Genomic DNA, 55898 nt, shown 5'->3' with positions numbered 1-55898 from the left:
GCACCGGCCCGCACCCCGCACTGCGCACCGCGCTGCTCGGCGACCCCCTGGTCACCAGCCTGCTCGCACTGCACGACCTGCACCCCGAGGACACCGAGGCCCGCATCGGACGGGCCCTGGAGAGCGTCCGGGGCCGGCACCCCGCCGAGGCCGCCGGCTTCGACCCGGACACCGGCACGCTGCGGCTGCGGGCGGCCGACTCCGGCGGCTGCGGCTGCTCCGGCGCGGACGGAACCGGCCGGCAGGCCGTGGAAGCAGCGGTCAGCAGCTTCGCCCCCGAGGTCAGCACCGTCGAGTGGGAGGCGGAACCGGCCGCGGACGAGCCGGTCCTGCTGCAGATCTCCCGCCGGCCGCCGGCCCCCGCCACCGCCTCATGACCGGCCGTCAGCCGGTGGCCACCCGCCTGGGACCGCACACCGCCCACCGCGGGCTGCGCCGCTTCCGCGCCCCGGCCCCGGCCGCCCCCGAACGCTGCGAACTGTGCGGCGTGGTGCTCGCCGAACACAACCACCGCCACCTCGTCGACACCGAACGCCGGGCCCTGGCCTGCGCCTGCACGCCCTGCGCCCTGCTCTTCGAACACGCCGGCGCCGGCCGCGGACGGTTCTGCACCGTCCCCGACCGCTATCTCACCGACCCCGGCCACACCCTCGACGAGGCGGCCTGGGACCTGCTGCGGATCCCCGTCGGCGTCGCCTTCTTCCTCCGCCACACCGGCCTGGACCGGCTGGTCGCGCTCTACCCCAGCCCGGCCGGCGCCACCGAGAGCGAACTCGACCCCGCCGCCTGGGAAACCGTCCTCGCGGGCAGCCGCCTCGCCCCGCTCCTCCAGCCCGACGTCGAGGCCCTGCTGCTGCGCCGCGCCGACGACCGCACCGACTGCTACCTCGTACCGATCGACATCTGTTACGAACTCGTGGGCCGGATGCGGCTGTTGTGGCACGGCTTCGACGGCGGCGCCGAAGCCCGCGCCGCACTCACCGACTTCTTCACCACGGTCGCCCGCCGGGCCCGCGAACCGAGGGAGGACGACCGGCCGTGACCGAGCTGTCCTTCGACTGCACCGGCGTCCGCGCCGACCGCCGCGCCGCCGCCCCCACCCTCCTCTTCCGGCTGCGCCTGTCCACCACCGACCCCGCGGACCGGGTGCACGCCGTCGCGCTGCGCTGCCAGATCCGGATCGAACCCGCCCGCCGCGACTACCGGCCCGACGAGGCCGAGGCGCTCGCCGACCTCTTCGGCGACCGCTCCCGCTGGAGCAGCACCCTGCACCCCCTCCAGTTCGCCCACGTCTCCCACGTCGTCCCCGGCTTCACCGGCACCACCGAGATCGAGCTGCCCGTCCCCTGCAGCTACGACCTCGACGTCGCGGCCGGCCGCTACTTCCACGCACTCGCCGACGGCGAGGTCCCGCTGCTGCTGCTGTTCTCCGGCACCGTCTTCGCCGGTGCCGGCGGCTTCCGGGTCCACCCCGTCCCCTGGCACAAGGAAGCACAGGTGCGGATGCCGGTGACGGTCTGGCAGGAAATGATCGAGACCCACTTCCCGGGCTGCGGCTGGCTGCGGCTGCCCCGCACCACCCTCGACGCGCTGCTCGCCTACCGCTCCCGGCACGCCCTGCCCTCCTGGCAGCAGGCCGTCGAGGCGCTGCTCGCCGCGGCCGGCGACGACCCGCCGCCCCCACCGCCCGCCCGGCACGCACGGCCGCTCCCCGGCACCGCCGCCCGCCCGCTCGCCGAGAGGACCGCCCCATGACGACCGGCACCCGGCCCGACGGGACGACGGACCGCTTCGCCGCCGCCCGCCAGGTGGCGGACGCCGTGCTGTTCGAGGGCTATGTGCTCTACCCGTACCGCGCCTCCGCCGCCAAGAACCGGCTGCGCTGGCAGTTCGGCGTCCTCGTCCCACCCGGCTGGACCGCCGCCGGCGCCGAACACTCCCACCAGCGCACCGAATGCCTGATGGAACCGAAGCCCGGTGCCCGGCTCTCGGCCGAACTGCGGTTCCTGCACGCCCAGCGCCGCACCGTCCAACGCCTGCGCCCCGACGGTGAGTTCGAGACCGTCGACCAACTGGAACTGCCCGACCGGGTGCTGGTCCCCTGGGACGAGGCCACCGAGGAACGCCTCACCCTCGACGCCGCCGTCACTGAACTGACCGGCGCCGGCCGCACCCTGCCGTTCACCCGGCCGGCGAGCGAGGAGACCGAGCCGGTGCACGACGCCGACGGACGCCTCATCGGCCGGCTGGTGCGCCGCCGCGCCCGGATCGACGGGCGGATCCGGCTGACCGCGAGCCCGCTCGACGGACCGTACGCCGCGCTGCGGCTGACCGCGACCGTCGAGAACACCGGCGACTGGACCCCCTCCGGCACCACGGACCGGACCGCGGCACTGCCGCACGCGCTGATCGGCGCCCACCTCTTCCTCGGCCTGAGCGCCGGCCGCTTCCTGTCCCTGACCGACCCGCCCGAATGGGCCCGCGCCGCCGTCGCGTCCTGCCGCAACGAGCACACCTGGCCGGTCCTGGCCGGCGAACCGGGCCGCGCCGACGTCGTCCTGTCCTCACCGATCATCCTGGAGGACCACCCGGCCGTCGCCCCCGAAAGCCCCGGCGCGCTCTACGACGCCCTGGAGATCGACGAGATCCTCGCCCTGCGCACCGCGGCCCTCACCGACCAGGAGAAGCGTGAGGCCCGCGGCACCGACCCGCGCGCCGCCGACGTCATCGCACTCGCCGACACCATGCCCCCTGAGGTCCTGGACCGGCTGCACGGGGCCGTACGCGCACTGCGCGAGGTCACCGGGCCCGGCCCGGAGGCGCCCGGGGACCAGGCCCCCGACGTGCCCGGCACCCGCCCCGGCACCCCTTGGTGGGACCCGGGCGGCGACCGCGACGTCGACCCCGCCACCGACCGGATCAGCATCGACGGACGGCCGGTCGGCGCCGGCAGCCGAGTGCTGCTGAAGCCCGGCCGGCGCCGCACCGACGCCCAGGACCTCTTCCTGCACGGCCGCACCGCCCTCGTCGAGGCCGTGCTGCACGACGTGGACGGCGGGGTGCACCTCGCGGTGACGCTGGAGGACGACCCGGGCGCCGACATCCGGCGCGAACAAGGCCGCTTCCTCTACTTCCAGCCCGATGAACTCGCTCTCCTGGAGGACATGTGAGCGCCCCCGCCCCCGGCGCCGTCCGGCCGCCCGAGAAGACGCTGATCGCCGGCGTCGGCAACATCTTCCTCGGCGACGACGGATTCGGCGTCGAGGCCGTCCGCCGGCTCGGCGAACACCCCCTCCCGGCCGGCGTGGAGATCGTCGACACCGGCGTACGGGGCGTCCACCTCGCCTACCAGATGCTGGACGGCTACGACACGGTGCTGCTCGTCGACGCCACCGCCCGCGGCGCCGAACCCGGCACCGTCCACCTCCTCGACGCCACCGAACCGGACACCCCGCGCCCGCGGGCCGCCGCCCTCGACGCCCACCACATGACCCCCGACGCGGTGCTCGCGCTACTCGACACGCTCAGCGCCGGCACCGGTGGCCGCCCGCCCCGGCGCGTCCTCGTCGTCGGCTGCGAACCGGCCGACACCGCCGAGGGGATCGGCCTGAGCGACCCGGTCGAAGCCGCGGTCGACGAGGCCGTGGAACTGATCCTGCGGCTGGTCGGGGCCGACGCGCACGCGGACCCGCACGCAGACGCAGACGCGGACGAAGGCGCAGACACGGGCACCGACGCGTACACCGACGCGGACACCACCGAGAGGAGCACCACCCCATGCTGAAACTGATCCTCGGCACGGCGGCCGCCGCCGTGCTCGCCTTCGCCCTGAAGAGCAACCTGCCCGACATCAAGCGCTATCTGCGCATCCGCGCGATGTGACCGCGGCGGCGCTGCACCGAACGAAGGACGCCGCAGCGCCGCCCCGGCGAGGCACCCCAGCGCTCCCGTGCCCGCGCCGTCTAATGAGCTCAAGGGCCCGGGGTGGGCCCGCGCGGATCCGCGGACCGGCCCGGCGGCACCCCTTAGTCCCGCAGCAGAGAGGGACCGATGCACGAGATGTCCATCGCGCTCGCGGTCGTCGACCAGGTCGACGGCGCGGCCCGGCCCGCCGGGGCCACCGCGGTGCGCAGCGTCCGCCTCCAGGTCGGCGAACTGGCCGGAGTGGTCCCCGACGCACTGACCTTCTCCTTCCAGCTCGCCTGCGCCGGCACGGTGCTGGAGGGCGCGGAACTCGACATCGAACCGGTACCGGCCCAGGCCCGCTGCGGCGCCTGCGCCCGGACCTGGCCGCCCGGCATGCCCCCGCGACTCACCTGCCCGGGCTGCGGCGGAACGGACACCGAGCTGCTGTCCGGCCGTGAACTGCAGATCGTCCGTGTGTGCTGGCACGACACCGTGCCGCACCCACCGATTTCCCAGGAGCGCTGAACCATGTGCCGTGTCGTCGACCTGCAACAGGCGGTTCTCGCCAAGAACGACGCCTGCGCCCACACCCTGCGCGAGGACCTCGCGGCCCGCGGCACCGCGCTGGTCAACCTGCTCTCCAGCCCCGGCAGCGGCAAGACCGCCCTCCTGGAGCGCGAACTCACCCTCGCCCGCGAACGCGGCATCCCGGTGGCCGCGCTCACCGCCGACCTGGCCACCGAGAACGACGCCGTCCGCCTGGCCCGCTCCGAGGTACCCGTCAAACAGATCCTCACCGACGGACTGTGCCACCTGGAGGCCGAGATGCTCGGCGGGCACCTCCACGACTGGCTCCCCGCCGACACCCGGCTGCTGTTCATCGAGAACGTCGGCAACCTGGTCTGCCCGGCCTCCTACGACCTCGGCGAGACCCTGCGCGTGGTGCTGGCCTCGGTGACCGAGGGCGAGGACAAGCCGCTGAAGTACCCCACCGCCTTCGGCCTCGCCCACCTGGTCGTGGTCACCAAGACCGACATCGCCGAGGCGGTCTCCTTCGACGAGGAGGAGTTCCGCGCCAACGTCGAACGGGTCAACCCCGGCGTCGAGGTGCACCTCACCTCGGTGCGCCAGGGCGTCGGCGAGGGAGTACTGCTGGACCGGGCACTGGCGGCCCGCGACGGCGCGCCGGTCCACATCCCCGTCATGACCCGCACCTCCCACCACGTCCACGACGACGACGAACCCCAGCCGTGCGACGAGCACTCCGCCGACCTCGGCACCGTGGCGTCGAGCCGCTCATGACCACCGGGCAGGTCGACCGGGCCCCCGCGAGCGCCCCCGCCCCGGTCACCGCACGCCGCAGGATCACCGTGCGCGGCGTCGTCCAAGGCGTCGGCTTCCGCCCGTTCGTCCACGGCCTCGCCACCGAACTGGGCCTGGCCGGCCATGTGACCAACACCGGCGAGGGCGTGCTCGCCGAGGTCGAGGGCCCGCCCGCCGCACTCGCCGCCTTCGGCGCCCGGATCACCGGCGAAGCACCCCCGCTGGCCGTCGTCGACGCCGTGGAGGGCGAGGACCTCGCCGCCACCGGCGACACCGGATTCCGCATCCTGCCCTCCCACGGCCAGGGCCCCTCCCGCACCCTGGTCGCACCGGACGCCGCCACCTGCGACGCCTGCCTGGCCGAACTGGCCGACCCGGCCGACCGCCGCCACCGCCACCCCTTCATCACCTGCACGCACTGCGGTCCGCGCTTCACCATCGTCACCGCGCTGCCCTACGACCGGGCCCGGACGACCATGGACCGCTTCCCGATGTGCCCGCGCTGCGCACGGGAGTACGCCGACCCGGCCGACCGGCGGTTCCACGCCCAGCCGATCGCCTGCCACGACTGCGGCCCCCGGCTGCGGCTGCTGCTCGCCGACCCCGACGACCCCACCGCCGCGCCGCGGCCGGCACCGGACCCCGACCCGGTCGCCGCCACCCGGCAGTTGCTCGCCGCCGGCGCGATCGTCGCCGTCAAGGGCCTCGGCGGCTACCACCTGGTCTGCGACGCCACCGACGACACCGCCGTCGCCCTGCTGCGCCGCCGCAAGGCCCGCGGCGACAAACCCTTCGCCCTGATGGCCCGTCAGATCGACGACCTCGCCCACCTGGTACGCATCCGGCCCGCGGAACGCGCACTGCTCACCGGACCCCAGCGCCCCATCGTCCTGCTCCGCCGCAGCCCGCACCCCGCACCGCCCGCCCCGGACGCGCCGGTACCGTCCCCCGCGGTCGCCCCCGGCAGCCCCGACCTGGGCGTCATGCTGCCGTACACCCCGCTGCACCACCTGCTGCTCGGACTGCCCGACGACCCTCGGGGGGACCCCCGAGGCCCCCGGCTGCTCGTGGTGACCAGCGGCAACCTCGCCGGCGAGCCGATCGTCACCGACGACGAGGACGCCGTGCGGCGGCTCGCCGGACTCGCCGACGCCTGGCTCACCCACGACCGTCAGATCCGCGTCCCCTGCGACGACTCGGTGGTCCGGGTCACCGACGACGGCGAGCCGCTGTTCGTCCGCCGCTCCCGCGGCTACGCCCCGTTCCCGGTCCCGCTCCCGGTGCCGGTCCGCCCCGTGCTCGCGGTCGGCGGTGACCTGAAGAACGTGCTCTGCCTGGCCGAGGGCCGCCGCGCCTGGCTGTCCGCGCACATCGGCGACATGGACGACCTCGCCACCCAGCTCGCCTTCGAACGGGCCGAGGCACACCTGGAGACGGTCACCGGGGTCCGCCCCCAGCTCCTCGCCGCCGACCGCCACCCCGGCTACCGCTCCGGCCAGTGGGCCCAGCGGCACACCGACGGCCGTCCGCTGGTCCGCGTCCAGCACCATCACGCGCACATCGCCGCGGCCATGGCCGAACACGGCCTCGACGGCAGCCACCCGGTCATCGGCGTCGCCTTCGACGGCACCGGCTACGGCGACGACCAGGCCGTCTGGGGCGGCGAGATCCTGCTCGCCGACTACGACGGCTACCGCCGCTTCGGCCGCCTCGCCTACGTACCGCTGCCCGGCGGCGACACCGCCGTACGCCGCCCCTACCGGATGGCGCTGGCCCATCTGCGCGCGGCCGGCATCGACTGGTCCGCGGACCTCCCGCCGGTCGCCGTCTGCCCGCCCGACGAACGGCGGCTGCTCGCCCGGCAGCTCGAACGCGACCTCAACTGCGTGCCCACCTCCAGCATGGGCCGCCTCTTCGACGCGGTGTCGTCCCTGGCCGGGATCTGCCACCACGCCGGATACGAGGCGCAGGCCGCACTCGCCCTCGAAGCCGCGGCCCTGACCGCCGGCGAGGACCCCGCGCCCGGCTACGCCTTCGCCCTGCGCACCGGCACCGACGCCCCGGCGGACCGCGCGGCCGCCGACACCGTCGCCGACCCGGCGCCGCTGCTCGCGGCCGTCGTCGCGGACCTCCGGGCCGGCACCGCACCGGCACTGATCGCCGCCCGCTTCCACACCGCGGTCGCCGGACTCGTACGGCGCTGCTGCGCGCTGGCCCGGGAACGCGCCGGCCTGACGACCGTCGTCCTGACCGGCGGGGTGTTCGCCAACACGCTGCTCGCCGAGGCCGCCGCCCGGCTGCTCGGCCAGGACGGCTTCACCGTGCTGCGTCACCGCCGGGTCCCGCCCAACGACGGCGGCCTGGCGCTCGGCCAGATCGTCGTGGCGGCGCGCACCGCACCCGTGCACGGCGGGGTGGGCGTGCCCTGAACGGCGCCGCGGCCGCGGCGGACGACGCTTGATGACGAGGAGAGGCCCATGTGCCTGGCGGTACCCGGCAAAGTACTGGACATCGAGGAACGGGACGGCACCCGGATGGCCACCGTCGACTTCGGCGGGGTGGTCAAGGAGGTGTGCCTGGAGTACGTCCCCGACCTCCAGGTCGGCGAGTACGCGATCGTCCACGTCGGCTTCGCGCTGCAGCGCCTGGACGAGGACTCGGCCCGCCAGACCCTGGCCCTCTTCGAAGAACTGGGGCTGCTCCAGGAGGAGTTCGGCGACCCCTGGGAGGCGGCGGCCGCGGAGGCGGGCGCCGCACCTGCGGCCGTCGGCGGCGACACGGCGCGGGAGGCGCGGAAGTGAAGTACATCGACGAATTCCAGGACCCCGAGCTGGCCCGCCGGCTGCTGGACGACATCCGGGCCACGGCGACCCGGCCGTGGGCCCTGATGGAGGTCTGCGGCGGCCAGACGCACACCATCATCCGGCACGGCATCGACCAACTCCTGCCCGAACAGGTCGAGTTGATCCACGGGCCCGGCTGCCCGGTGTGCGTCACCCCGCTGGAGGTGATCGACAAGGCGCTGGAGATCGCCTCCCGCCCGGGCGTGATCTTCTGCTCCTTCGGCGACATGCTCCGGGTCCCCGGCAGCGACCGCGACCTGTTCCAGGTGCGCGGCGAGGGCGGCGACGTACGGGTGGTGTACTCCCCGCTCGACGCGCTGAAGACCGCCCAGCAGAACCCGGACCGCGAGGTGGTGTTCTTCGGCGTCGGCTTCGAGACCACCGCCCCGCCCAACGCCATGACGGTCCATCAGGCCCGCAAGCTCGGCATCCGCAACTTCAGCATGCTGGTCTCGCACGTCCGGGTCCCGCCCGCCATCGAGGCGATCATGAACTCGCCCAGCTGCCGGGTCCAGGCGTTCCTCGCCGCCGGCCATGTGTGCAGCGTGATGGGCATGGCGGAGTACCCCGCACTGGCCGAACGCTTCCGGGTCCCGATCGTCGTCACCGGCTTCGAACCGCTGGACATCCTGGAAGGCATCCGCCGCACCGTCCGCCAACTGGAGCGCGGCGAACACACCGTGGAGAACGCCTATCCGCGCGCCGTCCGCAGCGAGGGCAACCCCGCCGCGCAGGCCATGCTCCAGGACGTCTTCGAGGTCACCGACCGCACCTGGCGCGGCATCGGCACCATCCCCGCCAGCGGCTGGCGGCTCTCCGAGCGCTACCGCGACTACGACGCCGAACACCGCTTCTCCGTCGAGGGCATCGCCACCCGCGAACCGGCCGCCTGCCGCAGCGGCGAGGTCCTGCAAGGGCTCATCAAACCGCACCAGTGCGAGGCGTTCGGCACCACCTGCACCCCGCGCACCCCGCTGGGCGCCACCATGGTCTCCAGCGAGGGCGCGTGCGCCGCCTACTACCTGTACCGCCGACTCAGCACCCCACCCACCCCGCTGGAGGCGAGCCCCGTTGCCTGACACCCCGCACACCCCGCTGACGACGTCGCACGCGTCCCGCCCCGCCGACGCCCCCACCCCGGCCGACCGGGGACTGCCCACCGTCGACATCTCCGGCTGGACCTGCCCCACCCCGCTGCGCGACCAGCCACGGGTCGTCATGGGGCACGGCGGGGGCGGCGCGCTCTCCGCCGAGCTCGTCCAGCAGATCTTCGTGCCCGCCTTCGGCGGCGAGGTCCTCGCCCAGCTCGGCGACTCCGCCGCGGTCTCGCTCGGCGGCGCGCGCCTGGCGTTCTCCACCGACTCCTTCGTCGTCCGGCCACTGTTCTTCCCCGGCGGCAGCATCGGCGACCTCGCCGTCAACGGCACCGTCAACGACCTCGCCATGAGCGGCGCCCGGGCCGCCTACCTCTCCTGCGGCTTCATCCTGGAGGAGGGCGTGGAGATGCCGGTGGTCGCCGGGGTCGCCGATGCGATGGGCGCGGCCGCCCGGGTCGCCGGGGTCGAGGTGGCCACCGGGGACACCAAGGTCGTCGAGGCGGGCCACGGCGACGGCGTCTACATCAACACCGCCGGCATCGGGCTGATCCCGGAAGGCGTCGACCTCCGCCCGCAGCGCGTCGTCCCCGGTGACGTGGTGATCGTCAGCGGCGACATCGGCGTGCACGGCGTGGCCATCATGAGCGTCCGCGAGGGCCTGGAGTTCGGCGTGGAGATCGAGAGCGACTGCGCGGCGCTCGGCGGGCTCGTCGAGACCATGCTGGCGGTCACCCCTGACCTGCACGTCCTGCGCGACCCCACCCGCGGCGGCCTGGCCGCGGCGCTGTGCGAGATCGCCTCCGCGTCCTGCACCGGCATCGTCATCCAGGAACGCGCCGTCCCCGTACCGCCCGCGGTCGCCAACGCCTGCGCCATCCTGGGCCTGGACCCGATGTACGTCGCCAACGAGGGCAAGCTCGTGGCGTTTGTCCCACGCGAGCACGCCGACGCGGTACTGGACGCGATGCGGGGGCACCCGTTGGGTGCGAGCGCGACGATCATCGGCGAGACCGTGGCAACCCACCCCGGCATGGTCGTGGCCCGCACGCCCCTGGGGGGCACGCGCGTGGTGGACCTGCCGCTGGGGGAGCAACTGCCGCGCATTTGCTGACTTCCCACGTAGCCGTCTGCGGCGCCGCGGGGGTTGCTCGCCGCTGCGCTTTGCGGCGCCCCGCACGTACTCGTCTCTCCCGCCGCGGGTGTTTCTCGCCGTTGCGCCTGCGGCGGGCTGGGTGGGTGTCGGGTGCGGTGACGGGCCTCCGGGGCCTTGTTCGTGGACTGCTGACGCTTTACGTCCACGAACAAGGCCCCTCCGGCCCGTCCCCTCCCGTTGGGGGAGTAGGAATGCGGTGCGTGGGGCTGAGCGTTGAGGCATGCAAGGGGGCCTGGCTACCCCTACGGGATGGTCGAACAGATCCCGTAAGGGTCGCGAGGGCCCCCTGCGGGGCCACAACCAACCGGGCTGGGCGAGGTATTCCCGAAACCTAACGCCACAAGATGCTCGCTCAACGACGCGCGCCCCCACTCACCCGCACACTCCCCCAACGGGAGGGGACGGGCCGGAGGGGCCGGTTGTGTGGACGTAAAGCGTCAGCAGTCCACACAACCGGCCCCGGAGGCCCGTCACCGCACCCACCACAAACCCAGCCCGCCGCAGGCGCAACGGCGAGACGCCCCGCGGCGGGAAAGACGGGTACGTACGCGGCGCCGCAAAGCGCAACGGCGAGACGACCCGCGGCGGGAGAGACGGGTACGTGGGAAGGAGAGGCCGTCAGGCCCTGAGCAGGTGGGAGCCGAACCAGTCGTCCTCGTCGCGGACGCCCGGCAGGACGAAGAAGTAGCCGCCGCCGATGGGGGTGATGAAGCGCGCCAGCGGCTCGTGTTCCAGGCGTCGTTGGACGGTCGCGAACTGGCGTTCCGGGTCCTGCTGGTAGCCGCAGAAGACCAGGCCGAGGTCCATCCGGCCGGTGTGGTCGAAGCCCTGGTCGTAGTTGTAACTGCGCCGCAGGAAGCGGGAGTCGTCCGTCCTGTGGGTGCGCGGGTTGGCGAGCCGGATGTGGGAGTCGAGCGGGACGATCCGGCCGTGCGGGTCGTGGCGGTAGTCCGGTGCGTCCGTCTCGTGCCGGCCGTCCAGCGGCGCACCGCTCGCCTTGTGCCGGCCGAAGATCTTCTCCTGCCGCCGCAACGGCACCTTGTCCCACTTCTCCACGTGGAAGCGGATCAGCCGCAGCACCTGGTAGCAGCCGCCCAGTGCCCAGTCCGGTTCGCCGCAGGGCGGTGTCACCCACATCAGCCGGTCCATCTCGCGGGCCGATTCGGTGTCCGGGTTGACGATGCCGTCCTTGAAGCCCAGCAGGTTGCGCCGAGCCCCGGACGGCCGGGACGGGTTGAGGAAGGCGTCCGTCCGCCAGCGCGGCCGCAGCAGGCCGTCCGTCTCCCGCGCCAGGTCGCGCAGTACGTGCACGATGGCGTCCGGGTGCTCGCCGCAGATCTGCAGGGACAGGTCGCCGTGGCAGCGGGACGGCTCCAGCCGGTCGTCGGGGAACGCCGGCATGGCCTTGAGATGGCGCGGCTTGTGCCCGGAGAGCCCGTAACGGTCGTCGAACAGCGAGGCGCCCACGCCGAGCGTGATGGTGAGCGAGTCCGGCGTCGGGCGCTCGGACGCCACCCGCTCGTCGCGCGGCTTCACCCCGCCCGTCAGGACCCGGGAGCGGTGGGTGAGCTTCTTGAACAGCTCCACCAGACCGTCCCGGTCCTCGGCCAGTACGTCGAGACCGACGAATCCCGCGAAGAGCTGTTGGGGCGTCACCACACCGGCCTGGTGGTGGCCGTGGAACGGCACCCGGTCGGGCAGGTCCCCGCGGCCGTCCCGCCGCCCGGCCGCCGGCCGGTCCGCGGCGACCGCCTCGCCGCCGAGGCTCCCGGCGGCCGCCACCCCCGCGACGCCGGCCGCACACCTGAGGAATTCCCGTCGCCCGTCGCCCCGCGCCGCGGCACGCCCGTCTCCGGCCTGATCACATCTCATCGTCCCGCCCATCCTGACTGCGTCATCCGGCACCTGCACATACCTGTGCGTGATGCTCGCCGCCCGGGGCGCGCGCGCCGGGACCAACACGGCCTGGCCGCTGGATATCACGCCTGGGGCCCCCGCCCGGTCGCCCGATCGGCGCAGCCGACCGCCGCCCCGCGCGCGGGGGCGCCGGGGCGCTCTTAGCGTCGCCCGTGTGACCTGCCCGAACACGGCGCGGGCCGGGGCCGGTGCGGCACCCGGCAGGGCCGACCCACGCGGCGGGCGGGCACCGGCCGCGCCCCGTCCCCGACTCCAGGAACCCCCGCACATGAACGCCTTCACCGACGAGAGCACCCAGACCGCCGAGAGCCCGCCGGCCGGCGCGCGGACACCGAACGGCCGGCCGCGGCCGGACGACCCCGGCAGCATCCCGCTGGACCTGGTCACGGTGTTCGGCGCGCCGCCGCTCGACGAGCAGGGTCCGCCGGAGGAAGCACCGCCGGGTCTGACCTTCCGCATCGAACGGGGGCATGCCGAACCCGAGGAACTCGCCGCGCTCACCGTCGTGCTGTCCGCCCGGCTCGCCGGACTGCGGGCCCTCGTCGACGGTCAGGAGCCGGCGGAGGAAGAACGCCCGGCCGACCGCCGGCACGCACCGGGGCACCACCCGCACCGTTCCGCCTGCTGGTCGGGCTGCTGGACGTGTGCCTGAGCTGCGACCGGGCCGTACCGCGTCAGCCGAAGAAGGCCAGCAGCAGCGCCACCGCCGTGACGACGACGGCGCCGAGGACGAAGCCGAGGATCACCTTGCGCTGCCAGGGCGCGAGATAGCCGCCGCGCAGCGCGCTGCCCATCCTGCCGTACTGGTCGATCCGTCCCATGGGCGTCAGCGGCTCCGTCCGACCCTGCGGCATGCCCTGGGTCCAGTCGGGGCCCGCCTGCGGGTAGCGGCGGCGCCAGCTCTCGTCCTCACGCCATGGCAGTGTCATCGGCCTCTCCTCGCCTCGTGTGCCGGCCACGGACGGATCCCCCCCCCGTGCACCGATCGTCTGTTCCCGTCTTCCTTCCTACCCGCTGCCGCCGGTTGATGCCCGGAATCCGGCGCTCGGCGAGCGCGGCCGCGACGAGGAACCCCGCGGCGCCGATGACCACCGAGGTGTGCAGGCCCGTCACCGGGCCGCCGGCGACCAGCGTGCCGAACAGCGCCACGCCGAGTGCGCTGCCGGTCCGGCGGGCGGCGTTGAACACCGCGGCCGCGGCGCCGCTCCGCTCGCCCGGCGCGGCCTCCGTCACCGCCGTGCCACCACCTCGCCGGCGCGCTGGGCGCCGCCCTCACCACCCGGATGATCGCCCTGGACCGGCTGCGGCACGGCACCTACCGGCGGGGTCCGGCTCACCGGCGCCGGCCGGGAGGGACTGACCGCGACCTTCGGGGTGACCGCGGACCGCCTCTCCTGAACCGCCGCCGGCCCGTAGTGCGGACGGGCGATTCCTCTTCGGTGCCGGTCAAGTAGGGTCCGGCCAACCGGGACACCGGCCGGACCCGGCCGGGACAGTGCGACGAGGAGTGTTTTGTGGCGGAGAGTCACGTATCAGCGGGGTCCGACGGGGCCGGCGCGCCGGAAGTCCAGGCCGAGGAGCGCCGGCTGCGCCGGGACCTCGGCTTCTGGGGACTGACCGGCATCGGCTTCTCCAACATCGTCGGCTCCGGCTGGCTGTTCGCGGCCTTGTACGCGGCGCAGACGGCGGGCCCGGCGGCGCTGCTGTCCTGGGTCGGCGCCGGTCTGCTGTGCGGTCTGGTCGCCCTGGTCCTGATCGAGCTCGGCGCGTCCCGGCCGGAGGGCGGCGGCACGGTCCGCTGGCCGCTGTTCGCCAGCGGCCGGCTGGTCGGCACCCTCATCGGCTGGTCGACCCTGCTGTCGGTGGGCGGCACCGCGGCCGAGATCAGCGCGATCATGCAGTACGCGGCGCACTACCTCCCCGGCCTCTACAACGGTCACACCCTCACCCTCGGCGGGCTCGGCCTGGCCGCCGGGCTCAGCGTGCTGCTGACGGCGCTGAACTGGTACGCGGTGCGGCTGTTCGCCCGGATGAACAACCTGATCTCGGTGTTCAAGATCGCCGTACCGGTCGTCACGGTGATCGCGCTGCTCGCCTCCGGCTGGAACTCCGGCCGGCTCACCGACCACGGCGGCTTCGCCCCGTACGGCTACGTGGCCTGCCTGACCGCGCTGGCCGGCGGCGGCATCGTCTACTCCGTCAACGGTTTCCAGGCCCCGCTGGACTTCTCCGGCGAGACCCGCAACCCCCGCCGCACCATCCCCTGGGCGGTCCTCACCGGCATCGGCCTGGCCGTGGCCATGTACCTCGCGCTGCAGCTGGCGTTCCTCTTCACCGTCCCCGAAAGCCTCCTGGGCCACGGCTGGCAGGGCGTCTCCTTCGACTCGCCGTTCGGTCAGCTCGCCCTGATCCTCAACCTGCACTGGCTGTCCAGCCTGCTCTACGCGGACGCGGTGATCTCGCCCGGCGGCTCGGCGTACGTCGGGGTGGCCATCGACGCCCGGCACACCTACGCGCTCGCCAAGAACGGCACGATCCCGCGGTACTTCATGAAGGTCAACGAGCGGTTCGGCGTCCCGCGTCGGGCGCTGGCCGTCAACCTCCTGGTCATCGTGGTCTTCCTGCTGCCCTTCGGCGGCTGGCAGGACATCGTGAGCGTCATGGGCGACATGTACCTGCTGATCTACGCCGCGTCGGCGGTGGCGGTCGCGGTGTTCCGCGCCGACCCGGCGGAGGAGACCGCCGGCTGGGTGCCCGGCCTGCGCTGGATCGCGCCGGTCAGCTTCGTCGTGGCCAGTGAGTTCGTCTACTGGTCGGGCTGGCACGACCTGCGGCTGGCCCTGCCGCTGGTCCTTGCCGGCCTGCTGATCTTCCTCGTCATGCGGCGCCCGGGCGCCCGCGGCGGTACCGCGGCCGTCGAGAGCGACGGCGCCGGGCCGCTCCGTCCGCTCTCCGCCGAACTGCGCACCGGCGCCTGGCTGGTGGTCTACCTCCTCGCCCTGACCGCCCTCTCCGGGCTCGGCACCTTCGAGGGCTCCGGCCGGCTGCCCGCCCCGTACGACTCGATCACGGTGGGCGTCCTCGCCCTCGGGGCCTTCTTCTGGGCCGTACGGTCCGGCGTCCGCCATCTGGCGGCGAACCGCTCCGCGGCCGGCGAAGGCCCGGCGTCGTGAAGCGGAAGTCACCCCGCGGAAATATGATGAACCGGACAGGCGGGCTCCCCCCGAGAGCCCCGTGAGCCCAGGCCAGGAGGCCGCCGCGGATCCGCCGCGCGGAGCGCACCGCCGCGGTGGCCCATGCACCGATGCCCCCGGGAGCGATCCATGCTTCGGCGTCGTCCCCCGCGGTCGGCGAGCGCCGACGATCTGCTGGCCACGCTCGGTCGGCTGACCGCCCAGGCGCGGGAGGGCGCCGAGAAGCAGCGGGCCCGCGTGGAGCTCGCCGAGGCGCTGCAGCGCGAGATGCTGCCGGCCCGGCTGCCGCAGCTCCCCGGGCTGCGCGCCGCCGCCACCTACGCCCCGGCCCGGCACGGCCTGGACATCGGCGGCGACTGGTACGACGGCTTTCCGCTGTCCGACGGGTCCCTGGCGTTCTGCATCGGCGACGTGCAGGGCCACGACGTGGAGGCGGCCGCCTTCATGGGCCAGATCCGGCTCGGGCTGCGGGCCGTCGCCGTGCCCGCCGCCGACCCGGGCGAGGTGCTCAGCCGCGCCAACGACCTGCTGCTCTCCGTCGACTGCGGACTCTTCGCCACCTGCACCTTCCTCCGCTTCGACCCGGCCGGCTGGGAGCTGACCAGCGCCCGGGCCGGCCATGTACCGGCCATCTGGGCCACCACCGACGGCCGGTTCGGCCTCGCCGACGACCCCGGGGGCCTGCCGCTGGGCATCGTGCCGGGGGAGGAGTACCCGGTCACCCGCCGCCGGCTCGCCATGGCGGGCGCGTTCACGCTGGTCACCGACGGGGTCGTGGAGGGACCGTCGTTCCCCATGGAGGCCGGGCTGACGCAGGTGATGCGGCTGGTGCGAGCCAACGCGGGCAGCGATCCGGCGGCGGTCGCCGCGGCGGCGATGAGCGTGGCGGAACTGACCGGGCACACCGACGACTCCGCGGTGCTCGTGCTGCGCTTCGACGGCGCCGGCGGCCAGGAGTGGGTGAAGCGCGAGCGGGGCGCGCGTGTCGTGGCCGGCGCCCGGTCGCCGGCGTTGTCTGATGGCTGATGTGGTGCGTACCGAGCAACTCCGCCGTCTCGCACCGGCAGCCCTGACGATCCTCGTCCTCGCTGCCGTCTACTACGTGTCCGCCCGGATCGGGCTGCTGGAACAGGTGGTGGTCGCCGGTGCCGTGGTCACGCCCTTATGGCCGCCCACCGGCATCGCGCTCAGCAGCCTGCTGCTGATCGGACTGTGGACCTGGCCGGCCTACTTCCTCGGCACGCTCCTCGTCGTCGCCTCGCTCGGCCCGCTCGACGGCTCCGTCCTCGCCATCATGACCGGCAACACCCTCGCCCCGGTGTGCGCCTGTCTGATGCTGCGCAAGGTGGGGTTCCGGACCGAACTGGACCGGCTGCGGGACGGCGTTGCGCTGGTCGCTCTCGGCGCGTTCGCCGGCATGGTGATCAGTGCGACCTTCGGCAGCGGCACCCAGGTCATCACCGGTGACCTGCCGGCCGGGGACTTCTGGCGGACGTGGGCGGCGTGGTGGGTGGGCGATGCGATGGGCGTCCTCGTCATCACCCCGCTGGTGCTCGTCTTCCGCACCCTGCGGCCGCCCCGGGAGCTGACCGTGGTCCGGTCGGTCGAGGCGGCGGCGCTGCTGGCCACCGCGGTCCTCGTCTCCCTCCTGGTGGTGCACAGCACGCTGTCGCTGCTGTTCCTGGTCTTCCCGGTGATCGTGTGGGCGGCGCTGCGCTTCCAGCTGGCCGGTGCGGCGCCCTGTGTGCTGGTGGTGTCCGTCCTGGCGATCTCGGCGTCGACCGACCGGACCGGCCCCTTCGAGGGCCAGAGTCTGCTGGAGGCCATGGTCAACCTGCAGGCGCTGAACGCCTCCGCCGCGCTCACCGCACTGCTGCTGTCGGCGATCGTCACCGAGCAGATCGCCGTCCGCCGCAAGATCGAGCTGGCCTGCACTGAACTGGCCGAGGTCGTCGACCGCCTCGCCCCGGGGGAGAGCCGGCGCCGCTGGCGTCCTGAGGAGGACGGGAGCTAGGCGGAGCCGCCCCCCGGCCTCGTCGTCAGCCCCGCAAGAGTTCCCCCAGGTCGTAGCCCACCGGCTCCTCCAGCTGGGCGTAGGTGCAGCTCTCCGGCGTACGGTCCGGGCGCCAGCGGCGGAACTGGGCGGTGTGCCGGAACCTGCTGCCCTCCATGTGGTCGTAGGCCACCTCGCACACCCGCTCCGGGCGCAGCGGCACCCACGACAGGTCCTTGCCGCCGCTCCATCGGCTCGGCCCGCCGGGCATCCGCCGGGACGCATGCGCCTCCTCGTCCGTCCACGCGCCCCAGGGGTGTTCCTCCGCGTCGTCCATCCGCAGCGGCGCCAACTCCTCGACCAGTGCGCGCCGCCGGGCCATGGGGAAGGACGCGCACACCCCGACGTGCTGCAGCTGACCGGCGTCGTCGTGCAGGCCCAGCAGCAGCGAGCCGACCACCGGGCCGCTCTTGTGCAGCCGGTAGCCCGCCACGACGCAGTCGGCGGTGCGGGCGTGCTTCACCTTGAACATCACCCGGTCCCCGGGCCGGTACGGCAGGTCCAGCGGTTTGGCGATCACCCCGTCCAGCCCCGCGCCCTCGAACTGCGTGAACCAGCGCCGGGCCAGCTCCTGATCGGTGGTGGCCGGTGCGGTGTACACCGGCGGCCCGGCCGTTCCGAGCGCCCGCACCAGCGCCTCCCGGCGGGCCGACTGCGGTTCGCGCAGCAGCGAGTCGGAGCCCAGGGCCAGCAGGTCGAAGGCGACCAGGGAGGCCGGGGTGCGCTCGGCGAGGGTGCGGACCCGGGAGTCCGCCGGGTGGATGCGCTCCAGCAGCTCCTCGAAGTGCAGCCGGCCGTCATGGGCGATGACGATCTCGCCGTCGACGACGCAGCGCGGCGGCAGCTCGTCCCGGACGGCCGCGATGACCTCGGGGAAGTAGCGGCTGAGCGACTTCGTCGTACGGCTGGCGATCTCGACCTCCGTGCCGTCCCGGAAGACGATGACCCGGAAGCCGTCCCACTTGGCCTCGTACTGCATGCCGGCGGGGATGCCGGACACCGGCTTGGCGAGCATGGGGGAGACCGGGGGCATGACGGGCAGGTCCATGGTCCCGATCCTGAGGGCTCGGGCCGCTTCCCGCGCGCCGGGCGGAACCCCGGGGCACGCTCTAGCGTGGAGGCATGACCGGAGGTCGGGCCAACGAGGCCGTCGAGCTGGACGTCGCGGGGCGCACGGTGCGGGTGTCCCACCCGGACAAGACGTACTACCCGGAGCGCGGCTTCACCAAGCTGGACGTCGCCCGGTACTACCTCGCGGTCGCGGACGGGGCGTTGCGCGGGCTGCGCGACCGGCCCACCACGATGCAGCGCTTCCCCGACGGCGTGGAGGGCGAGTTCTTCTACCAGAAACGGGCGCCCAAGGGCCTGCCCGACTGGCTGCCCACCGCCCGGATCGCCTTCCCCAGCGGGCGGTTCGCCGACGAGATGTGCCCGACCGAGCCCGCCGCCGTGGTCTGGGCGGCCAACCTCGGGTGCCTGACCTTCCATCCGTGGCCGGTCCGCCGCGACGACACCGAGCACCCCGACGAACTGCGGATCGACCTCGACCCGCAGCCCGGCACCGACTTCGCGGACGCCGTACGGGTCGCCCACGAGCTGCGCGGGCTGCTCGACGAGCACGGGCTGCGCGGCTGGCCCAAGACCTCCGGCGGGCGGGGCGTGCACGTCTATGTGCCGATCCGGCCGCAGTGGACGTTCACCGAGGTCAGACGGGCCGCGATCACCGTGGCCCGGGCCATGGAACGGCGGCTGCCGGACCTGGTCACCTCCGCGTGGTGGAAGGAGGAACGCGGCGCGAAGATCTTCGTCGACTACAACCAGATGGCCCGGGACCGCACCATCGCCTCGGCCTATTCGCTGCGCGCCCGGCCGCGCGCCACGGTCTCCGCCCCGCTGCGCTGGGAGGAGCTGTCCGACGCCGTGCCGGAGGACTTCGACCTGCGCACGATGCCGCAGCGGTTCGCGGAACTCGGCGATGTGCACGCCGACATGGCGGACCACGCCTTCGGGCTGGAATCCGTCTTCGACCTCGCGGAGCGGCAGGCGGCCGACGAGGGGCTGGGCGATCTGCCCTATCCGCCCGACCACCCGAAGATGCCAGGGGAGCCGACCCGGGTGCAGCCGAGCCGGGCCCGCAAGCGCTGACGCCCCGGCCGGTCCGGCCCCGGATGCCCCGGACGGCCGTACCGGCCCGGCCGGTACACCTCCGGTACGGCCTCGCGGTTCGCACGCCGGAGGCGGCCCGCGGCCGGTCGCCCGGTGTGCGCGGCCGCCCGCCGGACGAGATCCTTCCGCACGTGGCGAACGAGAATGCGGGCGGGCCGTGAACGAGTTCCCGATCGATTACGCGGCGGTCTTCCAGGCGCTGCCGGGCGGCGCGCTGCTGCTCACCCCGGACCTCGTCATCGCCGACGCGAACGAGGCCCTGCTGCGACGGGCCGGCCGCCAGCGGCGCCAGGTGATCGGGCACCACCTCTTCGACGTCTTCCCCGACAACCCCCAGGACCCCGGCGCCACCGGTACGCGCAATCTGCGGGCGTCCCTGGAGCGGGTGCTGGCCACCGGCCTGACCGACACCATGGCCCTGCAGCGCTACGACGTCGAACTGCCCGGCCGCCCGGGCGTGTTCGAGGAGCGCTACTGGAGCCCCGTCAACGCACCGGTCCTCGACGCGGACGGGCGGGTGCGGCTGATCGTGCACCGGGTGGAGGAGGTCACCGAGACCATCCGGGCGGGCGGCGCCCCGCGGGACGACGGCGGCGACCTGCAGCGGATGACGGCCGAACTCCACGCCCGGGCCCAGGAGCTCCAGCAGCTCAACGACCGGCTCCGTCAGGCCCACGCCCGGGAACGGCTGGTGGTGCTGGCCCTCCAGGACGCGATGCTGCCCGCGCCCCGCCCGGTGGGGCACCACCGGGCCGCGGTGCGCTACCGGCCCGCGGTCGGGGCGCTCAACGTCTGCGGGGACTGGTACGACCTGGCGGAGCTGCCCGGGGACCGGATGGCGGTGGCGGTCGGCGATGTCGTCGGCCACGGGCTGGAGGCCGCCTGCGTCATGGGGCAGCTGCGCAGTGCGCTGAGCGCCGCCACGCTGGTCACCCCGGGGCCCGCCCAGGCGCTGGAGGTGCTGGGCATCTACGCCCGCTCGGTGGAGGGCGCCGAATCCGCCACCGCGGTGGAGGCGTTCATCGACTGGACCACCCACACCCTCGCCTACAGCAGCGCCGGCTATCCGCCGCCGGCGCTGCTGCACCCGGACGGCCGGGTGGAGTTCCTGGACGGCGCGACCGATCCGCCACTGGGGGCGCGGCTTGAGCACGTGGGCCGCCCCGAGGCCCGGGCCCCCTTCGCCGACGACGCCGTGCTGGTGCTGTACACGGACGGGCTGATCGAGCGCCGCCGCGAGGACATCGACGTCGGGCTGGCGCGGCTGGCCGCCTCGCTGACCCGGCACCGGGGCGCCGGGCGGAGACGCTCGCCGATGCGCTGCTGGCCGAGCTGCTGCCGCCCGACGGGGCCACCGATGACACCGCGCTCGTCGTCATCCGACTCTGACCTGTGCGTTCCCGTCCGGCTTTGCTTTTTCATTACCACTACTGGAGCAATTCTTGGGGCCGTTGGAGTGGCTCTTCGTCGTGTCTGCGCGGATCGGGACTCCGCGCGGTACTCATCGAAATGTCAGATTTCCTGCCAAACAGGAGAAACGCAATGCGCAAGATCATAGGTCGCTCCGTGGCCGCCGCGGCGATTGCCGCCGCCACCGTCGTCCCGCTCGCGGGTGTGGCTTCTGCCGCTCCCCAGAAGCCGGTGGCGTCTTCGTCCAGCCACGACCACTACGGTCGTCACCACCACCGTCACCACCACCACCACGACTGCCACCACCACGGCTATGGCGGCTTCGGCGGCTACGGCGGCTTCGGCGGCTACGGCAACGGGTTCGGCTACGGCAACGGCTTCGGGAACGGCTTCGGTCCCTTCGGGCTCGGTGGCCTGTTCGGCTGGCTCTGACCAGCACTAGCACAGCGAGGCCGCCGCAGCGCTGAGCTGCGGCGGCCCCACTGCGTCATCCGGCCGCGCCGGCCTCCTGCTCGGCCCGGCGGCGCAGCTCCTTCTCGTCCGGCTTGCCCGCATCGGTCAGCGGCAGCGCGCCGACGAGCGTGAGGTGCGCCGGCTCGTACCTCGCGCCGCGGTCCGCGCACACCGTCGCGCGCACCTCCTGCCCGTCGACCGTGCTCCCCGGTACCCGCACCACCGCGGCGTGCACCCGCTCCCTGCGGCCGGCGTCCCGGACGCCGAAGACGGCGCTCCGGAGTGCCTGCGGGTGCGTGTTCAGCAGGCACTCCAGCTCGGTGGTGTACCCATGGCCGCCGACCACGACGATCATGTCCTTGATCCGGTCGACGATGGTCAAGTACCCCTCGCCGTCGAGGAATCCGATGTCGCCGGTGCGCAGCCGGCCGTCCCGCAGCACCTCGGCGGTCCGCTCCGGCTGCTTCCGGTGGCCCTGCAGAATCATGGCCGAGCGCACACAGACCTCGCCGTGCGGCAGATCGCGGCCCGACTCGTCGCGGATCGCCACCTCGACGCCGGGCAGCATCTTGCCCGCGGACCGGAGCCGGTCGGGCCGGTCCGGGTCGTGGTCCTCCGGGGTGAGCACGCCGATGCTGCCGGCCTCGTTCCGCCCGGACCCCCTGCCTCGGCACCGGGCCGAACGTCCGGCCGGGCCAGGCTCGCGAACGGCTCGTCGGACTGCTCGGCCGCCGGCTCCGGCAGGTCCGAGCCGAGCTTCGCAGGGCCCAGGACGAGGACGTCCCGCACCGGCGCCAACTCGGTCACCCCGGCGGCGCGTTGGCGTACCGCGGGTCGACGATCAGCGTCCGGGTCCCGTTACCCGGCGGCCCTGGTGGACCCATGATGGCGGGCTGCCTCCTGACGCCGGCGGGCCCGGTCGCGGCCGCCGGGTGCGTTCGCGGATCTTTAATTGCTGGAGGCAACTAGAGATCTGGGTATCCCCGGTGATCGACATCTCCAACTCGGAGGTCCCGGCCGGGAGGTGGCGCGGCGGCCCGCGGGGACACCACCACGGCCATGACCTGCCCGTCCCGCCGTGCCACCGGGCCCGCACGACGGCCGGAATCCTCGCCCCCAATATCGTCGACAAGGTCGCCCAGCCGGCAGCCGCGGCGGATAATGCTCCCTCGCGCACCGGGCGCTCCGGCCCTGCCGCTCCCGCTCTCCCTGCGGGGCCGTCCCGTGGCGAGAGATGATGGAGGGCAGCGGAAACACGGCGAGAATCGGCCGGTGTACGGAGAGCGCCACGGCTGTCGGTCCCAGGGGGACCGGCGGAAGGAGTGCCTGGATGGGTGCGACCGACGCGTTCCCCGAGGGTGCCGTCCCGGTCGGGGCCACACCGGGGCAGCCCGGCGGCCTGCTCGACGTACTGGGCGTGGCCGCGGTGATGCTGGACGCGGACGGCCGGATCGCCCTGTGGAGTCCGCAGGCGGAGCAACTCTTCGGCTGGACCGCCAAGGAGGCGCTCGGCCGGCCCGCCGCCAAGCTGCTGGTCCCGCCGGAACACCTCGATCTCGTCCTTGCGCTGTTCTCCGAGGTCATGGCGGGCGGCGAGAGCTGGGCCGGGGTCTTCCCCGTCCGGCACAAGGACGGCAGCACCCGGCTGGTCGAATTCCGCAACATGCGCCTGCTGGACGAGCGCGGCGAGACCTACGCCCTCGGCATCGCCACCGACCAGTCGGTCCTGCGCCGGGTCGAGCGCGACCTGGCGCTGTCGGTGCGCCTGGTGGCCCAGTCGCCGATCGGCCTGGCCGTCCTGGACACCCACCTGCGCTTCGTCATGGTCAACCCGGCGCTGGAGCGGATCAACGACCTGCCCGCGGACCGGCACATCGGCCGGCACGTCCGGGAGGCGCTGTCGTTCCTCGACACCGAGGTCATCGTGGACCGGATGCGGGAGGTCCTGGAGACCGGGCGGCCGCTGCTGGACCAGTTCACCCTCGGCCGCACGGCCGCCGACCCGCACACCGACCAGGCGTGGTCGGTGTCGTACTACCGGCTGGAGGACCCCGGCGGCCGGGTCCTCGGGCTCGCCACCTCCGTCGTGGACGTCACCGAACAGCACAGCGCCGCCACCGAGGCCGCCCGCGCCCGGCGGCGGCTGGCCCTGATCGCCGACGCCTCGGCGACCATCGGCACCACCCTCGACGTCGACCAGACCGCCCACGAGCTGGCCGACGTCATCGTCCCCGAGCTCGCCGACCTGGCCGCGGTCGATGTCCTCGACGCCGTCCTGGACGCCCGGCGCCCGGCCGCGCTCGCCACCGGCGGCCCGGCCCGCTTCCGCGCCCTCGCGGTCTCCGCGGCCTATGCCACCGACGCCGTCCGCGCCGCCGACCCCACCGGCCAGATCGCCTCCTACGACACCGACCGGCTGATCACCCGCTGTGTGACCGACGCCTGCCCGGTGCTCGTCGCCCAGGTGGGCGAGGACGACCTGCCGCACATCGCCGCCGACGCCGAGGGCGCCGCCCTGCTGCGCCGGGCCGGACTGCACTCCTATCTCGCGGTGCCGCTGATCGCCCGCGGCGAGGTGCTCGGCGCGCTCTCGCTCTACCGCGTGCGCAACCAGGTGCCCTTCGACGAGGACGACGCGCTGCTCGCCGTCGAACTCGCCGCCCGGGCGGCGGTCTGCATCGACAACGCCCGCTCCTACCAGAGCGAACGCCGGACCGCGCTCACTCTCCAGCGCCACCTGATGAACCACCGGCCGCCGCAGCCCACGGCCATGGAGATCGCCTACCGCTACCAGCCCGCGCAGGCGGCCAGCGAGGTCGGCGGCGACTGGTTCGACGCCATCCCGGTGGCCGGCGACAAGACCGCCCTGGTCGTCGGCGACGTCATGGGCAGCGGCATCAACGCCGCCGCCACCATGGGCCAGCTGCGTACCACCACCCGCGCGCTGGCCGATCTCGATCTGGACCCCGCCGAGGTGCTCAGCCACCTCGACCACATCGCCGCCGGCCTCGACCCGGCCTTCGCCACCTGCCTGTACGCGGTCTACGACCCCGAGCACGGCCGCTGCCGGATCGCCGTCGCCGGGCATCTGCCACCCGTCGTCCTCCGGGCGGGCCGCCCGCCCGAGCTGCTCGACCTGCCCACCGGCGCCCCGCTCGGCGTCGGCGGCGTCCCGTTCGAGCAGACCACGGTCCCGCTGAACGACGGCGACGTGCTGGTGCTCTACACCGACGGTCTGATCGAAACCCGCGACCAGGCCATCGACACCCGCCTGGAGACCCTGCTCACCGTGCTCGCCGAGCCGGAGGGGGACCTGGAGGGGCTGTGTGACCGTCTGCTGAGCGCGCTGCGCGACGAGCACGGCCACGACGACGTCGCCCTGCTCATCGCCCGGGTCCGCAGCGACGGGAAGTGACCGGGGGCACGCCGTCCGCTCGGGAGCGAGGAAATCCCGCGCCGGTTTCGGGCTGCCGGGCGCAGAATCCGCACCCACTCTCCGGTGCCGCGAAATCCGCTCCCATATAGCAGTTAGTGCATGGATCCATGTTTCAGAACGGTCGCTGACGACGGATTTCGTCGTCTCACACTCTTAACAAGGTATTGACGGACATCGATGGCGGGGGTTTTATTCGGGCATCGAAGCGGCGCCCGTGGTCAGCCGGGCGCTTCCGCTCACGGCGCTCTTCCCCCACAGGGCGCCCCTCCTGGCCCCCGCACCGATGGGACACGGATAACCGATATGCCCTACACGCCTGTTGCCCCCGCAGCGTCCGAGCGGGACACCCGCAGTGCGGCGGAAGGAACCGCCGCCGCGCCCAAGCTCACCCGGTCCATCGGCGTGGTCGGCGGCACCCTGCTCACACTCTCCTGCCTGACGCCGGCCTCGTCGCTCTTCGTGATCGTGCCGGACTCGTTCGCCAGCCTGGGCACCGGCACCGCCCTGACCATCGCCATCGCGGGCCTGCTCTGTATCGGCGTGGCCTTCACCTACTCCGAGCTCGGCACCCTCATCCCGAGTTCCGGCGGTGAGTACGCGATGGTCGGCACCCTCATGGGCCGCCTCGCCGGCTGGCTGGTCTTCATCCTCTCGCTGATCGTCGTCATGATCGTGCCACCGATCATCGCGCTCGGCACCGCCGACTATCTGGCGCCGATCGTCCATCTCGATCCGCAGTACACCGCCGCCGGCGTGATGCTGCTCGCCACCGCCATGGGCCTGCTCGACCTGCGCGCCAACGCCTGGATCACCGGCATCTTCCTGGTGCTGGAGGTCGTGGCCTGCGCGGTCGTCGCCTACCTCGGCTTCACCCACACCCACCGTTCCGCCTCCGTGCTCGTGCACCCCGTGATCGACGCCGGACACGGACACAGCACCGCCGTCACCGCCGGACTGATCGTGACGGGACTGGCCACCGCGCTCTTCATCCTCCAGGGCTTCTCCACCGCCGTGTACCTCGCGGAGGAGATGGAGAACCCGCGCCGCAACGTCTCCCGCACGGTCCTGTGGACCCTCGGCATCGGTGCCGCGGTCGTGCTGATCCCGGTGATCGCGATCACCCTCGGCGCACCCGACCTGAAGACCCTCGGCGCCGGTGACGTGGCCGGCATGGTGCAGAGCTGGAGCAACTCCGGCATCGGCACCTTCGTCAGCCTCTGCATCGCCCTGGCCATCATCAACGCCACCATCGTGATGGTGATCCAGAACTCCCGGGTGGTCTTCTCCTCGGCCCGCGACGCCGCCTGGCCGACCGCCGTCAACCGCGCCTTCTCGCACGTGGGCCGGCGCTTCGGGTCCCCCTGGGTGGCGACCCTCGTGGTCGGCGTCCCCGGAGCGGTGCTCTGCTTCGTCAACCTCGACACCCTGAGCGAGGTCACCGGTGTCGCCGTCGCCGCGATGTACGTCTTCGTCGCCCTCGGCGCCCTGGTCTCCCGCCGTGGTGAGCACAAGCACCGGATGGCCTGGCGGATGCCGCTGTGGCCGGTGGTCCCGGCGCTGCTGATCGTGGTGCTGGCCTGGGTGCTCTACCAGCAGAGCACCAAGAGCCTGCTCATCACCGGCGCCCTGGTCGCCGCCGCCGCGGTCTACTGGGCGGTCTACCTCCGCCCGCGCCGGGCCACGCACTGGGTCATCTCGGTCCCCGAGGACGAGCAGGCCCCCGTGGAGACCCCGGCGGCCACCACGGCCCCGCTGCCCGGTGTGACGGCGTAGCGGCACACACGGCCAGGCACACCACGAGGCCCGCCCCGGAGCATCGCTCCGGGGCGGGCCTCGTCGTGTGGGGTCCGGGCGGTCGTGGCCGGGCAGTCGCGGCCCGGGCGGCGCGCGGGTCCCGAGTCGGGGGTGGACCAACGGCGGGCCCCCAGGTGCGCGTACGAGGGGCTCGTACGTGCGCCTGGGGGCCCGGCTGCCGGCTTCTACCGGCCGGAGGACTCCGCGGGGCGGGACAGCGCCAGCGCGTCCAGCAGCAGACAGACATGGTCGACGGCGTCCCGCCCGGCGGGGCCGTCGGCCTCCGGGGCGTCGTCGAGCAGCGCGGCGGTGCCGTGCAGCAGCCTCACGAGCCGCGCGTCGACCGGGTCCGCCGGTCCCGGGTGTGCCAGGGCGGACCGGATCTGCTCGCCCGTGAGCGGCAGCCCGGTCTCCAGGAAGCGGAACAGCGCGACGGCGACCCGCCGGTCGGCGTCGTTCGGCTTCCACCGGCCGAGCGCGTGGTGGTCGATGAGGGCGGCCGCGTCGGCACGGATCTCCTCGGGAACATGCATGCCCACGAACGTCTCATACCGGCCCGCCGGCGCGAAGGCGGCCGAGGGTGTCCCCACACCCGTCACCGCGGCCTCCTGCGGAACCCGGCGGACCGTGCTGACCAGGCAACTTGCCCCGGCGCACCGATCACCCGAGCGGTACCGGCCGAGCGGAAGCCGGAATAAACCTGTGGGGAGAGTTACATGGACGGTCCAGAACTCGGGCGCCTGTATGTCCCCTTAGTCGAAGACGTTCGCATATGTGCGGCCGTAAAACGTACCGAGGGGTCTTCCCGCCCTCTGGCGCCCGGCCCCGGATCACGGGACGATCTGCGGACGGAACCATGAGGCTCTGTCGCGCGCCGCGGGGCCGGCCGGCGGCGGCTGCGCTCCGCAACGCGCGGCTCGCCCACCGTATGCGGGAGGTGTAGAAAGAGGACATGGCCGGACGCTACGGCCGCCCGCGTTCGGTTCTCAAGATGCGAACTGTCGCAGGCCAGGTCTTTCTCCTGCAGGTGGCGATCGTGGTCCTGCTCGTCGCCGCCGCCATGGCCGCCCTCGTGCTGCAGTCCCGGACCGACTCCGAACGCGAGGCCCGCAACAGATCGGTCGCGGTCGCCCGCACCTTCGCGAGCGCACCCGGCCTGGAGGCCGCGCTCAAGAGCCCGGACCCGACCGCCGTGCTCCAGCCGCGGGCCGAGGCCGCCCGCAAGCTCTCCGGCGTCGACTTCCTCGTCGTCATGAACACCGACGGCATCCGCTACACCCACCCGATCACCAATCGCATCGGCAAGAAGTTCGTCGGCACGCTGCAGCCGGCACTGGCCGGCGGGATCGTCACCGAACGCATCACCGGCACCATCGGGCCGCTCGTCCAGGCCGTCGTCCCCGTCTTCGGCCCCAACGGCAAGGTCGTCGGGCTGGTCTCGGCCGGCATCACCATCAGGAAGGTGAGCGGGGTGGTCGACCAGCAGTTCCCGCTGCTGTTCGGCGCCGCGGCCGCGGTGCTGCTCCTGACCACCGGCGGTACCGCCCTGGTCAGCAGGCGACTGCGGCGCCAGACGCACGGCCTCGGCCCCGCCGAGATGACCCGGATGTACGAGCACCACGACGCGGTGCTGCACGCCGTACGGGAAGGCGTGGTCATCGTCGGGGCCGACGGGCGGCTGCTGCTCGCCAACGACGAGGCCCGCCGGCTGCTCGGTCTGGCGGCCGACGTCGAAGGACGCCCGGTCGCCGACCTGGGGCTCGACCCGGACACCGCCCGGCTGCTGTCCTCCGGCCGGACCGTCACCGACGAGGTCCACCCGGTCGGCGACCGCCTGCTGGCCGTCAACCAGCGCTCCACCGCACAGGCCGGCGGCCCGCCCGGCAGCGTCACCACCCTCCGCGACACCACCGAGCTCCGGGCGCTCACCGGCCGCGCCGAGTCCGCACGCGGCCGCCTCAAGCTGCTCTACGACGCCGGGACCGAGATCGGCACCACGCTCGACGTCGTACGCACCTGCGAGGAACTGGCGGAGTTCGCCGCGGCCCGGTTCGCCGACATCGTCACCGTCGATCTGGCCGAGGACGTGCTGACCGGCGAGGAACCCACGGACACCGCCGGCACCGGCACGGAGATGCGGCGCACCGCCGTGAGCGGCGCACCGCCGGACAGCGGTCTGTACCCCGTCGGCCACCTGGTCCGCTTCGACCCGTCCACCTCGGTGGGCTCCGGCATCGACCGCGGCGAGCCGGTCCTCGAACCGGACCTGGCCGCCTTCCGGGGCTGGCACCTGCAGAATCCCCAGCGCGCCCGGAGGATCGTCGCGCACGGCATCCACTCGATGATCGCCGTCCCGCTGCGGGCCCGCGGCGCCATCCTGGGCGTGGTCCTCTTCTGGCGTTCCCAGGAACCGGGGCCCTTCGAGGAGGAGGAGCTGTCGCTCGCCGAGGAGCTGGTCGCGCGGGCCGCGGTGAGCATCGACAACGCCCGCCGCTACACCCGCGAGCACACCATGGCGATCACCCTCCAGCGCAGTCTGCTGCCGCGCGCACTGCCCGAGCAGAACGCCGTCGAGGCCGCCTACCGCTATCTGCCGGCGCAGGCCGGCCGCGGCGGGCTCGGCGGCGTCGGCGGCGACTGGTTCGACATCATCCCGCTGCCCGGCGCCCGGGTCGCGCTGGTCGTCGGCGACGTCGTCGGCCACGGGCTGCACGCCGCCGCCACGATGGGCCGGCTGCGGACCGCCGTGCACAACTTCGCCAACCTCGACCTGCCGCCCGACGAGATCCTCTGGCACCTCGACGAACTGGTCACCCGCATCGACCAGGACGAGGGCACGGAGGAGGCCGGCGGCTCGATCACCGGCGCCACCTGCCTGTACGCCATCTACGACCCGGCGTCCGGGACCTGCACCATGGCCCGCGCCGGGCACGTCCAGCCGATGGTGCTGCGGCCCGACGGCACCGTCGAGACCGCCGAGGTGCCGGGCGGCCCGCCGCTGGGCCTCGGGGGCCTGCCGTTCGAGACCTGGCAGCACCAACTCCCGGAGGGCAGCCGGCTGGTGCTGTTCACCGACGGGCTCGTCGAGGACCGCGACCGGGACATCGACGAGGGCACCGCGCTGCTCGCCCGTACCCTCGCCGACCGGCCCGGGCGCACCCCGGAGGAGACCTGCGAGGCCGCGCTCGGCGCGCTGCTGCCGGAGAGCCCGAGCGATGACATCGCGCTGCTCGTCGCCCGCACCCGGGTGCTGGACGCCGCGCACATCGCCGACTGGGACGTCCCGCCCGACCCTTCCGCGGTGGCCCAGGTCCGGGCCGCCGCGGTGCGCAAGCTGATCGAATGGGGCCTGGCCGCCGAGGCGTTCACCACCGAGCTCATCCTGAGCGAGCTGGTCACCAACTCCATCCGCTACGCCTCCGGCCCGATCGGCGTGCGCCTGATCCGCGACACCTCCCTGATCTGCGAGGTCTCCGACCGCAGCAGCACCTCACCGCACCTGCGCCAGGCCGCCACCACGGACGAGGGCGGCCGGGGGCTCTTCCTGGTCGCCCAGCTCGCCGAGCGGTGGGGGACCCGCTACACCGCCGGCGGCAAGGTCATCTGGACCGAGCAGGCGCTGGGCGACGGCGCTCCGTTCGCCGGGGCGGACGATCTGCTCGCGGGGACCGTCGACGGCGACGATCCCGGCATGTGACGGGGCCCGGCCCGGGAGGTCACGCCGGGCGCCCCCTTCTGACCAGGGCGGCGGTGGATTACTCCGACTTGCCCAATTAACGATGAGTCAGGTTTTGGGAGGTTCTGTGAAGGTGATCCCTGAAAAGGTCGATATACCTCTTTGATCCTCCTGAGGAGCAGACATGCGCATTCGCGCCGCGATCGCCGCTAGCGCCCTGGCCACCAGCATCGTCATGGGCGGTGCGAGCGCCGCCATGGCTTCCGGCAAGGACCACGGCTACAAGCACCACCACAAGCGCCACCACCACTACAACCACCACCGCGGCCACGGTAACTACGGTGGTTGCTGGCTGAACGCGGGCGTCAGCGACTACTTCGGTCCGTACTTCAGCGAGGGCTGCCAGCACGGTGGCTACGGCTGGGGCGGCGAGGGCGACTGGAAGTGATTCCAGCAGCATCCGGCCGGTGCCGGCCCCGGCGACCACGGGTCGCGGGGGCCGGCACCGGCCTCTGTGTGCTCGCGTGTCCTAGGGCCGCTTGCGGGGCGGTCGCAGCTCGGGCAGTGCGGACAAGGTCTGCAGCGCGCGGAGGAAGGCGGCGCGGTCCGCGGCCGGCAGCCGGGCCAGCAGTCGTTCCTCGTTCTCCTGGATCGCCGCCCGGGTGGCGTCGCGCACCCGCCGACCCTCGGGGGTGAGCGACAGCAGCCGTACCCGGCGGTCCCCGGGGTCGGGCTGACGGCGGATCAGTTGCCGGGCCTCCAGGTCGTCGAGGACGGCGATGATGCGGGTCTTGTCCGCGCGGATCGCCTCGGCGAGCGCGGCCTGGGTGCGGATCGGGGTCTCGTCCAGGTGCAGCAGGACCGAGTAGCCCCACATGGTCAGGCCGTGCGCGTCGAGGGCCGGCTGCTCGGCGGCCATCAGGGCGCGGCCCAACGGCACCATCATCGCGGCCAGGTCGGGGCGGTCCGCCCGTTCCCCGGAGGGGGTGCCGCGGTCGGCCGGTTTCTCGGTCATGGCACGAAAATACCCGTTGACACATTCATACGCTGAAGCGGATCGTAAGCGCATGCGTATCAATAACGGAGCGGTTGACGGCGCGCTCACGGGCTCCCACCCCGCGGACGCCCGCCCCACCGACGCCAGGGCCGCGGACTTCGTGCGGCTCAAGCGGCTGCACGCGCGAGCGGTCCGGGACAGCGTGGCGCTCGTCCGGCGGATCCGCCCCGACGACCTCACCCGGCCGACCCCGTGCGCCGCATGGACGCTGGCCGATCTGCTCGCCCATATGACCGTCCAGCACCACGGGTTCGCCGCGGCTGCGCGCGGGGACGGCCACGACCCGGCGCACTGGGCGGTCCGCCCGCTCGGGCCGGACCCCGTCGCGGCGTACGGCTCGGCGGCGGAGCAGGTCATCGCCGCGTTCGCGGCCGTCGACACCCCCGACCGCGAGTGCCACCTCCCCGAATTCACCGCCGCGCAGACCTTCCCCGCGCGCCGGGCGATCGGCTTCCACCTCATCGACTACGTCGTCCACAGCTGGGACGTCGCCCGCACCCTGGGCCTCGGCTACGACCCCGGCCCCGAGCTCCTCGCAGCCGCCCTGCCGATAGCCCGAGCCGTCCCGGACGACGACTCCCGGCTCGCCCCCGGCAGTGCCTTCCGGCCCGGTCTCCCCGTCGACGACACCGCGGGCGAACTGGACCGCATCCTGGCGCTGCTCGGCCGCTCCCCGTCGTGGCGCGCCCCCGGGCACCCCGCCGGCCCGGCAGCAGCCCACGACGCGTAACAACCGGTTCCGGGCGGAGACAGGCCGTTGCGTGGTCAGCAGAATGGTGAACCAGGTGATCCGGCGCGGCCGCACCCCGCGCCCCCACCCGCGACGAAAGGGCGTCCCACGATGGGCAGCAGCGACGGGTGGACCGGCGACCGGGCCGCCCCGGACGGCGTCGGCGACGTACCCGTCATCGACATCTCCGGCTGGGAGCACGGCACCGAGGCCGCCCGTACGGCCCTCGCCACCGCGGTCGACCGGGCCGCGCGCACCGTCGGCTTCCTTCAGATCCGCGGCCACGGCATCCCGGAGGATGCCGCCGGAGCCTTCGCCGACGCCCTGGACGCCTTCTTCGCCCTGCCCATGGAGGAGAAGAAGCGACTCCGGGCGCCGTCCCCCGACATCAACCGCGGCTACACCCCGCCGCGCACCGAGAAACTCAGCCTCAGCCTCGGCGTGCCCGCGGCCGCCGAGGACCTCTTCGAGGCGTTCAACGTCGGCTCCGAGGCATCGTCGTTCCCCGGGGCGGACCTGCCCGAAGCGCACTACCCGGCCAACATCTGGCCGTCGCTGCCGGGCTTCCGCCGGGCCGTCGAGGAGTGGTGCCGCCAGGCCGGCGGGCTGGCCCGGCGGATGACCGGGATCTTCGCGCACGCACTGGGCCTGCCGGAGGGTTACTTCGTCCCGTTCACCGACCACTCCCTCGACGTGCTGCGCATGAACCACTATCCGCTCCCGGACGGCGAACCCACCGTCGACCGCGGCCGGATGGGGATGGGTGCGCATACCGACTACGGCATCGTCACCGTGCTGTGGGCCGACCGTGTCCCCGGGCTGCAGATCCTCGACGGGGACGGCGGCTGGCATGCCGTCCTGCCGGAGCCCGGGTGCCTGCTGGTCAACCTCGGTGATCTGCTGGCCCGTTGGACGAACGACCGCTGGCGGTCCACGATGCACCGGGTGCTGCCGCCCGTCGACGAGCGGGGGCGGGGCGTCCGGCGCCGGTCCGCCGCGTACTTCCACGACTGCAACTGGGACGCGGAGATCAGCGCGCTGCCCGGCTGTGTCCCGCCCGGGACCGCACCGCGCCACCCGCCCACCACGGTCGGCCGGCACCTGGCCGAGAAACTGGCGGGCTCCCGGGCCGGCCGCAGCAACGAGAACTCACCGCGCGAGGCCGCCCGCCTGCGGGCCGCCAGGAGTGACTGAGCCCTGCCCGGGACCGACGGCGATCGCCTCAACTCCGGTCCAACGGCTGTGAGTTGACGTACCGCCTGCGGGCGGCCGTGACCAGACCCGCGGTCGCGAGCACAGCCAGGCCGGCAACGGTACCCAGGCCCATGAACACCAGCGGCTTGCTGCCGGCCGCCGCGCCGGCGGGCCTCCCGGGCGGCCCGGCGGTGGTCCGCTGGCCGGCCGCGGCCGGTGCGGCGACGGCGTACAGCAGCGCGACGAGCGTGGCCGCCACGGCGAACCCGCGGCGGAGGCGGCGGCGTGGCGGCGGTGGGTCGGACGCGGACATAGCGGGTCTCACCCCTGTCTGGGACGGTCACGCTCCGGTCCCGGAGCGGTCGTGCGGCTCCCAGCGTCGACGCCCGGGGGCGGGCGGGCGTGCCGTACGGGGCAGCGGAGTGACGGCGGCCGACCGTCCGGGTGAAGAGGGCGCCCCGTATGTGTGGACCGGCGGCCGACGATGCGCCCCCGGCGCACCCGCACACCACCCACGCACCCTGGACGACCCCGCGCCCCGGCCCTAGCGTCCGGCGGCGTGACCACCCTTCCTCCGCCGCCCGACATCCTGTCCCCGGAGTTCGCCGTGGACCCCTACCCCGCGTACGGGGTCCTGCGCGAGCACTACCCGCTGTTCTACGACGAGGGCACCGGCAGCTACCTCCTCTCCCGCTACGAAGACGTCCAACGCGCCTTCCGGGAGCCGGTGTTCACCACCGACAACTACGCCTGGCAGATCGAGCCGGCCCACGGCGGCCGCACCCTGCCCCAGATGAACGGCCGGGAGCACGCGGTGCGCCGCGCCCTGGTGGCGCCCGCCTTCCGCGGCCGCGAACTGCAGGAGACGTTCCTGCCGGTCATCGAGCGCAACGCCCGCGAGCTGATCGACACCTTCCGGGACGCCGAGGAGGCCGATCTGGTGGCGCGGTTCGCGACCCGCTTCCCGATCAACGTGATCGTCGACATGCTCGGACTGGACCGGGCCGACCACGACCGCTTCCACGGCTGGTACACCGCGGTGGTGGCCTTCATCTCCAACCTCGCCCAGGACCCCGGGGTCGCGGCCGCCGGACGGCGCGCGGGCGAGGAACTCGCCGGTTACCTCCTGCCGGTCATCCGGGAACGCCGCGCGGCCCCCGGCGTCGACCTGCTCTCCCGGCTCTGCACCGCCGAGGTCGACGGCGTCCGGATGACCGACCAGGACATCATCGCGTTCGTCAGCCTGCTGCTGGCCGCGGGCGGGGAGACCACCGACAAGGCCATCGCGCTGATCTTCCGCAATCTGCTGGCCCGTCCCGGGCAGTTCGCCGCGGTGCGTGCCGACCGGTCACTGATTCACGCCGCGTTCGCCGAGACGCTGCGGCACACCCCGCCGGTCCAGATGATCATGCGTCAGCCCGCCGCGGAGGTGACCGTCAGCGGCGGCACGATACCCGCCGGCGCCACGGTCACCTGCCTGATCGGCGCGGCCAACCGCGACGCGGACCACTACGACCGGCCCGACGAGTTCGACATCTTCCGTCCCGACCTGAGCCCGGCCGGCGCCTTCACCGCGGCCGCCCAGCACGTCGCGTTCGGCCTCGGCCGGCACTTCTGCGTGGGGGCCCTGCTGGCCCGGGCCGAGGTGGAGACCGGCGTCAACCAACTCCTCGACGCGTTCCCCGAGCCGGCCTTCGCGGACGGGACGCCACCGGCCGACACGGGCGTCTTCACCCGCGGCCCCGGCCACCTGCGGTTACGGCTCGGGCGGGGCGAAGGGGGGCGGCGGACGGCGTGAGACCGGCCCCGGGCCGTCGGATCCTCACCGGGCCGGGGCGTCGAGCTCGACGAGGAAGCCCACGAACTGGAGGTCGCCGCGGTCGGCGTTCCACCGGGGGGCCGAGGACAGCGGGGTGAGCGTGCCGCTGCCCGGCACCGGGCCGCGGGTGTGGCCGGGCTCGCCGGGCAGCGCCGCGAAGCGGCAGTGCACGGCGCTGATGCCGGTGACGGTGCCGCGGACGGTCGCCACCTGTTCCCGGCCACCGCCGTGGTGCTCCTCGACGCCGTCGACCGTGGCCGCGGTCCTGGCTCCGAGCACCGTGGTCAGCCACTCCCGGTCCGGGGTGACGACCGCCCAGGACACCTCCGACCCGACGGCGAAGGGCTCACCGCAGCACTCCATCTGCCAACTGTCCATCCATACACGGGTGTTCATGCCTGCCGATTGTGCCGTCCCCGGCTCTTCCGCGCGGCCACGGGGCGTCAGTCGTCGACGGCCGGCGGGTGGCGCAGTACATACAGGCCGACGGTCACCGCGAGCACGATGACGCAGCCGGCGAAGGTGAGGCCGGCGCCGCGCAGCCCCAGTTCCATGGTGAGCGCGCCGACCCCGACGACCGGCAGCGAGATGCCGAAGTAGGCGACGAGGAAGAACGCCGAGATGGTGCCGCCGCGGTGCTCGGCGGGCGCCGCCCGGCCCACCGCGGTCAGCCCGGCGCGGAAGGCCAGGCCCTGGCCGGTGCCGCCGCACAGGGCGCCGAGGACCAGCACCGGAAGTGAGGTGACGGCCAGTGAGGTGGCCACCAGTGCCAGGCCGATGACGAGCACCAGGCAGCCGCCCGGCAGCGCCTTGCGTACCCCGATCCGCCCGGCGAGCGACTGGCCGGCGGTCGAGCCCAGGAACACGGAGAACACGATCGCCCCGGCGACGGCCAGGTTCGTCACGCCCAGCGTCTGCCCGACGAAGCTCGGTGCGACGGCGGTGAACAGGCCCAGCAGCGCGAAGCCGGCGAACGCGGCGACGGCCGAGGGCGTGAACACGCCCCGTACCTCGGGTGGCAGGTGGAGGGGCTGGGGGCGCAGGCGGTGCGGCCGGTGCGGATCGCGGACGGTCTCCGGCAGCCGCCAGGTCGCCACGGCCGCCCCCGCCACCAGCACCAGGTGCACCGCGAACGGCAGGACCAGCGGCCAGGGCGCGTACTGGGCGAGCAGCCCGGACAGCAGCGGGCCGCAGCCGAGGCCGCCCATGTTCGCGGCGGTCGCGGCGAATCCGGCGTGGGCCTCCTGACCCGGCTTCGCCAGCTCCAGTACGGCCGCGGTGGCGGCACCGCTGAACAGCCCGGCGGCGAATCCGGAGAGCACCCGGCCCAGGAACAGCAGGGGCAGCCCGCCCTCGAAGAGGAAGCAGAGCGCGCTGGCCGCGGAGAGCGCCAGGGCGCAGAACAGCACCGGGCGCCGGCCCACGTCGTCGGAGACGTTGCCGGCGAGCAGCAGCACGGTGATCACGCCGAGTGCGTACACGGCGAAGACCACGGTCACCATGAGCTCGGAGAACCCGATCTCCTGGCGGTAGAGCCCGTACAGCGGGGTGGGGAGGGTGGTGCCGGCCATGCCGATGGCGAACACGCCCGCCGCCACGGCATAGCCGGGACGCCGGCCGGTTGCTGCTGCCTCTGCCTCGCGATCGCTGATCATGGCCTCAACGTAGGCTCCGGCCGGCCGGGGCGTCGAGGAGCGCGGCACACAACGGCACGGTGCCCCCGCCGGCCGGCGGGGGCACCGTGGGACGGGCGTCCGGGCTCAGTGCGTGGCCGACGGGGCGTTGGCCGCCGTCACGTTCACCGCGGACCAGGCCTTGTTCACCGTCTTGTACTCGGTGCTGGTGGCGCCGTAGAGGTCCTTCGCCGCGTGCAGCGTCGCGGTCCGGGCGTCGTGGAAGTCGGTCGTGGAGACCATGTACCGGGTGAGCGCCCGGTAGAAGATGGCGAGCGCCTTGGTGCGGCCGATCCCGGTCACCCGCGAGCCGTCGCGGGTGGGGGAGTCGTAGGCGACACCGCCGATCGTCTTCTTGCCGCTGCCCTCGGCGAGCAGGTAGAAGGCGTGCGAGGAGACGCCGGAGCCGGCGTGCACCTCGGTGTCGTAGGACGCCTTCGACCAGTAGTCGACGGTGCCCTCCAGCTTGTCGAGGGACGGCTTGTCCAGGCGGCGCAGGAACTTCTGCTCAAGGCCCAGCTTCTCGCCCATCAGGTAGTTCGGCGGGTTCTTCGGGTTGTTGGTGGCGAACTCCACCGCGCTGCCGAAGATGTCCGCCAGCGACTCGTTGAGCGAGCCCGGCTCGCCGAACTGGTTGCCCTCCTCGTCGACGCGGGTGGGCTGGAGGTTGGCGGTGGCGTCGACCACGCCGTGGGTCAGCTCGTGGCCGGTGACGTCCAGGACGACCAGCGGCTTGGCGAACGTCCTGCCGTCCCCGTCGCCGTAGAGCATGCAGCCGCAGTCCGACGACCAGAAGGCGTTGCCCACGTTCTTGCCGAAGTGCACCAGGGCGTGCGCGCCGCGGCCGTCGTTCTTGATGCCCTTGCGGCCGAAGGTCTTCTTGTAGAAGTCCAGGGTGCTGGTGATGCCGTACTGGGCGTCCACGGCGGCGGTGGCCCGGTCGCTCGTGGTGCCGTTGCCCCAGCGGTTGGTGGCGGAGGTGAACGCCTTGCCGCCGGAGAACTTCTCCAGCTCCTTGTCCCCGGCGTCGCGGGTCTCGGTGTTGCCGCGTGTCGAGTCCTTGAGGACGAAGGACTTCTGGGCGGTCCGCGTGGTGGACAGCGGCACGCTGCCGACGAAGAAGGACGCGCCGCTGCCCTTGGCGGCGGCCGGGAACCCGGCGGTGGTGGCCGCCTGGCCGGTGGCCGGCGCGGCGGGCGAGAACTGCCGGGTCGCGGGGTTGAGCCGCTCGCCCCGCTTGCGCAGCTTCGCCTGGAGGGCCGGCGACAGGAAGGAGTCGTTGGCGGGGGCGTTGCTGAGCACCGCGCCGGTGGCCGCGTCGAGGACGACCGTACGGGCGCCGCCGGCCTCGTCGGTACGGCTGTCCGCCACCTCGACCTGATAGGCCAGGGTGAGCCGGTCGTCACGGGCGTCCACGACCAGTTCGGCCGTACCGGCCTCGCCCTCGGCCACCTTGGCGGCCTTCGCCTCGGCCTGACCGGCCGACAGCTTCGGGTCGGTGTCGGAGAGGTCGACCTGGTGCCGGTAGGCCCGGGTCACGCCCTCGTACGCCGAGTGGGCGCTGAGGTGGACGACGAGGTCGCCGCCGAGGACGGGCAGACCGCGGTGGGTGCGGACGAAGCGGACGTGCTGCCGGCCGTCCGGGTCGACCATCGTGTCGACGGCCTTGAGGGTGTCCTTCTTGCCGACTCCGGTCGCCGAGCCGTGCGCGACCGCGGCGGTGCGGGCGGCTTCGACGATCTTGTCGGCGGAGGGGGTCGCGGCGGAGGCGGCGGCCGGAGCGGCCGTGTTGTGCGCGGAGGCGGCGCCCGCCACTCCGGCCGTCAGGGTCGCGGCCGTCGTCACCGCGACGGCGATGGCCAGGCGGTGGCTGCGTATGTGGGGTCTACGCACAGATGTGGGTCCTTAGCGCTGCGGGGGCGGTGGCCACGCCAACCGCCCGTACACGCGGTGCCGTTGGGCACCGCGGGGGCCGGTCGGCCCCGCGCAAACCCTGGTCTGCCTGGCATGAGCATGTAAAGCCATATGCTCGGTATGCGAGATTCGTGGTGAAGATTTGACAATTGTTCACCTTTGGGTGATGGCAAGGTGACCAACGGTGCCTGTGTTGCCAGAGGAGACTGGATGCGGCCGGAAAGGGTTGCTCGGTCGACGCAACAAAAAGTCCACGACCCGTCAGGTCGTGGACTCACAAGGCCGGGACGCCAGCCCGGACTTCAGCGGAGGATTCCGGCACTCACGGACAATCCGGGCGCCCGCTGCCCGCGGCGGCGCCGGTGCCCGCTACTGCTCCTGCCGGTGGAACAGCTCGTCGAGGGACGCCTCGGCCCGATCCCCGCCGCGGACCGCCTCCACCACGGCCTGGTGGAAGCTGCGGCTGGCCGCTTCGGAATCGCAGGGCACGGGACTGCCGGCCATCGTGTACCAGTCCGATGACCCGGTGTACTGCACAGCTACGTGCGCCAGATTCTCCGACCAGGTCGTGTGGATGGTCAGATCGCCGTTCATCACGCCGATCTCCTCCGCACGCACCGCGCCGGGGAGCGCGTGGATCCCGACAGTGGTCCAAGATGCCCAGGTCATGATGTTCCCCTCGGCGGCAGGGGCACCGGCCGGCGGCCGGGCGCGGTGTCTTTCAGTTTCGCACCGACCGTCCGGCGGCGCACCGCATGCGGGGGCACGGATTCCGCCACCGGCCCAGGACGCTCTGTGACCGCCCGCTCACGCTGTGGCGGCCTGCGCGGCCCAGGGCGGACGGCCGTGCACCGGTGCGGTCCCCGGCGCGGGTCGGGAGTCAATCGATGACCGTATGGAAGAACGTGACCCCGGCGCCGAACGCCGCTCCGCCGATCAAGGCGGCGGACGCCAGGGTTCCGCCGTTGACACAGGTGAGCACACCGGCGCCGAGGGCGGTGAGGGCGCCGAGCAGGAAGATGACTGCGGCGCGCTGGCTCAGCAGGGCTGATCTGTTCTCGGACACATCAACTCCGATCTGCGCGGGAGCGGAGGGCCGCTCGGGCGGATGCTGATGCTCTGATCGATCTTCTCATCCCCCGCCCCGAATCCCCGGTAGCACACGCTGTCGGCGCAGGTCGGCCACCCGTCCGGGCAGTCAGCCGGCCGCCACCCGCCGGGTGACCGCGAGCACCGCCATGTCGTCGTCGCGCGGCCCGCCGGTCCACCGCTCGACCTCCCGCACCAGGACGTCGATCAGTTCCTGCGGGCTGCCGAACGGGCCGCGGCCCGCCAGCTCCGCCGCCGGGTCGTAGAACCGCCCGCCGCTGTCCCGGGCCTCGGTCACCCCGTCGGTGACCAGCAGCACGGTGCTCTCCACCGGGAACGGCACGCCGACCGGCTCCGGCCGGGCGACGGCCAGCCCGCCCAGGCCCAGCGGCAGCCCCGGTTCACCAGTCGCCAGCGCCCGCACCTCACCGTCCCGGCACAGATACGGCGCCGGATGGCCGCAGTTCAGCAGCAGCAACTCACCGCTGTCCGGCCGGACTTCACCCAGCAGGGCCGTGATGAAGCCCTCCAGACGGCTCTCCTGGGGGAGTTGCTCGCCCGCCCGCAGCAACGACCGCTCCAGCCGCTCGGCCAGCCCGGTCAGCTCCGGCTCCTGCTCGGCCGCCTCCCGGAACGCACCCAGCAGCACCGACACCGCGCTCACCGCGCCCAGCCCCTTGCCCCGCACATCGGCGATCAGCAGCCGCACCCCGTACGGCGTCCGCTGCACGGCATAGGCGTCACCGCCGATCCGGGCCTCGCTCTGGGCGGCCTGGTAGCGGGCCGCGACGGCCAGCGGCCCGATCCGTTCCGGCGGGGCCGGCAGCACGGCGAGCTGCGCCGCCTCCGCCACCATCCGCACCACGTCCAGATGGCGGCCGTGCCGGGCGATGACCCGGTTCACCCCGACGCCCATCAGCGCGGCGAACAGGGTGTTGGCCAGCTCCAGATGACCCACCGCGTCACCGGCGGTGCCGTCCTTCACCGTCAGCGCGAACACCCCGAGCACCAGCACCAGCCCGATCGCGACGGTGTGCCGCAGTGTCAGCAGCGCACCCGCGGTCACACTGGCCGCGGTCAGCATCGGATCACCCCAGTAGTCCTGCGGGGACAGCGCGTTCCAGAGGAGACCGCCGGCCACCAGGACGGCCGGGGCGAGCCGCGCGTAACGGGGCCAGCGCACGGCCGGCGGGCGGAGCGCGGGTGCGGACGCGTGCGGATCGGCCACCGCCGAGCCGGCGCGGGTGCTCAGCGGTGCTCCGGATTGGCCTGGTCCGCGCGGCAGCCGGCGTCCCATTCGGTGCGCTGGTTGCCGTGCGCCGGGATGCCGCCCGCGCGCTTGAGCATCGCCGCGACATGCATCAGGTTCCAGCTCATGAACGCCGTGTTGCGGTTGGTGAAGTCGTTCTCCGGCCCGCCCGAGCCCGGATCGAGGTACGACGGTCCGGGCCCGGCCGCACCGATCCAGCCGGCGTCGGCCTGCGGTGGGACGGTGTAGCCCAGGTGCTGCAGGCTGTAGAGGACGTTCATGGCGCAGTGCTTGACACCGTCCTCGTTGCCGGTGATCAGGCAGCCGCCCGCCCGGCCGTAATAGGCGTACTGGCCACGGTCGTTGAGCACGCTGGAACAGGCGTAGAGCCGCTCGATGACCTGCTTCATCACCGAGCTGTTGTCACCGAGCCAGATCGGCCCGCAGAGCACCAGGATGTCCGCGGCCAGCACCTTGCGGTACAGCTCCGGCCAGGCGTCGGACGCCCAGCCGTGCTCCGTCATGTCCGGCCACACCCCGGTCGCGATGTCCTCGTCGACCGCCCGGAGCACCTCCGTCGTGACCCCGTTGCCCTCCATGACGGCCCGGCTCCGCTCGACCAGGCCCTCGGTGTTGCTGGTCTCCGGCGAGCGCTTGAGCGTGCAGTTGATGAAGAGGGCGCTCAGGTCGTCGTAGCGGTACTCGGGGGCCATCGGAACTCCTTGCACGGGCGGCTGTGCCTCCGGGGATCTCTCCCCGAAGCCTTCAACCCGGCCGTGCCCCCGGCCACCCGGACGGCCCGAACGTGTGTCACCCCTTCGCCGCCCGCCGGGCGTAGGCCCGGACATCGGCGTCCGGGTCGTCGGCGGCCGCGGCCAGCGCGCTCCGCGCGTCCGCCCGCCCCGCGTGGGCGCGCAGGGCCAGCACCGCGGCCCGGCGCACGTCCGCCTCCGGATCGGCCAGGGCGGAGCCCAGCGCGGGCACCGCGACGCCGGGCCCGGCGGCGGCCAGCGCCCGGGCGGCGCCGGCCCGGACCTGCCACGCCGGGTCGCCGAGCGCGGCGACCGCGGCCGCGTCGTACGGCGCCGGGCAGCCCGTGGTGGCCAGCGCCGCCAGCGCCGCGGCCCGTACCAGCAGGTCGGGGTCGGTCAGCAGCGCCGCCAGGTCGTCCGGGCCGCCGGCCGTGCCCAGCCCGTGCGCGGCCGCCACCCGTACCTCACGCGACCCGTCCCCGGCGGCCCGCCGCAGGTCGGGGACGGCGTCCAGGGACACCAGGGCGCGTACGGCCTGGATCCGGACGTCCACGGCGGGGTCGTCCAGCGCACCGGCGAACAGCGTCCGGTCGCCCAGGCGCAGCGCCCGCAGCACCTCCACCGCGGCCGCCCGGACCGCCGCGTCGGGGCCGTCGTGCACCGCGGCGGCCAGCGGCGTGCCCAGCTCGGGCTCCGGCTCCAGCACCTCGACCAGTTCCCGCAGCGAGGCACCGGCGGCCGCCCGTACGGCCGGGTCGGGATCGGCGAGCGCGGCGGCCAGCGCCGGGCCGGTGCCGGCCGGCACGCCCTCGGTGAGCGCGTCGACCGCGGCCCGCCGGACGGCCGGGTCGGGATCGGCCAGGTAGGGCCGCAGCGCCGCCAGACCGGGCTGCTCCTCGGCGAGCGCGAGCAGCCCGAGCAGCCGCGGCGAGGGGCCGCCCGCGGCCACCGGGTGCGCCGGTCCGCCGCCGGGCGGTCCGTCAGCGGCCGTCCGGGACCCCACCGGCGGGGTGTCCCGCGGGCCCGCGGTGGCGACCTGCTCCGGCTCGACCTCCCCGAGGAACCGGGACGGGCCGCCGGCCGGGGCGTACTCCGGCACCGGGACCACGTAGGGCGCCACCGGACGGGCGGTGAACTCCATCCGGCCCGCCGCCGACCGGCGCAGATCGAGATGGTGCAGCCAGCGGGCGTCGTCGGTGTGCGGATGGTCGGTGCGCTCGTGGTAGAGGCCCCAGCGCGACTCGGTGCGGGCCAGCGACGACCGGGCGGCCATCTCGGCGCAGTCGCGGATGAAGTGCACCTCGGCGCAGCGCATCAGCTCGTGCGGCGTACGGGCGCCCATCCGGTCGATCTCGCCGCGCATCCGCTCGAAGTGCTCGACGGCCAGCGACAGCCGGGCGCCGCTCTTGGGCGGGGCGACGTAGTCGTTGACGAAGCGGCGGAGTTTGTACTCGACCTGCGTTTGCGGGGGACCGTCGGGGTGGCGCAGCGGACGGTAGATCAGCTCGTGGGCGGCCCGCAGCTGATCACCGGGCAACTCACCTTCGTAGGCGCGGTATTGGGCCGCGTCCTCGCCCGCCAGATCGCCGAAGACGAACGCGCCGATCATGTAGTTGTGCGGGACGCAGGCCAGGTCGCCCGCCGCGTACAGCCGCGGCACGGTGGTGCGGCCGTGGTCGTCGACCCGCACCCCGGACGCCGAATGGCCGCCGCACAGCCCGATCTCGGAGATGTGCATCTCCACGTCGTGGGTGCGGTAGTCGTGCCCCCGCCCGGCGTGGAAGGTGCCGCGGGTGGGGCGTTCCGTGGTGTGCAGGATCGTCTCCAGGGCCGCCACCGACTCCTCGGGCAGATGGCTGAGCTTCAGGTACACCGGGCCGCGGTCGGAGGCCACCTCCGCCGCGAACTCGGCCATCATCTGGCCCGACCAGTAGTCGGACGTCACGAACCGCTCGCCGTGCCGGTTGACCTGGTACCCGCCGAAGGGGTTCGCGACGTAGGCGCAGGCCGGGCCGTTGTAGTCCTTGATCAGCGGGTTGATCTGGAAGCACTCGATACCGGTGAGCTCGGCGCCCGCGTGGTACGCCATCGCATGCCCGTCACCGGCGTTGGTGGGGTTCTCGTACGTGCCGTAGAGGTAGCCCGAGGCGGGCAGCCCCAGCCGGCCGCAGGCGCCGGTGGCCAGGATCACCGCGCCCGCCCGGACCGTGGTGAACCGGCCCGTACGGGTGTGGAAGCCCGCGGCCCCGATCGCCCGGCCGTCGTCGCCGGTCAGCACCCGCACCGGCATCACCCGGTTCTCGATCCGGATCTTCTCGCGCATCTCGCGCCGCCGCAGCTGCCGGTAGAGGACCTTCTTGACGTCCTTGCCCTCGGGCATCGGCAGCACGTACGAACCGGACCGGTGCACCTGGCGGACCGCGTACTCCCCGTGCTCGTCCTTCTCGAACTTCACGCCGTACCGCTCCAGCCGCTGCACCATCGCGAAGCCCCGGGTGGCGGTCTGCCGGACGGTGGACTGGTCGACGACGCCGTCGTTGGCGCGGGTGATCTCGGCGACGTAGTCGTCGGGCTCGGCCCGGCCGGGGATGACCGCGTTGTTGACGCCGTCCATGCCCATGGCCAGCGCACCGGAGTGCCGGACGTGCGCCTTCTCCAGCAGCAGGACGGACGCGCCGCGCCCGGCGGCGGTGAGCGCGGCCATCGTGCCGGCGGTGCCGCCGCCGATGACCAGGACGTCACAGACCAGTTCTTCGGCGTCGGCGAGGGCGGGGATGTCCATGCGGATCTGCCTTTCAGCTGCTGAGGGAGGCGAGGGCGGTACGGCGCAGCTCGGCCGTGGCCGCATCGGTGTGCGCCGCGCGGTCGCGGGGGTGGGGTACGCGGACGACACGGGGGGTCCGGCCGGTGCCGAGCAGTGCCATCCGGTCGCCGAGGAAGAGGGCCTCGTCGACGTCGTGCGTGACGAAGACGACGGTGGCGCCGGTGCCCCGCAGCACCTCGACGAGGAGTTCCTGCATCCCGGCCCGGGTCCGGGCGTCCAGCGCGCCGAACGGCTCGTCCATCAGGACCGCACGGGGCCGGCCGGCCAGTGCGCGGGCGAGCTGGGCGCGCTGCCGCTGGCCGCCGGAGACCTGGTGCGGCAGCCGGGCGGCCTGCTCGCCGAGCCCGACCCGGGTCAGCCATCCGGATGCCCGCGCCCGGCGCTCGGCACGCGCCAACCCCCTTACGGCCAGCGGGAGTTCGACATTGCCCCGCAGGGTGCGCCAGGGCAGCAGCGCATCCTCCTGGAACACCAGGGCGCGGTCGGCGCCGGGCCCGGTGAGCGGCTCGCCGTCCTGGCTCAGCCGGCCGCCCAGCGGGGGCAGCAGACCGGCGAGGGTACGCAGCAGCGTGGACTTGCCGCAGCCGGACGGGCCGACGACGGTGAGGATCTCGCCCGGGGCGACGTCGAGGTCCAGGCCGTGCAGAACGGGCGCGCCGGGCCGGCCCAGCACGGCATCGGCGAGGGTCAGCCGCAGGCCCTGCGCGGGTGTCCCGGCGGGCGCCGGGGCGGTGGGTTCGGTGCGGGTCATACCTGCTCCCTGATCGTCGCCGGGCCGGTGGGCGCCGGGGCCCGTCCCACGGGGGACGCCTCGGCCGGCAGCGGGCGCTCGGGGGCCCGGCTGCCCTCCGTACGGGGAAGCCGGCGCGCCGGCGCCTGACCCCCCTCCCTGTGGGGAAGCCAGCGCACCAGGCGCCGCCCCGTCAGTTCCACGGCCGTGGCGGTCAGCCGTCCCAGCAGTCCGATGGTGGCCATGCCGACGAATACGCCGGGGTAGTCGACGATGGTGTAGTCCTGCCAGGTGCGGTAGCCCACGCCGTACTGCCCGGAGATCATCTCCGCGGAGATCACGCAGATCCACGAGACCCCGATGCCGACCGACAGCCCGCCCATGATTCCCGGCAGCGCCCCCGGTAGTACCACCGACCGCAGCACCCGCCAGCGCCCGCCGCCCATGGTCAGCACCGCCTCCTCCCACACCGGTGCCACCGCCCGCACCGCGTGCCGGGTGGAGACCGTGACCGGGAAGAACGCCGCCGCGAAGGTGATGAAGACGATGCCCTGCTCATTGCTGGGGAACAGCAGGATCGCCACCGGCACCAGCGCGATCGCCGGTATCGGGCGGAGCACTTCGAGCAGCGGGTCCAGCAGGTCGGAGGCGAGCGGGGAACGGGCGACGGCGGTGCCGACGGCCACGCCCAGCACGGCCGCGAGCGCGAAGCCGCTGACGATCCGGGTCAGGCTGTCGGTGACGTCCTGCCAGTACGCCGCGGTGCCGAGCCGGCGGGCGAACTCGCCCGCCGTCTCGGTGACCGTCGGGAACTGCCCGAACCGCAGCCACAGGTTCACCCGGAACTGGGCGAGCAACTGCCAGCCGGCCAGCGCCGCCAGGACCGCCGCGGCACGCCGGGCGCGCCGGGTCCACGGCGCGCTCACCGGGCCTGCTCCAGGGCGGCGGCATAGCCGACGGTGCGGGCACCGGGGTGCTTGTGGGTCCAGGCGTCCGCGGTGGCCCGGGTGACGAACGGCAGCAGCCGCCCGCCGTCGCGGACCCAGACCGCCTTGTCGGCGAACCAGCGGCTGCCGGTCGTCGCGTCGGCCACGTACGCGGCCCGCACCGAGGCGCGGTGCGCGGCGACGAACCGCAGCAGGGCCGCCGGGTCCGCGAAGGAGTGGGTGCGGTCCTCGCCGCGCAGCCACACCTCGTCGGCGGACGGGTGCGTGGTGGAGCGCACGGCCGGGGCGTACCCGCTGCCGTAACTCGCCTTGACGAAGCGGTCGTTGACGAAGGAGTCGACGTCGACCGGCCCGGTCAGCCGGGCCGCCCGCAGCACCGGGACGTCCTTCTTCAGCGCGGCGATCAGCTGCGGCTTGAGGGTGGGGTCGAAGGTCGCGATGCCTCCGGCGCCGTTGTAGAGGTAGACCACCTCGGCCGGCAGTCCGGTGGCCCGGGCGACCCGCTCGGCGGCGTCGACCGGGTGGCGCTGCACGTACCGGGTCGCGTCCCGTTGCGCGGCGAGGAACGCCTTGACGACGCCGGGGCGTTGACCGGCGAAGGCGTCCCGCACGGTCACGCCGTGGAAGGTGGGCAGACCGAGCGCGCCCCCGTCGTAGAACGCCTGCGCCTTGCCCTGGAAGGCGAGCAGCCCCGGCCAGGCGACGAACTGCGAGAGCGCGTCCGCGCTGCCCGACTGCAGCGCCGAGGCGCCCACCGCCGGCTGCTGGTTGAGCTTGTGGACACCCTGCTCCGGGTCGATGCCGGCCCGCTGCAACGCCCGTACCAGCGTCCCGTCGGATGCCGAACCGACGCTGCTGGAGACGTTCTTGCCGCGCAGGTCCGACAGCGAGCGCAGCGCCGAACCGGGCTTGGTGACGATGGTGTTGAGCGCCCCGCGCAGGTTGTAGCCGGTGACCGACACCAGCCGGGTCGGGGCGTGCAGCTGCTTGCCGCGGGCGGCGTTGATGAGCAGCGGGAAGTCGCCCATCGAGCCGATGTCGACCTTTCCGGCGACCATCTGCGCGGTGATCGGCGCGCCGGTCGCGTAGTCCTGCCAGGCGACCTTGTAGGTCCGGCCGTCGCGCTTGCCCTGCGCCCGCAGCTCCCGCTCGAAGTAGCCGAGCGAGCGCAGCAGGGTGCCGGCGGTGACGGTGTTGATGGTCTTGGACTGGTAGCCGACGGTGACGGTGACGTGCTTGCCGTCGCCCGCCTCCGCGGCACCGCCGCAGCCGGTGAGGGCGAGGGGGAGGAGCAGGGCCGCAGCCGCGAGGGGGATCGCGCGCTTGCTGTGCCTCAGGGGGGTGTGCCGCATGGGGACGTGCCTCTCATCGCAACAAATAGGGCATGTTGACCGTGACCGCGCCGGTGGGACAGCGAGCGGCGCACGGGCCGCAGTACCAGCACTCGTCGACGTGCATGTACGCCTTGTTGCTGGCCGGATCGATGGCCAGCGAGTCCAGCGGGCACATGTCGACGCAGAGCGTGCAGCCGTCGATGCACTTGGACTCGTCGATGGTCACGGGCACGTCGGCCCGTTGCGACGTCAGAGGCATGGCGGTCTCCAGGAAGCGGGGAGGCGGGGGAGGCTGGGGGAGCGGTGGGGCGGGAGCGGGACGCGGACCGCGTGGGGGAGCGGCCCGGTGAGCGGCGGGGCGCTCGGCGGATATGCGGGGACCATAGCGACGCATTCCGGCCAGTGGTGTTGCCGGAGTATTGCGCCACCCACGAAACCCGAGACACCTGCCCCGACCTGCGCTTGTGTGCGGCCCGGGGGAAGATCTGCCACCGGGCGGGCCGGCCGTATGCGGTGCCGCCGGCCGGACCACCCGGCCCCCGTGTCGGCAGGCCGGCCGCGCCGCCTCCGGTTAGCGTCGAAGCTCCAAGGCTCCGCCGCCGTGCCCGGGAGGTTGCCGCATGGCCACATGGCCGGCCGTGCTCTTCGCCCTGCTCGCCGCGGCCAGCAACGCGCTGGCCACGGTGCTGCAGCGACGTGCGGCCCGCACCGTCCCGCTGGCCCCCGGCCTGCGCGTGGGTCTGCTCGTCGACCTGCTGCACCGGGCCGCCTGGCTGGGCGGCATGCTCGCCGTCATCGCCGCGGCCTGCTTCCAGGCGCTGGCGCTCTCCCAGGGCGCGCTGTCCGTGGTCCAGCCGATCTTCGTCCTCGAACTCCCGCTGGCCCTGCTCATCGGCCGGCTGCTGCTCGGCGGGCGGATCTCCCGCGGCGGCTGGACCGGCGTGGCGCTGATCGTCGTCGGCCTCGGCCTCGCGCTGGCCGCCGCCGCCCCCATCATCGGCACCGACCACGCCCCGCTCGGCCGCTGGGTACTCGCCCTGGCGGTGTGTGCCGCGGTCGTCGGGACGGCGGTCGGGGCCGCGCTGCGCCACGGGGCCGGCGGCGTACGGGCGGCCTGCTTCGCCGCCGCCGCGGCCGTCTCCTACGCCCTGACCGCGGCCCTGATGAAGGACGCCACGCACGCCTGGCAGACCGGCGGCCCGGCCACCTTCTTCGCCTCCTGGCAGACCTACGGGTTCGCGGTCGTCGGCGTGCTGGCCCTGTTCCTCTTCGAGAACGCCATGCAGTCCGGACCGCTGACCGCCTCCCAGCCGGTGCTCACCCTGGGCGATGCGCTGGTGAGCCTGTCGCTGGGCGTCACCCTCTTCGACGAACGGGTCCGCACCGGCTGGTGGCTGATCCCCGAATGCGCCGGCATCGCCCTGGTCCTGTGGGGTGCCCTCCACCTCTCCCGCGTCGCACTGACCAGAGACCTGGTCACCGGCCAGGACACCCCTGCGGCGGTCAGTGACCGGCCCGCCCGCTGATCGTTCACCGGAGATGAACCACACCCGCCACACCAGCACCGTCAGAACCGTCCTCGCCACGGCCACTGCCGTCACGGCCCTCGCCGTCCCCCTGCTCGGCCCGGCCGCACCGGCCCGCGCCGACGGCCGTCCGATGCCCGATGTGACGGGCAAGAACCTGGTCGCCGCCTACGAGGAGCTCCACTACAACACCACCGTCCGGTTCCGGGACGGCCGCGGGGCCGGGCGCATCGTGCTCTGGCCGGCCTCGTGGAAGGTCTGCGGCCAGGACCCGGCACCGGGCACGCCGATGGACGGCCGGAAGATCACGCTCACCGTGGTCAAGGCCACCGAGGAGTGCGCGGCCCCGGCCGCGTGAGGACCACCGCGGTGCGGCCGCCGGCGAGCCGCCGGACGGTCGCACCGGAACGCCTCCGCCCCCGATGCGCCACACCTTCTCCAGGGCCGCTAAGCTTGCTGGATACAAGCAATCTATTGGCCGGATCGAGCCGATCGATGCCTCACCGCTAAGGATCAACACGATGAGTAAGGGTCTCGTCCCGGGATGTGACCGGGCGGCCCCGCCGATCACCGTCGAGTCGGCGCTGGAAGAGGCGGCGGCCGGGCTGGGAACGGAGATCGTCCGTTTCTCCCGGCTGCTCGCGGCCTGGAAGCAGCGGGCCAAGACCGACGGCGGCGCCGCGGACCGGGTGCTGCTGGCCCGGCTGGTGGTCGGCGGGGACATGCGGGCGACCGACCTGGCCGCCGATGCGTTCCTGGACCTGTCGACGGTCAGCCGCCAGGTGCGTTCGCTGGTCGAGCGCGGCCTGGTGGCCCGCCGTCCCGACCCGGAGGACCGCCGCGGGTCACTGCTGGCCGCGACCGACGCCGGACGGGCCGCGTTCGAGAACTACCGGCGTCAGCGCGACGCCGAACTGGCCGAGCTCCTCGCACCGTGGTCGCCCCAGGACCGGGCCGACCTCATCCGGCTGCTGGGCCGGCTCAACGAGGACATGGCGACACGACAACACACACGGCTGGGTCCCGGGGGAGACCAGGGTGCCGCCGTGGAGCAGGGAGAGATACGTACATGAGCACCACCTCCCCGCCCGAGGCGGGAGCCAAGGCGATACCCGGGTCCGGAGTGCTGACCCACCGTCAGATCCTCACCATCCTCAGCGGCCTGATGCTCGGCATGTTCCTCGCCGCGCTCGACCAGACCATCGTCAGCACGTCCATCCGGACCATCGCCGACGACCTGCACGGCCTCAGTCAGCAGGCCTGGGCGACCACCGCCTACCTGATCACCTCGACGATCGCCACCCCGCTGTACGGCAAGCTGTCCGACCTGCACGGCCGCAAGCCCTACTACCTCACCGCGATCAGCATCTTCGTCATCGGCTCGGTGCTGTGCACCTTCTCCACCTCGATGACCGAACTCGCCGCGTTCCGCGCGGTGCAGGGGCTGGGCGCCGGCGGTCTGATGTCGCTGGCGCTGGCGATCATCGGTGACATCGTCCCGCCCCGCGAACGCGCCCGCTATCAGGGCTACATGCTCGGCACCTTCGCCACCTCCAGCGTCGCCGGGCCGCTGATCGGCGGCGCGCTGGCCGGCCAGGACCAGCTGCTGGGCGTCACCGGCTGGCGCTGGGTCTTCCTGGTCAACGTGCCGATCGGCATCATCGCGCTGTTCGTCGTCGCCAGGGTCCTCAACATCCCGCACACCCGGCGCGACCACCGCATCGACTGGTGGGGCGCGCTCACCATCTCCGTCGGCGTCGTCCCGCTGCTGCTCGTCGCCGAGCAGGGCCGGGAGTGGGGCTGGGACTCGTCCCGGTCGATCGCCTGTTACGTCATCGGCGCGGTCGGCATCATCGCCTGGATCTTCGTGGAGCGGTGGATCGGCGAGGACGCGCTGATCCCGATGCGGCTGTTCCGCAACGGCACCTTCAGCAAGACCAGCCTGATGTCCGTACTGATCGGCATGGGCATGTTCGGCGGGATGCTGATGATCCCGCAGTACCTCCAGATCGTGAAGGGCGCCAGCCCCACCAGGTCCGGGCTGGAGATGCTGCCGCTGATGGCGGGCATGTTCATCGCCTCCATCGCGTCCGGCCAGATCACCGCCAAGACCGGCCGCTACAAGGTCTTCCCGATCGTCGGCACCGCGCTGATGATCGCGGCGATGCTGCTCTTCCACTACCGCGTCCAGTGGGACACCCCGCTGGGGGAGACCATGGCCTACATGCTCGTCTTCGGCCTCGGCCTGGGCGGCTGCATGCAGACCCTGGTGCTGGCGGTGCAGAACGCCGTGCCGCCCAAGGACATGGGTGTGGCGACCGCGTCGTCCACCTTCTTCCGGCAGATGGGCGCCACCGCCGGTACCGCGATCTTCCTGTCGGTGCTGTTCAGCACCGTCGGCGACAAGATCGCCTCGGCCTTCCGGGACGCGGCGGGCACCAAGCGCTTCCAGGCCGCCCTGCACGACCCCGCCGTCCTGCACGACCCGGCCAACAAGCCGGTGCTGGACATGCTCAAGCACCCGGCCAACGGCAACTCCTCGGGCGTGCTCAGCGATTCGTCGTTCATCCAGCAGCTCGACCCGCGGCTCGCCGAGCCCTTCAAGCGCGGCTTCGCCGACTCGATGCACACCGTGTTCCTGATGGGCGCGGTCGTCGTGGCGCTGGCGTTCGTGCTGATGTGGTTCATCAAGGAGGTGCCGCTGCGGCAGATCTCCGGACTCCAGGCGCGGGCCCAGGCGGAGGCCGAGGCCAACGGCGAGGCCCCGCCCGCCGCGGAAGCCGCCGAGGACCCGGCCGAAGCGGCTGAAGCGGCCCCAGCGGCCGCACCCGCCGCGGCCCCGGCCGGTGACGCCGTACCGGTGCCGGCGCACACCCCGGCGACCGCCGCGGCCGACGCCACCGGACCGGCCATCAGCGGCGCGGTCCGGGACGGCTCCGGGCAGCCGGTGACGGGCGCCGCGGTCACCCTCATCAGCGTCGGCGGCCGGCAGCTCGGGCGTACGCAGACCACGGCCGACGGCGGCTACGCGCTGCCCACCACGGGCGCCGGCACCTATGTGCTGATCGCCTCCGCCGGTGCCCGGCAGCCGCAGGCCGTGACCGTCGTGGTCGGCGACGGACCGCTCACGTACGACCTGGTGCTCAGCGGCGCCGCCGGACTCGCCGGCGAGGTCCGCGAGGAGAAGGGCGACGAGCCGGTGCCCGGCGCACTGGTCGTGGCGACCGACGTGCGCGGCGAGGTCGTCGCCTCCGGTGTGGCCGGCCAGGACGGCGGCTTCGCCTTCGGGGAACTGACCCCCGGCAGCTACACCCTGGCCGTCAGCGCCGAGCAGCACCGCCCCTCCGCCCTCCAGGTGGAGGTCGCCGCCGGTAACCGCAACTGGTACGAGATCCGGCTGACCCTCGGCGCCCAGGTCCGCGGCACCGTCCGCACCGCCCAGGGCGCCCCGGTGGACGACGCGCGGGTGACCCTGCTCGACCCGGCGGGCAACGTGGTCGGCACCGCCACCAGCGGCCAGGACGGCGAGTACGTCTTCACCGACCTGGACAGCGGCGACTACACGCTGATCGCCAGCGGGTACCCGCCGGTCGCCACCCCGCTCCGGCTCGGCGCCGCCGGGCAGAGCGACTGCGACATCGAGCTGAGCCATGACGCGGTGAACTGACAGCTCCGTCGGAGGTGTGCGGGGCCCGGTGCGCGAGCGCACCGGGCCCCGCACCGGTTTGGCGGACCCGGCCCCGGCTACGTACAGTTCCGCGGTACAGCAATCGAACACAGATCCAGGAAGCGGCAGCGGCGAATGACGGTGACCGAAACAGGCCGGGCCGAGGGCACAGGCATCGACGCGGAGCGCATGGCCATCTGCCTGAGCGTGCTCCAAGAGCTGGACGCGCTGCCGATCGACCACCCCGACGCGGTCGCCATACGCCGCGCCACCGCCGGCATCTACCGCAAGGTGAAGCAGCGCCGGCGGCAGGAGTCCCGGGCGGCGAAGACGGCCAACGACCGGGCGGTCACCGCGGCCACCGCCACCGGCGCACCCGACCGGATCGACGACGAGACGCAGGGCCTGGCCCTCAGCAGCTCCGTCACCACGGAGATCGCCGGCATCCTGCAGCGCCCGCGCTCCTGCTACGTCTGCAAGAGCCGCTACACCGAGGTCGACGCCTTCTACCACCAGCTGTGCCGCGACTGCGCCAAGGAGAACCGCGCCCGCCGCGACGCCCGCACCGACCTCACCGGCCGGCGCGCCCTGCTCACCGGCGGCCGCGCCAAGATCGGCATGTACATCGCGCTGCGGCTGCTGCGCGACGGCGCGCACACCACGATCACCACCCGCTTCCCGCACGACGCGATCCGCCGCTTCACGGCCATGCCCGACAGCGCCGACTGGCTGCACCGGCTGAAGATCGTCGGCATCGACCTGCGCGACCCGGGGCAGGTCCTCGCGCTCGCCGACGCGGTCGCCGCCGAAGGCCCGCTCGACATCCTCATCAACAACGCCGCACAGACCGTGCGCCGCTCACCCGAGGCGTACGGACAGCTCCTCGCCGCCGAGTCCGCGCCGCTGCCCGCCGGCGAACTGCCCGCCTCCCTGATCCTCGGCCACTTCGGCAGCGGCGCCCCGGCGGCACTGCCCGCCGCCCCGGGCACCACCGGCGCACTGACCGCCGACGACGTCACCGCACTCGCCCTGACCACCGGCTCCGCCACCCCCGCCCGGATCGCCGCGGGCACCGCGATCGACGCCGGCGGGCTGGTACCGGACCTGCACGCCACCAACAGCTGGATCCAGAAGGTCGACCAGGTCGACCCGGTCGAGCTGCTGGAGGTCCAGCTGTGCAACATGACCGCACCGTTCCTGCTGGTGAGCCGGCTGCGCCCGGCGCTCGCCGCATCCCCCGCACGCCGCAAGTACGTGGTCAACGTGTCCGCCATGGAAGGGCAGTTCAGCCGCGGCTACAAGGGCCCCGGCCACCCGCACACCAACATGGCCAAGGCCGCGCTGAACATGCTCACCCGCACCAGCGCCCGGGAAATGCTGGAGACCGACGGCATCCTGATGACCGCCGTCGACACCGGCTGGATCACCGACGAACGCCCGCATCCCGAGAAGATGCGGCTGGCCGAGGAGGGCTTCCACGCCCCGCTCGACCTGGTCGACGGCGCGGCGCGGGTCTACGACCCCATCGTCCGCGGCGAACAGGGCGAGGACCTGCACGGCTGCTTCCTCAAGGACTACGCGCCCAGCCCCTGGTGATCCCGGGCCGGCCCGGCCGGTGCCCCGGTGCCGCCCGCCGGCACCGGCAGGGCCGTGTGCAGCCGGTCGAGCAGCGCCCTGGCCGCGGGCGTGGCCGGGCCCGCCGTCCGCCAGGCCAGGGCGACCCGGCCGCGCGGCCGCGGATCGGTGAGGGCGAGGGTACGCAGCCCGTGCTCCGCCGCGACGTCCGGCGGCAGCGCCGGGATCACCGCCACCCCGAGCCCCCGCGCGGCGAGCTGCGCCAGCACCGCCGGGGCCGCCGCCTCGAACGCGATCCGCGGCCGGATGCCGGCCTGCGCGCAGGCCCGCTCCAGCACCCCGCGCAGGCCGGTCCCGCGCGGCAGGCTGATCAGCGGACGCCCCTGGAGCTCGGCCAGCGGGAGCGCGGCCCGGTCCGGCGGGGTGAGCAGCGGATCGTCCGGGGCCACCGCGGCGACCAGCGGCTGGTCGACCACCAGCCGCAACGAGATGCCCGGCGGCGCCTCCTCCTGCGCCAGCCCGATGACCGCGAGGTCGAGCTCCCCGTTGTGCAGCGCGGCCAGCATCCGCTCCGAGGTGTCCTCGGTGAGGGAGATCTCCACCTGAGGGTGGTCGTCGTGGAAAGCGGCCAGCAGGGCCGGCACCTCGAAGGCGTCGAGGGCGGCGCCCGAGACCAGGCCGAGCGCGACCCGGCCGCGCAGCAGCCCGGTGAACTCGTCGACGGTGTGCCGGATCCCGTCGACGGCGGCGAGCGCGGCCCGGGCATACCCGAGGACCGCCGCGCCCACCTCCGTCACCGTCACCCGGCGGCCCGAACGGTCCAACAGCGGCTGCCCCAGCTCCCGTTCGAGCTGCCGGATCTGCGCACTCACCCCCGGCTGAGCCAGGTGCAGCCGGACGGCGGCCCGGGTGAAACCGCCCTCCTCCACGACCGCGACGAAGTACCTGAGCTGGTGGAGTTCCATGCCGGCGATCCTAACCAGCCCCATAACCACTGCTTCTGGGAGGCAGAACCAGTTGCTCTTGGACTTATGGCCGGCGGAACAAGATCCTTGACGGTATGGACATCAAAGCGGCGATAGCGGCCGAACGCCGGGAGCTGGCGGACATGTTGGACGGCCTGCCGGACGCGCGGTGGGACGCGCCGACGCTGTGCGCGGGCTGGCGGGTGCGCGAGGTCGCGGCCCATATGTCGATGGGTTTCCGTCACCCGCTGCCCAAGGTGGCGGCCGAACTCCTCAAGTCCGGCGGGAACATCAACCGGATGGCCGACCGGCTCGCCCGCAAGGACGCGGCGGCCGCCACCCCGCGGCAGCTCGCCGGCTTCCTGCGGGAGCACGCGCACCACCCCTGGAAGCCGCCGGTCGGCGGGCTCGCCGCCGCGCTGGGCCACGACG

At 73.5% G+C, this 55898-nt stretch carries 52 protein-coding genes and 1 pseudogene (2 of these 53 cut by a window edge); 32 read left to right on the top strand and 21 right to left on the bottom strand.

Annotated elements, in window-relative coordinates; all coding sequences use genetic code 11:
- The 12 genes from ACZ7MX_RS04425 to hypE form a co-directional block, all read left to right on the top strand.
- Positions 1 to 377, top strand: the 3' portion of a protein-coding gene (locus ACZ7MX_RS04425; RefSeq protein WP_472129198.1) for a hypothetical protein. 208 nt of this gene lie to the left of the window's left edge; only the last 377 of its 585 coding nucleotides appear in the window; its start codon lies off the left edge, out of view; the stop codon is at positions 375 to 377.
- Positions 374 to 1042 carry a DUF5947 family protein gene (locus ACZ7MX_RS04420; RefSeq protein ID WP_472129196.1) on the top strand — a complete coding sequence of 223 codons (669 nt, stop codon included), beginning with the start codon at positions 374 to 376 and terminating at the stop codon, positions 1040 to 1042. The genes ACZ7MX_RS04425 and ACZ7MX_RS04420 overlap by 4 nt, the downstream gene beginning before the upstream one ends.
- Entirely contained in the window at positions 1039 to 1755 is a 717-nt protein-coding gene (locus ACZ7MX_RS04415) for a DUF6084 family protein (protein WP_472129194.1), read from the top strand. Before ACZ7MX_RS04420 ends, ACZ7MX_RS04415 begins: the two co-directional genes overlap by 4 nt.
- Entirely contained in the window at positions 1752 to 3170 is a 1419-nt protein-coding gene (locus ACZ7MX_RS04410; protein ID WP_472129192.1) for a hypothetical protein, read from the top strand. Before ACZ7MX_RS04415 ends, ACZ7MX_RS04410 begins: the two co-directional genes overlap by 4 nt.
- A complete protein-coding gene (locus tag ACZ7MX_RS04405; RefSeq protein ID WP_472129190.1) occupies positions 3167 to 3784 on the top strand; it encodes a hydrogenase maturation protease in 618 nt (205 codons plus the stop codon). Before ACZ7MX_RS04410 ends, ACZ7MX_RS04405 begins: the two co-directional genes overlap by 4 nt.
- Positions 3778 to 3882 carry a DUF6893 family small protein gene (locus ACZ7MX_RS04400; protein ID WP_374102871.1) on the top strand — a complete coding sequence of 35 codons (105 nt, stop codon included), beginning with the start codon at positions 3778 to 3780 and terminating at the stop codon, positions 3880 to 3882. The genes ACZ7MX_RS04405 and ACZ7MX_RS04400 overlap by 7 nt, the downstream gene beginning before the upstream one ends.
- Before the next feature lie 168 nt (positions 3883 to 4050).
- Positions 4051 to 4431, top strand: a complete 381-nt coding sequence (hypA, locus tag ACZ7MX_RS04395) for a hydrogenase maturation nickel metallochaperone HypA (protein WP_472129188.1) — start codon at positions 4051 to 4053, stop codon at positions 4429 to 4431.
- Positions 4432 to 4434: 3 nt separating this feature from the next.
- Positions 4435 to 5208: a hydrogenase nickel incorporation protein HypB gene (hypB, locus tag ACZ7MX_RS04390; RefSeq protein ID WP_472129186.1), complete on the top strand. Its 774-nt coding sequence runs from the start codon at positions 4435 to 4437 to the stop codon at positions 5206 to 5208.
- Positions 5205 to 7658, top strand: a complete 2454-nt coding sequence (gene hypF, locus ACZ7MX_RS04385) for a carbamoyltransferase HypF (protein ID WP_472129184.1) — start codon at positions 5205 to 5207, stop codon at positions 7656 to 7658. The genes hypB and hypF overlap by 4 nt, the downstream gene beginning before the upstream one ends.
- A gap of 48 nt (positions 7659 to 7706) precedes the next feature.
- Complete coding sequence (locus ACZ7MX_RS04380; RefSeq protein ID WP_201811825.1) at positions 7707 to 8030, top strand: HypC/HybG/HupF family hydrogenase formation chaperone; 324 nt, start codon at positions 7707 to 7709, stop codon at positions 8028 to 8030.
- Complete coding sequence (hypD, locus tag ACZ7MX_RS04375) at positions 8027 to 9151, top strand: hydrogenase formation protein HypD (protein WP_472129182.1); 1125 nt, start codon at positions 8027 to 8029, stop codon at positions 9149 to 9151. Before ACZ7MX_RS04380 ends, hypD begins: the two co-directional genes overlap by 4 nt.
- Positions 9152 to 9290: 139 nt before the next feature.
- Entirely contained in the window at positions 9291 to 10280 is a 990-nt protein-coding gene (gene hypE / locus ACZ7MX_RS04370; protein WP_472129305.1) for a hydrogenase expression/formation protein HypE, read from the top strand.
- A gap of 660 nt (positions 10281 to 10940) precedes the next feature.
- Here hypE and efeB read toward each other — a convergent pair.
- Positions 10941 to 12194 carry an iron uptake transporter deferrochelatase/peroxidase subunit gene (gene efeB, locus ACZ7MX_RS04365; protein ID WP_472129180.1) on the bottom strand — a complete coding sequence of 418 codons (1254 nt, stop codon included), beginning with the start codon at positions 12192 to 12194 and terminating at the stop codon, positions 10941 to 10943.
- Positions 12195 to 12507: 313 nt separating this feature from the next.
- On the opposite strand from efeB, the gene ACZ7MX_RS04360 reads away from it, so the two are divergent.
- Positions 12508 to 12891: an acyl-CoA carboxylase subunit epsilon gene (locus ACZ7MX_RS04360; RefSeq protein ID WP_472129179.1), complete on the top strand. Its 384-nt coding sequence runs from the start codon at positions 12508 to 12510 to the stop codon at positions 12889 to 12891.
- A 22-nt stretch (positions 12892 to 12913) separates the two neighbouring features.
- Here ACZ7MX_RS04360 and ACZ7MX_RS04355 read toward each other — a convergent pair whose 3' ends face one another.
- Together ACZ7MX_RS04355 and ACZ7MX_RS04350 are read right to left on the bottom strand one after the other, a co-directional pair.
- Entirely contained in the window at positions 12914 to 13168 is a 255-nt protein-coding gene (locus tag ACZ7MX_RS04355; protein WP_472129178.1) for a hypothetical protein, read from the bottom strand.
- Entirely contained in the window at positions 13149 to 13472 is a 324-nt protein-coding gene (locus ACZ7MX_RS04350; RefSeq protein WP_472129176.1) for a hypothetical protein, read from the bottom strand. The genes ACZ7MX_RS04355 and ACZ7MX_RS04350 overlap by 20 nt, the downstream gene beginning before the upstream one ends.
- A 353-nt stretch (positions 13473 to 13825) precedes the next feature.
- Between ACZ7MX_RS04350 and ACZ7MX_RS04345 the strand changes: the two genes are divergently transcribed.
- The 3 genes from ACZ7MX_RS04345 to ACZ7MX_RS04335 all read left to right on the top strand — a co-directional run bounded on the left by ACZ7MX_RS04345 (position 13826) and on the right by ACZ7MX_RS04335 (position 17447).
- Entirely contained in the window at positions 13826 to 15412 is a 1587-nt protein-coding gene (locus tag ACZ7MX_RS04345; protein ID WP_472129303.1) for an amino acid permease, read from the top strand.
- 150 nt (positions 15413 to 15562) lie between these two features.
- On the top strand, positions 15563 to 16459 hold the full coding sequence (locus ACZ7MX_RS04340) for a PP2C family protein-serine/threonine phosphatase (protein WP_472129174.1): 897 nt from the start codon (positions 15563 to 15565) through the stop codon (positions 16457 to 16459).
- Between the two features lies 1 nt (position 16460).
- Positions 16461 to 17447 (top strand): MASE1 domain-containing protein, encoded by a 987-nt coding sequence (locus ACZ7MX_RS04335; RefSeq protein WP_472129301.1) that lies wholly within the window; start codon positions 16461 to 16463, stop codon positions 17445 to 17447.
- A 25-nt stretch (positions 17448 to 17472) separates the two neighbouring features.
- On the opposite strand, the gene ACZ7MX_RS04330 is transcribed toward ACZ7MX_RS04335, so the two are convergent.
- Entirely contained in the window at positions 17473 to 18534 is a 1062-nt protein-coding gene (locus tag ACZ7MX_RS04330) for an ATP-dependent DNA ligase (RefSeq protein ID WP_472129172.1), read from the bottom strand.
- Positions 18535 to 18608: 74 nt separating this feature from the next.
- Here ACZ7MX_RS04330 and ligD point away from each other — a divergent pair, with 74 nt between their 5' ends.
- The 3 genes and pseudogenes from ligD to ACZ7MX_RS04315 all read left to right on the top strand — a co-directional run bounded on the left by ligD (position 18609) and on the right by ACZ7MX_RS04315 (position 21494).
- Complete coding sequence (gene ligD, locus ACZ7MX_RS04325) at positions 18609 to 19631, top strand: non-homologous end-joining DNA ligase (protein WP_472129170.1); 1023 nt, start codon at positions 18609 to 18611, stop codon at positions 19629 to 19631.
- 178 nt (positions 19632 to 19809) lie between these two features.
- A pseudogene (locus ACZ7MX_RS04320) lies at positions 19810 to 21041 on the top strand (PP2C family protein-serine/threonine phosphatase).
- 153 nt (positions 21042 to 21194) lie between these two features.
- A complete protein-coding gene (locus ACZ7MX_RS04315) occupies positions 21195 to 21494 on the top strand; it encodes a hypothetical protein (protein WP_472129168.1) in 300 nt (99 codons plus the stop codon).
- 55 nt (positions 21495 to 21549) lie between these two features.
- Here the strand turns inward: ACZ7MX_RS04315 and ACZ7MX_RS04310 are convergent, their stop codons facing one another.
- Positions 21550 to 22143, bottom strand: a complete 594-nt coding sequence (locus ACZ7MX_RS04310) for a class I adenylate-forming enzyme family protein (protein ID WP_472129167.1) — start codon at positions 22141 to 22143, stop codon at positions 21550 to 21552.
- 702 nt (positions 22144 to 22845) lie between these two features.
- On the opposite strand from ACZ7MX_RS04310, the gene ACZ7MX_RS04305 reads away from it, so the two are divergent.
- Both ACZ7MX_RS04305 and ACZ7MX_RS04300 read left to right on the top strand, forming a co-directional pair.
- Positions 22846 to 24930 (top strand): SpoIIE family protein phosphatase, encoded by a 2085-nt coding sequence (locus ACZ7MX_RS04305; protein WP_472129165.1) that lies wholly within the window; start codon positions 22846 to 22848, stop codon positions 24928 to 24930.
- Between the two features lie 324 nt (positions 24931 to 25254).
- Complete coding sequence (locus tag ACZ7MX_RS04300; RefSeq protein WP_472129163.1) at positions 25255 to 26724, top strand: APC family permease; 1470 nt, start codon at positions 25255 to 25257, stop codon at positions 26722 to 26724.
- 206 nt (positions 26725 to 26930) lie between these two features.
- Here ACZ7MX_RS04300 and ACZ7MX_RS04295 read toward each other — a convergent pair whose 3' ends face one another.
- Complete coding sequence (locus ACZ7MX_RS04295; RefSeq protein ID WP_472129161.1) at positions 26931 to 27278, bottom strand: hypothetical protein; 348 nt, start codon at positions 27276 to 27278, stop codon at positions 26931 to 26933.
- 419 nt (positions 27279 to 27697) lie between these two features.
- On the opposite strand from ACZ7MX_RS04295, the gene ACZ7MX_RS04290 reads away from it, so the two are divergent.
- Positions 27698 to 30442, top strand: a complete 2745-nt coding sequence (locus ACZ7MX_RS04290; protein WP_472129159.1) for a SpoIIE family protein phosphatase — start codon at positions 27698 to 27700, stop codon at positions 30440 to 30442.
- Positions 30443 to 30605: 163 nt separating this feature from the next.
- Complete coding sequence (locus ACZ7MX_RS04285; protein WP_472129157.1) at positions 30606 to 30869, top strand: hypothetical protein; 264 nt, start codon at positions 30606 to 30608, stop codon at positions 30867 to 30869.
- An 81-nt stretch (positions 30870 to 30950) separates the two neighbouring features.
- Here ACZ7MX_RS04285 and ACZ7MX_RS04280 read toward each other — a convergent pair whose 3' ends face one another.
- Positions 30951 to 31436 (bottom strand): MarR family winged helix-turn-helix transcriptional regulator, encoded by a 486-nt coding sequence (locus ACZ7MX_RS04280; protein ID WP_472129155.1) that lies wholly within the window; start codon positions 31434 to 31436, stop codon positions 30951 to 30953.
- Positions 31437 to 31488: 52 nt separating this feature from the next.
- On the opposite strand from ACZ7MX_RS04280, the gene ACZ7MX_RS04275 reads away from it, so the two are divergent.
- Together ACZ7MX_RS04275 and ACZ7MX_RS04270 are read left to right on the top strand one after the other, a co-directional pair.
- A complete protein-coding gene (locus ACZ7MX_RS04275; protein WP_472129154.1) occupies positions 31489 to 32208 on the top strand; it encodes a TIGR03086 family metal-binding protein in 720 nt (239 codons plus the stop codon).
- Positions 32209 to 32319: 111 nt separating this feature from the next.
- Positions 32320 to 33402: an isopenicillin N synthase family dioxygenase gene (locus ACZ7MX_RS04270; protein WP_472129152.1), complete on the top strand. Its 1083-nt coding sequence runs from the start codon at positions 32320 to 32322 to the stop codon at positions 33400 to 33402.
- A 28-nt stretch (positions 33403 to 33430) separates the two neighbouring features.
- Here the strand turns inward: ACZ7MX_RS04270 and ACZ7MX_RS04265 are convergent, their stop codons facing one another.
- On the bottom strand, positions 33431 to 33715 hold the full coding sequence (locus tag ACZ7MX_RS04265) for a hypothetical protein (protein ID WP_472129151.1): 285 nt from the start codon (positions 33713 to 33715) through the stop codon (positions 33431 to 33433).
- 246 nt (positions 33716 to 33961) lie between these two features.
- Here ACZ7MX_RS04265 and ACZ7MX_RS04260 point away from each other — a divergent pair, with 246 nt between their 5' ends.
- On the top strand, positions 33962 to 35200 hold the full coding sequence (locus ACZ7MX_RS04260) for a cytochrome P450 (protein ID WP_472129149.1): 1239 nt from the start codon (positions 33962 to 33964) through the stop codon (positions 35198 to 35200).
- A gap of 24 nt (positions 35201 to 35224) precedes the next feature.
- On the opposite strand, the gene ACZ7MX_RS04255 is transcribed toward ACZ7MX_RS04260, so the two are convergent.
- The 12 genes from ACZ7MX_RS04255 to ACZ7MX_RS04200 form a co-directional block, all read right to left on the bottom strand.
- On the bottom strand, positions 35225 to 35617 hold the full coding sequence (locus tag ACZ7MX_RS04255) for a DUF6578 domain-containing protein (protein WP_472129147.1): 393 nt from the start codon (positions 35615 to 35617) through the stop codon (positions 35225 to 35227).
- 47 nt (positions 35618 to 35664) lie between these two features.
- The gene (locus ACZ7MX_RS04250) at positions 35665 to 36876 is read right to left on the bottom strand and encodes an MFS transporter (RefSeq protein WP_472129145.1); all 1212 of its coding nucleotides are present in this window, start codon (positions 36874 to 36876) and stop codon (positions 35665 to 35667) included.
- Positions 36877 to 36981: 105 nt separating this feature from the next.
- Positions 36982 to 38787 (bottom strand): M4 family metallopeptidase, encoded by a 1806-nt coding sequence (locus ACZ7MX_RS04245; protein WP_472129143.1) that lies wholly within the window; start codon positions 38785 to 38787, stop codon positions 36982 to 36984.
- A gap of 390 nt (positions 38788 to 39177) precedes the next feature.
- A complete protein-coding gene (locus ACZ7MX_RS04240) occupies positions 39178 to 39477 on the bottom strand; it encodes a hypothetical protein (RefSeq protein ID WP_362137598.1) in 300 nt (99 codons plus the stop codon).
- A gap of 211 nt (positions 39478 to 39688) precedes the next feature.
- On the bottom strand, positions 39689 to 39874 hold the full coding sequence (locus ACZ7MX_RS04235) for a hypothetical protein (RefSeq protein WP_236679275.1): 186 nt from the start codon (positions 39872 to 39874) through the stop codon (positions 39689 to 39691).
- A gap of 132 nt (positions 39875 to 40006) precedes the next feature.
- Entirely contained in the window at positions 40007 to 41080 is a 1074-nt protein-coding gene (locus ACZ7MX_RS04230; RefSeq protein WP_472129141.1) for a PP2C family protein-serine/threonine phosphatase, read from the bottom strand.
- Between the two features lie 65 nt (positions 41081 to 41145).
- Positions 41146 to 41859: a flavodoxin family protein gene (locus ACZ7MX_RS04225; RefSeq protein WP_472129139.1), complete on the bottom strand. Its 714-nt coding sequence runs from the start codon at positions 41857 to 41859 to the stop codon at positions 41146 to 41148.
- A 97-nt stretch (positions 41860 to 41956) separates the two neighbouring features.
- Positions 41957 to 44680 carry a fumarate reductase/succinate dehydrogenase flavoprotein subunit gene (locus tag ACZ7MX_RS04220; protein WP_472129137.1) on the bottom strand — a complete coding sequence of 908 codons (2724 nt, stop codon included), beginning with the start codon at positions 44678 to 44680 and terminating at the stop codon, positions 41957 to 41959.
- Between the two features lie 13 nt (positions 44681 to 44693).
- Positions 44694 to 45473 (bottom strand): ABC transporter ATP-binding protein, encoded by a 780-nt coding sequence (locus ACZ7MX_RS04215; RefSeq protein WP_472129136.1) that lies wholly within the window; start codon positions 45471 to 45473, stop codon positions 44694 to 44696.
- A complete protein-coding gene (locus ACZ7MX_RS04210; protein WP_472129134.1) occupies positions 45470 to 46378 on the bottom strand; it encodes an ABC transporter permease in 909 nt (302 codons plus the stop codon). Before ACZ7MX_RS04210 ends, ACZ7MX_RS04215 begins: the two co-directional genes overlap by 4 nt.
- Positions 46375 to 47751: an ABC transporter substrate-binding protein gene (locus ACZ7MX_RS04205; RefSeq protein ID WP_472129133.1), complete on the bottom strand. Its 1377-nt coding sequence runs from the start codon at positions 47749 to 47751 to the stop codon at positions 46375 to 46377. Before ACZ7MX_RS04205 ends, ACZ7MX_RS04210 begins: the two co-directional genes overlap by 4 nt.
- Positions 47752 to 47764: 13 nt before the next feature.
- Positions 47765 to 47992 carry a 4Fe-4S dicluster domain-containing protein gene (locus tag ACZ7MX_RS04200; protein ID WP_030411784.1) on the bottom strand — a complete coding sequence of 76 codons (228 nt, stop codon included), beginning with the start codon at positions 47990 to 47992 and terminating at the stop codon, positions 47765 to 47767.
- A 361-nt stretch (positions 47993 to 48353) separates the two neighbouring features.
- On the opposite strand from ACZ7MX_RS04200, the gene ACZ7MX_RS04195 reads away from it, so the two are divergent.
- The 5 genes from ACZ7MX_RS04195 (at position 48354) to ACZ7MX_RS04175 (ending at position 54522) form a co-directional block, all read left to right on the top strand.
- Positions 48354 to 49259, top strand: a complete 906-nt coding sequence (locus tag ACZ7MX_RS04195) for a DMT family transporter (RefSeq protein ID WP_472129131.1) — start codon at positions 48354 to 48356, stop codon at positions 49257 to 49259.
- A 13-nt stretch (positions 49260 to 49272) separates the two neighbouring features.
- A complete protein-coding gene (locus ACZ7MX_RS04190) occupies positions 49273 to 49617 on the top strand; it encodes a PASTA domain-containing protein (RefSeq protein ID WP_472129129.1) in 345 nt (114 codons plus the stop codon).
- A gap of 163 nt (positions 49618 to 49780) precedes the next feature.
- The gene (locus ACZ7MX_RS04185) at positions 49781 to 50332 is read left to right on the top strand and encodes a MarR family winged helix-turn-helix transcriptional regulator (protein ID WP_472129127.1); all 552 of its coding nucleotides are present in this window, start codon (positions 49781 to 49783) and stop codon (positions 50330 to 50332) included.
- Positions 50329 to 52926, top strand: coding sequence for an MFS transporter (locus ACZ7MX_RS04180; RefSeq protein ID WP_472129125.1), 2598 nt, complete (start codon positions 50329 to 50331; stop codon positions 52924 to 52926). The genes ACZ7MX_RS04185 and ACZ7MX_RS04180 overlap by 4 nt, the downstream gene beginning before the upstream one ends.
- 135 nt (positions 52927 to 53061) lie before the next feature.
- Complete coding sequence (locus ACZ7MX_RS04175; protein ID WP_472129123.1) at positions 53062 to 54522, top strand: SDR family NAD(P)-dependent oxidoreductase; 1461 nt, start codon at positions 53062 to 53064, stop codon at positions 54520 to 54522.
- Here ACZ7MX_RS04175 and ACZ7MX_RS04170 read toward each other — a convergent pair.
- Entirely contained in the window at positions 54501 to 55466 is a 966-nt protein-coding gene (locus tag ACZ7MX_RS04170; protein ID WP_472129121.1) for a LysR family transcriptional regulator, read from the bottom strand. The two genes, ACZ7MX_RS04175 and ACZ7MX_RS04170, sit on opposite strands and share 22 nt — an antisense overlap.
- 95 nt (positions 55467 to 55561) lie before the next feature.
- On the opposite strand from ACZ7MX_RS04170, the gene ACZ7MX_RS04165 reads away from it, so the two are divergent.
- A protein-coding gene (locus ACZ7MX_RS04165) for a maleylpyruvate isomerase family mycothiol-dependent enzyme (RefSeq protein WP_472129119.1) crosses the window boundary here: on the top strand, positions 55562 to 55898 show its 5' portion. The gene runs 281 nt beyond the window's last position; 337 of the gene's 618 nt are visible here — the first part of the coding sequence; its start codon is at positions 55562 to 55564; its stop codon lies off the right edge, out of view.

This window comes from Streptomyces sp. NPDC107765 (assembly GCF_055657085.1).
Note: the sequence above shows the minus strand (reverse complement) of the source record. Positions and strands in the feature narration are given on the sequence as shown.

Excerpts from the sequence above, each read along its gene's own strand:
- ACZ7MX_RS04285 (WP_472129157.1), top strand. The coding sequence starts at position 30,606 with ATGCGCATTCGCGCCGCGATCGCCGCTAGCGCCCTGGCCACCAGCATC.
- ligD (WP_472129170.1), top strand. The coding sequence starts at position 18,609 with ATGACCGGAGGTCGGGCCAACGAGGCCGTCGAGCTGGACGTCGCGGGG.
- ACZ7MX_RS04315 (WP_472129168.1), top strand. The coding sequence starts at position 21,195 with ATGCGCAAGATCATAGGTCGCTCCGTGGCCGCCGCGGCGATTGCCGCC.
- ACZ7MX_RS04400 (WP_374102871.1), top strand. The coding sequence starts at position 3,778 with ATGCTGAAACTGATCCTCGGCACGGCGGCCGCCGCCGTGCTCGCCTTC.
- hypB (WP_472129186.1), top strand. The coding sequence starts at position 4,435 with ATGTGCCGTGTCGTCGACCTGCAACAGGCGGTTCTCGCCAAGAACGAC.
- ACZ7MX_RS04270 (WP_472129152.1), top strand. The coding sequence starts at position 32,320 with ATGGGCAGCAGCGACGGGTGGACCGGCGACCGGGCCGCCCCGGACGGC.
- ACZ7MX_RS04290 (WP_472129159.1), top strand. The coding sequence starts at position 27,698 with ATGGCCGGACGCTACGGCCGCCCGCGTTCGGTTCTCAAGATGCGAACT.
- ACZ7MX_RS04305 (WP_472129165.1), top strand. The coding sequence starts at position 22,846 with ATGGGTGCGACCGACGCGTTCCCCGAGGGTGCCGTCCCGGTCGGGGCC.
- ACZ7MX_RS04175 (WP_472129123.1), top strand. The coding sequence starts at position 53,062 with ATGACGGTGACCGAAACAGGCCGGGCCGAGGGCACAGGCATCGACGCG.
- ACZ7MX_RS04295 (WP_472129161.1), bottom strand. The coding sequence starts at position 27,278 with ATGCATGTTCCCGAGGAGATCCGTGCCGACGCGGCCGCCCTCATCGAC.
- ACZ7MX_RS04380 (WP_201811825.1), top strand. The coding sequence starts at position 7,707 with ATGTGCCTGGCGGTACCCGGCAAAGTACTGGACATCGAGGAACGGGAC.
- ACZ7MX_RS04275 (WP_472129154.1), top strand. The coding sequence starts at position 31,489 with ATGCGTATCAATAACGGAGCGGTTGACGGCGCGCTCACGGGCTCCCAC.
- ACZ7MX_RS04255 (WP_472129147.1), bottom strand. The coding sequence starts at position 35,617 with ATGAACACCCGTGTATGGATGGACAGTTGGCAGATGGAGTGCTGCGGT.
- ACZ7MX_RS04300 (WP_472129163.1), top strand. The coding sequence starts at position 25,255 with ATGCCCTACACGCCTGTTGCCCCCGCAGCGTCCGAGCGGGACACCCGC.
- ACZ7MX_RS04215 (WP_472129136.1), bottom strand. The coding sequence starts at position 45,473 with ATGACCCGCACCGAACCCACCGCCCCGGCGCCCGCCGGGACACCCGCG.
- ACZ7MX_RS04220 (WP_472129137.1), bottom strand. The coding sequence starts at position 44,680 with ATGGACATCCCCGCCCTCGCCGACGCCGAAGAACTGGTCTGTGACGTC.
- ACZ7MX_RS04225 (WP_472129139.1), bottom strand. The coding sequence starts at position 41,859 with ATGGCCCCCGAGTACCGCTACGACGACCTGAGCGCCCTCTTCATCAAC.
- ACZ7MX_RS04355 (WP_472129178.1), bottom strand. The coding sequence starts at position 13,168 with ATGACACTGCCATGGCGTGAGGACGAGAGCTGGCGCCGCCGCTACCCG.
- ACZ7MX_RS04170 (WP_472129121.1), bottom strand. The coding sequence starts at position 55,466 with ATGGAACTCCACCAGCTCAGGTACTTCGTCGCGGTCGTGGAGGAGGGC.
- hypE (WP_472129305.1), top strand. The coding sequence starts at position 9,291 with ATGGGGCACGGCGGGGGCGGCGCGCTCTCCGCCGAGCTCGTCCAGCAG.
- ACZ7MX_RS04250 (WP_472129145.1), bottom strand. The coding sequence starts at position 36,876 with ATGATCAGCGATCGCGAGGCAGAGGCAGCAGCAACCGGCCGGCGTCCC.
- ACZ7MX_RS04200 (WP_030411784.1), bottom strand. The coding sequence starts at position 47,992 with ATGCCTCTGACGTCGCAACGGGCCGACGTGCCCGTGACCATCGACGAG.
- ACZ7MX_RS04410 (WP_472129192.1), top strand. The coding sequence starts at position 1,752 with ATGACGACCGGCACCCGGCCCGACGGGACGACGGACCGCTTCGCCGCC.
- ACZ7MX_RS04205 (WP_472129133.1), bottom strand. The coding sequence starts at position 47,751 with ATGCGGCACACCCCCCTGAGGCACAGCAAGCGCGCGATCCCCCTCGCG.
- ACZ7MX_RS04190 (WP_472129129.1), top strand. The coding sequence starts at position 49,273 with ATGAACCACACCCGCCACACCAGCACCGTCAGAACCGTCCTCGCCACG.
- ACZ7MX_RS04185 (WP_472129127.1), top strand. The coding sequence starts at position 49,781 with ATGAGTAAGGGTCTCGTCCCGGGATGTGACCGGGCGGCCCCGCCGATC.
- efeB (WP_472129180.1), bottom strand. The coding sequence starts at position 12,194 with ATGAGATGTGATCAGGCCGGAGACGGGCGTGCCGCGGCGCGGGGCGAC.
- ACZ7MX_RS04180 (WP_472129125.1), top strand. The coding sequence starts at position 50,329 with ATGAGCACCACCTCCCCGCCCGAGGCGGGAGCCAAGGCGATACCCGGG.
- hypF (WP_472129184.1), top strand. The coding sequence starts at position 5,205 with ATGACCACCGGGCAGGTCGACCGGGCCCCCGCGAGCGCCCCCGCCCCG.
- ACZ7MX_RS04240 (WP_362137598.1), bottom strand. The coding sequence starts at position 39,477 with ATGACCTGGGCATCTTGGACCACTGTCGGGATCCACGCGCTCCCCGGC.
- ACZ7MX_RS04280 (WP_472129155.1), bottom strand. The coding sequence starts at position 31,436 with ATGACCGAGAAACCGGCCGACCGCGGCACCCCCTCCGGGGAACGGGCG.
- ACZ7MX_RS04330 (WP_472129172.1), bottom strand. The coding sequence starts at position 18,534 with ATGGACCTGCCCGTCATGCCCCCGGTCTCCCCCATGCTCGCCAAGCCG.
- hypA (WP_472129188.1), top strand. The coding sequence starts at position 4,051 with ATGCACGAGATGTCCATCGCGCTCGCGGTCGTCGACCAGGTCGACGGC.
- ACZ7MX_RS04195 (WP_472129131.1), top strand. The coding sequence starts at position 48,354 with ATGGCCACATGGCCGGCCGTGCTCTTCGCCCTGCTCGCCGCGGCCAGC.
- ACZ7MX_RS04340 (WP_472129174.1), top strand. The coding sequence starts at position 15,563 with ATGCTTCGGCGTCGTCCCCCGCGGTCGGCGAGCGCCGACGATCTGCTG.
- ACZ7MX_RS04265 (WP_472129151.1), bottom strand. The coding sequence starts at position 33,715 with ATGTCCGCGTCCGACCCACCGCCGCCACGCCGCCGCCTCCGCCGCGGG.
- ACZ7MX_RS04360 (WP_472129179.1), top strand. The coding sequence starts at position 12,508 with ATGAACGCCTTCACCGACGAGAGCACCCAGACCGCCGAGAGCCCGCCG.
- ACZ7MX_RS04420 (WP_472129196.1), top strand. The coding sequence starts at position 374 with ATGACCGGCCGTCAGCCGGTGGCCACCCGCCTGGGACCGCACACCGCC.